Consider the following 55704-nt stretch of genomic DNA (forward strand, 5'->3'; position numbering starts at 1 on the left):
ACCCCCGTGACCACGGCGGGCGCTGACGCCGACGACAGCGCGACGGAGTTCCGGGCCTTCTTCGAGCGTCACTACGCCGAACTCGCACGCCTCGCCCATCTGTTGACCGGCGAGACCGACGCCGCCGACGACCTCGCCGCCGACGCCATGCTCGCCCTCTGGAACCGCTGGGACCGGGTCCGCGCCGCCGACCACCCGGCCGCCTACGCCCGGGGCGTCGTCGCCAACCTCGTCCGCACCCGCATCCGCGGCACCGTCCGCGAACGGCGCCGGATCGCCGCCTTCTGGGACCGCCGCCCGGAGCACACCGAGGGCCCGGACGTCCCCGCCGTCCTCGACGTCCGCACCGCGCTGCGCGCCCTGCCGTTCCGCAAGCGCGCCTGCGTCGTGCTCCGGCACGCCTTCGACCTGTCCGAACGCGACACCGCCCTCGCGCTCGGCGTCTCCGTCGGTACGGTCAAGAGCCAGACGGCCAAGGGCATGGCGGAACTCCAGCGGCTGCTCGGCGACCGGGCCGCCGCCGAACTCGCCGCGGGGAGGCGCTGATGGACGAGGCACGGCTCCGCCGCGAGCTGCGGGAGGCGGCGCTCGCACACCGGCCCGACCACGCCCGCATCCTCGCCCGGGTGGAACGCGGCCTCGCCGCGTCCGCCCCGGAAGGCCGCCGCACCCGGTCACCGCGCCCGTGGGCCGGCCGCCGCCGGGGTGTGGTCCTCGCCGTCTCCGCGGCCGTCGCCGGGGTCGTCGGCATCGGCGGCCTCGCCGTGACCACCCTGGCCGACCGGCCCGCCGGACCCGCCGCCACCCTCCCCGCGCCCGGACCCACCGCGCGCGCGGCCGGCACCGTCGACCCCGGCAGCAACCGCTGGTGGGCGCAGAGCGACCTCGCCGTGACCACCGAATCCACGGTCGTCGGCCTCACCGTCGAGCTGCGGATCGCCCGCACCCCCGGCGTCGTGAGCACGGGACACTGGCGCACCCGCCCCGCCGAGGACTTCACCGTGACCGTCACCGAGGAACCGCGGACCCTGGTCTACCGGTGGACGCTCAAGCCGGGCCGTACGGTGCCGCCCGGCCCCCACACCTTCGCCGCCCAGTACAACCACGCCGAAGGCGCGCGCGACGCCTCGGCCGACACGTACCGCATCCTCCTGACCGGCCCCGACGGCGGCCGCACCACCCTCCGGGGAGGCTTCGGTCCCGGCGGCGGGAACTGAACGACTTGCGGTTGACGCGGCGTCAACCCCTACGGTCTTCGAACGGGGCCGGAGACACCGGCCCCGGCGAAGGAAGGACACCGTGATGGCCTGGTCGATCGCGGACGTGGCCCGGATGTCCGGGGTGACGTCCCGGACGCTGCGGCACTACGACGAGATCGGTCTGCTGGCGCCCGCGTGGACCGCGGGCGACGGGCACCGCCACTACGAGGAGCCCCAGCTGCTGCGCCTCCAGCAGATCCTGCTCATGCGGGAGCTGGATCTGGGCCTGCGCGAGATCCGCGAGGTACTGGACAGCGGGGCCGACCGCGTGACGGTCCTGCGCGAGCACCACGCCCGGCTGCTCGCGGAGCAGGACCGGCTCGGCACCCTGGCCCGCACGGTCGCCCGCACCATCGCCGAACTCGAGAACAGCGAGGACGAGCACATGGTGGAGATCAACCGCCCCGAGAACCTCTTCGAGGGCTTCCAGCCCGACCCCGGCCTGGAGGCCGAGACCCGCGAGCGCTATCCGCAGGCGTACGAGCAGTCCCGGCAGGCCGTCGAGGCGCTGACCCCGGAGACCTCCGAGCAGTGGCAGCGCGAGGTCACCGCCCAGATGATCCGGTTCGCCGAGTTCATGGCGGCCGGCACGCCCGCCGACGACCCGGCGGTGCAGGCCGAGGTGGACGTCCACTACCGGGACGTCTGCCGCTTCTGGACCCCGAACGCCGAGGCGTACCGGAGTCTGGCCCGGACCTACGTCGAGGACAGCCGGTTCCGGGAGAACTTCGACCGGATCGCCGTCGGCCTCGCCGAGTACGAGTGCCGGGCGATGACCGTCTACGCGGACACCCGGCTGAGCTGAGGCGGGGCGGTCCGCACGCGACTCCGGGCCGACCCCCTCTCGCCCGTGCGGCGGAGGGGGATCGGCCCGGCGGGCGATCCGCCGGCGGCTCGCGGACGGGATCGTCGTCGGTGACGGGCCGACCGTCGGCCCACCGGCACCGAGGAGCGCGCGATGACCACGATGAGGACGCATCTCTCCGGCGAGGACCGAGGCCGGTTCCGTGCCGCCTGGCGGGCCGCCCACGCCCCCGTCCCCGGCGTCTCGCGCCGCACCGGCGGTCCTGGTCTCCGCCGCCCTCGGCGCCACCGCCCTCACGCTGCTCTGGACCGTCCTCGCCCTCACCACCGAGATCATGGGCACCACGATCCGCGGCGACGCCCTCCCCGCCGACTGCCCCAGCCGGAGCGGGGGCTGGATGGCCGCCTCCTCCTACGTCTGCTACGCGCCGCTCGTGCTGTGGGGACCCCTGCTCGCACTCCTCACCGTGGCGTACGGCCGACGGCGCCGGCAGGGGTGACCACCCCGGCAACCCGTTGCCGCCGCCCCCATTGACATCGCACCTGCGTCAATCTTTGTGATCTTGGTGTTGGTGCCGGTCAGGGCGGTGATGGCAGGCTGACGCCATGGACATCTTCAAGACGACGTGCGGTGCGGTACGAGGCTTCCGGGCGTCGGACGACGTCGTCGCCGTGCTCGGAATCCCCTACGCGGCACCGCCGTTCGGCCCCCACCGGTTCCGGGAGCCCGCGCCCGCCGAGGCGTGGAGCGGCGTACGGGACTGCACGGCCTTCGGCCCCATCGCGCCGCAGTCGGCGGAGCTGCCCGGCTCGCCCGTGTGGACGCCCGGCGACGAGGACATCCTCACCGTCAACGTCTGGACCCCAGCCCCGGACGGCGGCCCCCTGCCCGTCCTGGTCTGGATCCACGGCGGCGCCTACACCTTCGGCTCCTCGGCCCAGCCCGACTTCGACGGGGACGCCCTCGCCCGCGCCGGACTGGTCGTCGTCACCCTCAACTACCGGGTGGGCTTCGAGGGGTTCGGGCACATCCCGGACTCCGAAGAGACGTCGTACCCCGGCAACCGGGGACTCCTCGACCAGATCGCCGCCCTGCGCTGGGTGCGGGAGAACATCGCCGCGTTCGGCGGCGACCCCGGCAACGTCACGGTCGCCGGCCAGTCCTCCGGGGGCGCCTCGGTCGCCTGCCTCATGGTGATGGACAGGGCGCGCGGCCTGTTCCACCGGGCCGTCGTCCACAGCCCCGCCAGCCCCCACCACACGCGTGACATCGCCGCCGCGACCACCCGCGAGATCGCCGCCGCGGCCGGCTGCCCGGCCACCCCCGAGGGCCTGGCCGCCGCGAGCCCGCAGGACCTGGTCGCCGCCTCCGACCGGGTCGTCGAGGCGTACCGGCGGGACCCGGCCTCCGGATCCCGCCACTACGACCCCTCGCTGTACGCCCCCGTCCTCGACGGCGACGTCCTGCCCGTCGACCCCCTCACGGGCCTGGCCGCCGGTGCGGGCCGGGACGTGGACCTCCTCGTCTGCCACACCACCGAGGAGTACTGGCTCTTCGACGCCGTCGACAGCTGCGCCAAGGTCGGCACGGAGGAGCAACTGGAGCGATTCGCCCAGGACTTCGGGCTGCCCGACGGCCTCGTCGCCGGCTATCGCGCCGCGCTGCCCGGTGCCCCGGTCCTCGACGTCTACCTGGCCGTCTTCGGCGACCTCCTCTTCGGCGAGTACGCCAACCGGCTCGCCGAGCAGCAGGCCCGAGGCGGCGGCCGGGCGTACCTGTCCCGCTTCGACCGCCGGCGCACCGGCCCGCACGGAGCCGTGCGGGCCTGGCACTGCGCGGACATCCCCTTCGCCTTCGGCAACGCCGACAAGGACTGCGTCTCGTTCCTCATCGGCGGCGCCCCCACCGCCGCCGACCACGACCTCGCCCGCCGCATGGTGGGCGCCTGGGCCGGCTTCGCCGCCACGGGAGACCCGGGCTGGCCGGCGTACGACGACACCACCGGGCGGGCGAAGGTGTGGCGGACGGAGGGGGAGGGTCAGGACGAGCCGGTCGCTCTCCGTGCCCTCTGGGAACGGGCCGAGTTCCCCCTCCTGCGCGCGTGAGGTGTGACGGGCCGCGACATGCCGCATTCGGTGTAATCGGCGGCCTGAGGGTCCTCCGGCGGTCACGCTGTGCCTGTTGATCACCGCCCGGTCGGGGGATCCGGTGGTGCACAGGTCACATGACGTGTCGGCCGAGATGAGGAAATGACCATGGCTCTGAGCCGCCGCAGCTTCGTCGCCTATGCCCTCGGGGCCGGACTGGCGCTGGACGTCGGCGACGTCGTCGTCTCGCCCCGTTCGGCGCACGCCGCGGACGCGGTCCCACCGGAGCTGCTCGCCGGTCAGGCGCTGAGCTCGTCGACCGTTCGACTGATCTGGACCGCGGTCACGGGCGCCGAGGCCTACCGGGTCTACCGGAACGACGTGCTGCTCGTCGAACAGCCCGGAACCCTGCTGGAGGACACCGGGCTGACGGCGACGACGACGTACCGCTACGAGGTCAGCAGCGTGGTCGCCGGAGTCGAATCGGCACGCTCGGCGCCCGTCGACGTGCTCACCCAGCGGGCGGATCCCACCACAGTGCCGACAGCGCCGACCAACCTGCAGGCGAGCTCGCTGACGTCGTCGGGCGTGAAGCTCACCTGGACCAAGTCCACGGCCGTCGCCAAGATCACCGGCTACCGGATCCTCCGCGGCGCCGCCGGGGCGCCCGTCGAGAGCCTGGTCCAGATCGCGACGACCGACGGCGGCACCAGCTACACCGCGAGCAAGCTGTTCGCCAACCGCGCCTACCAGTTCGCCGTCCGCGCCGTCGACGTCGCGGGACACGTCGGCCCGGCGGCCACCATCGCCGTCACGACCAAGACCACCACCGACACGAGCGCCCCTTCGGCCGTCTCGAACACCAGCGTGGCCGTGCGGCGGTACTCCGCCAGCCGGCTCGACATCACCTGGGGAGCGTCGAGCTCCAGCGACGTATCGGGCTACCAGGTCTTCCGCAACAACGTCCTGATCGCGACGGTGGAGGAGCCGCTCCGCAAGACGTACTCCGACAACGGCCTCACCCCGTCCACGTCGTACACCTACCGGATCGCGGCCGTCGACTCCGCCGGCAACGTCTCCGCCCTCACCTCCGGGCGGGCGGGCTCCACCCCCGCCGCCGGGACCGTCCTCGTCACCCGTGGCCCCTACGTCGTCCAGACCGACGGGACGAGCGCACGCGTGCTGTGGTGGACCAACCTCGCGACCGACAGCACCGTCGACTTCGGCGTCGGATCGTTCACCGAGAGCGTCTACGACCCCACTCCGCGGCTGCAGCACTCCATGCTGCTCGGCGGGCTCGCACCCGGAACCGAGTACGTCTACCAGGTGAGGTCAGGCAACGCCACGCTCGCGGGCAACCGCTTCACCACCGCACCCGCGCCGGGCACGGCCTTCACCTTCGCGGCGGTCGGCGACTACGGGGGCGGCTCCGCGCAGCAGCAGAGCATCGCCAACCTGATCGCCGCGTCGCCGGCCCAGTTCCTGCAGACGCTCGGCGACAACGTGTACCCGGACGCCCAGGACCCCGATCCGGAGCGCTTCTACTCCGACTTCGACAACCGCTTCTACAAGCAGTACGGACCGGTCATCCGTACCCGGACGCTCTACCCGGCGAACGGCAACAAGGAGTACTACGGAGACGGCGCGGCGGCCCGGAACCTGTGGTCGCCGAACAACCAGCGCTGGTACAGCTACAACTGGGGCGACGCCCACGTCCTCGTCGTCGACAGCGAGCAGCCGCTGACGGCCGGCTCCGCGCAGCGGGCCTTCGTGACCGCCGACCTCGCCGCCGCGACGGCGGCGTGGAAGATCTGCGTCGTCCACCGCCCGCCCTACAGCTCGACGACCAGCAGCTCCAGCTCGTCGACGGTCCTCTCCGGTCTCGTGCCGCTCCTGGACCAGTACGGGGTCAGGCTCTGCCTCTCCGGCAACTCCCACAACTACGAGCGGAGTCACCCGCTGCGCGCGGGGGCGGTGAATCCGGCGGGCGTGACGTACGTCGTCTCCGGCGGCGGCGGCAACGGACTCAACCAGTTCACCCTGAGCCAGCCGTTCTGGAGCGCGTACAGGTCGGCGCGCTTCGAATACGTGCAGGTCTCGGTCTCGCCGACCCAGCTCGTCCTGAACGCGTACAGCGACACCGGGGAGCTCTTCGACAGCACGACGCTGACCCAGTGAAACGCCGGGCCCCCGAACAGGGGCCCGGTAGCCTCCCCCTCATGACGAACACTCAGCCCCCGCGTGACACCGCCCGCCGCATACAGGACGTGCTCGGCCGCCTCGACGAGGAACAGGACATCTGGGTGTCCACGGCGGACACCGCCGGGGAGCCGTACCTCGTGCCGCTCTCCTTCCTCTGGGACGGCACCCACCTGTGGCTGTGCACGCGCCTCTCCAACCCCACGGGCCGCAACCTCGCCGCCAACGGCCGGGTGCGCCTCGCGCTCGGACACACACGGGACGTGGTCCTGCTCGACGGCGAGGTCACGACCCTCGGCCCCGAGCAGGTCCCGGTGGAGGCGGCGGACGCGTTCCACAAGAAGACGGGCTGGGACCCCCGCGGCTCGGGTCCCGCCTACCACTGGTTCCGGGTCCGCCCCACCGAGGTCCAGGCCTGGCACGAGGAGCCCGAACTGGTGGGACGGCACCTGATGCGGGACGGCGTCTGGACGGAGACGGCGCGGTGAGGTCGATCTGAGTGAGGCGCACGGGTCCGCGAAGGCGGACCCGTCGGTCTGTCATGGCGAAGCGCCTCGGTGCTCCCATGCCCGTCACGGTCTACCGAACGGTTCAGTCTTGACAGTGAACTGGTCGGTGTAGTTCAGTCGTTGTCGGGGGGCGGCGCGGGCCGTCGGCCGTGACGAGGGAGGCGGAGAGATGTTCGCGGTGGTGTACCGGTGGCGGGTGCGTCCGGGCAGGGAGCAGCTGCTCGTGGACGGCTGGCACCGGGTGACCGTGGCGATCCACCAGGAGTGCGGCAGCTACGGCTCCCGGCTCCACAAGGCGGACGACGGGACCTGGGTGGCGTACGCCCGCTGGCCCGACCGGGAGACCAGGGAGAAGTGCGGGACCCCCGATCCGGAGGGCGAGGCCATGATGCGCGAGGCGATCGCGGAGTACTTCCCCGAGACGCGGCTCACCCTCGTCGACGACCTGCTCGCCGAGCCGGAGAGCGACTGACGGGGCGGCGCGGCCGTAGGCGACCGCGGTCCGCGGGGGTGTCGGCGGGCGGGTGCCCGCGCTACCCTCTGTCCGTGATTTCGGTCGCCGTACGGGATATCGAACAGCGTGAGGGTGAGGTGGGGGACCGTGGGGAGACTCGTTCCGGCGGTGGCCAGGGCATTCGACATACTGGAGCTCTTCCTTCAGGGCGACGGCACGCTGTCCGCCCCCGAGATCACCCGCAGGCTCGGGCTGCCCCGCACCACCGCCCACGAGCTGGTCATCACCCTGACCGCCCGCAACTACCTCGCCCCGGTGCCGGGACAGTCCGGCCGGTACCGGCTCGGCGTCCGTGCGTACCAGCTCGGCAGCCGGTACGCGGAGCAGCTCGACCTCTCCGCCGAGGGGCACCAGGTCGCCCGGGAGGTCGCCGACACCTGCGGCGAGACCGTCCACGTCGCCGTCCTGGAGGACGCGGACGTCATCTACATCGCCAAGGTGGACTCCAGCCACGCGGTACGGATGGTCTCGGCCGCCGGCCGCCGGCTTCCCGCCCACTGCACCGCCGTCGGCAAGATGCTCCTCGCCACCCTTCCCCTGGACGAGCTCGACGAGCGCCTCGAAGAGCGCGAACTCCTCGCCATGACGCCCCGGAGCCTCACCGACCCGGACGAGCTGCGGGCCGCGCTCGCGGAGATCCGGATCCTCGGCGTCGCCGTCGAGCAGCAGGAGTCCAACCCCGACGTCAGCTGTGTCGCCGCACCCGTACGGGACCGCTCCGGCCGGGTCGTCGCGGCGCTGTCCGTCTCCGTGCCGGTGCACCGCTGGAGCGAGGACCGGGAGAACGAACTCACCGCCCTCGCCGTCAAGGGCGCCGGCGAGCTGTCGGCCCGCCTGGGGCACCGCCAGGCGCCCTGACTCCCGTACCCCCGATTCACGTACCGGCGACGGCTCCGTCCGCGCGGCCCGAGCCCTTCCGTTCCCGGGGCTGGCGCATACGGCTCACCGGGCCGAACACCTCCCGGTCGTCGAGGAAGCCCTCCAGGGCGAAGGCCGCCGCGCCCCGCGTGACGGCGTTGTGCGGCACTGCGCTGCGCCGCAGGGTCGCGGCCCGGTGCGGCAGCGGCAGGACGTGCCGCCCGACCGCCTCGTACGTGGCGTCGAGCAGGCGCTCGCCGAGCAGGTCCACGACCTGGTTGCCGAGGACGAGCGCCCGGGGGTTCAGCAGGTTGATCAGATTCGCGACCGCCGCGCCCAGGTGACGGGCCGTCCGGTCGACGACGGCCTCGGCCACCGGGTCCCGCTCCGCCGCCGCGCGCGCCAGAGCGGCGACGGTCGCCGCGTCGTCCGCCCCGGTCGCCCGCTCGTCGTCGGGGGCGAGTTCGCGCCAGGTCTGCGCGATCCCCCGGGTGGAGACGTACGCCTCCACACAGCCCCGGTTGCCGCAGGTGCACAGCCGGCCGTCGACCGCGAGGCAGGTGTGGCCCCACTCGCCCGCGCTGTTGGTGAAGCCCCGGTAGAGCTGCCCGTCGATCGCGATCCCGGCGCCGACACCGGCGCGCAGGGTGACCACCACCAGGTCGTCGACCTCCCGCCCGGCACCGAACCACAGCTCGGCGACCGTGCTGGCGCGCAGCGGGTTGTCGAGCCGGAGGGGCAGCCCGAGGCGCTCGTCGAGCAGGGACCTCAGGGGGACCTCGCGCCAGGACCAGTAGGGGGAGTACGAGGAGACGCCGCCCTCGCGCTCCACCATGCCCGGCACGCTCACGCCCGCCCCGAGGACCCGCTCCCGGGGAACGCCGGAGCCCTCCAGGAGCTCCTCGACGCAGACGGCGAGCTGCTCGACCACGTCGGCGGGCCGGACGTCTCCCGGGGGGAGGGGGCGCTCGACGGAGTGCCGGACCTCCAGGGCGAGGTCGAAGAGTTCCGCGTGTACGGCGGTCTCGGCGATGTCGATGCCGATCAGCGCGCCCCGCTCGGCGTTGACCGCGAGGCGCGCGCGGGGCCGTCCGCCGCTGGAGTCCTCGTGGCCCGCCTCGACGAGGACGCCGGCCTCCAGGAGTTCGGCGGTGAGGTTGGCGACGGTGGCGAAGGAGAGGCCGGTCGCCGCCGCGAGGTCCTGGCGGCTCATCGCGTCCGCCCCCGCATAGAAGCGGCGCAGGACCTCGAAGCGGTTGAGGCGGCGGATCTCCTGCGACGTCCGCTTGATCATCTGTGCTGCCCTCCGCTCGGCCTGTCCTCGTACCCCTGCCACCGCATCTTATTCAAAGGGTTGGAAGAAGAGGAGGGCAGGTTATTTACAACCGTTAGACGAAGCCGTAGTTTTTCTCGCGCCGCACCCGTCGCCGACCGAGGAGGCCAGATGCACCACCTCAGGGCCGTACCCTGCTCCCCCCTGCCCGGACGCCTGACAGAAGGACCCGTCTGGGACGCCCGGCGCCAGGAACTCCTCTGGGTGGACATCCCCGAGGGGCTCGTCCACCGGGCCGCGCTCGTGGACGGCGAGGACGTGCCGGACCTCGCGCCCCTCGGCACCCTCCGCTTCGACCGGCCCGTCGGCGCCGCCCTGCCCTGCGCCTCCGGCGCCCTCCTCGCCGCCGCCGGCACGTCCTTCCTGCACCTGGCCGACGGCCGGCCCGCCACCGAGGCCGTCGAGCTCGCCGCGCCCGTCCTCCCCGACGACGGCCTCCCGCGCCGCATGAACGACGCCGCCGTCGACCCCGCCGGGCGGCTCCTCGCCGGAACCATGGCGTACGACGAGAGCCCCGGCGCCGGCGCCCTCTACCGCCTCGACCGCGACGGGCTCGTCACCCTGCTCGACTCCGTCACCATCTCCAACGGGCTCGGCTGGAGCCCCGACGGCAGCCGCCTGTACTACGCCGACAGCCCCACCGGCCGCGTCGACGTCTTCGCCTACGACCCGGAGACCGGCGCCCTGAGCGACCGCCGCCCCTTCGCCGCCCTCGACCGGGGCGTCCCCGACGGCCTCGCCGTCGACAGCGAGGGCCGCGTCTGGGTCGCCGTCTGGGGAGGCGGCGAAGTCCTCGCCTTCGCGCCCGACGGCAGCCTCCACGCGCGCGTGGAGGTCCCCGCCACGCACGTGACGAGCTGCGCCTTCGCCGGCCCGGAGCTCGACGTCCTGGTCATCACGACCGCGACCGCGGGCCTCGACGAGACGCGCCTGCGCGCCGAACCCGACGCGGGCCGCCTCTTCGTCTGCCGCCCCGGGACGACGGGCCTGCCGACGACTCCGTACGCCGACCACTGAACCCGTACCTCCCGCAAGGAAGAAGCCCATGACCTCCCCCTCCGACGGGCTGCGCGCCGCCCTCGACGCCGTCCCCGTCATCGCGATCCTCCGCTCCGCCTCCGCCACCCGCTTCGCCGAAGTCACCGACACCCTCCTGGCCTCCGGTGTCCGCGCCGCCGAGTTCACCCTCACCACCCCCGGCGTGCTCGACGCCCTGCGCGAGTACGCCGCCGACGCCCCGCCCGGACTCGCCCTCGGCGCCGGCACGGTCACCACGCCCGCCGAGGCGCAGGCGGCCGTCGAAGCCGGCGCCACGTACCTCATCACCCCGACCACCTCCACCGAGGTCATCGCCGAGGCCGTCCGCCTGGACGTCCCGGTGCTGCCCGGCGCGTACACCCCGACCGAGATCCTCACGGCCTGGCGGGCGGGCGCCACCATGGTGAAGCTCTTCCCCGCCGCCACCGGCGGACCGGAGTACCTCCGGGCCGTCCGCGCGCCGCTGCCCGACGTGCCCCTGGTGCCGACCGGCGGCATCGGCGCCGCCGACGCCCCCGCCTACCTCGCCGCCGGGGCCGCCGCCCTCGGCATCGGCAGCCCCCTGGTCGGCGACGCCTGCGAGGGCGGCTCCCTCGCGGCCCTGACCGAGCGCGCCGCGGCCTTCCTGGAAGGGATACGTCGGTGAACCCGGCCCCTGCCCACGTGACTCCCGCCCAGGCCACCCCTGCCCACGTGACTCCCGCCCAGGCCACCCCCGCCCTCGTCACCCTCGGCGAGGTCATGGCCGTCGTCGCCGCGACCCAGCCCGGGCCGTTCGCCAACGGCGCCCCGATGCGCCTCGGCTGGGCCGGGGCCGAGGCGACCGTCGCCGTCGGCGTCAGCCGGCTCGGTCACGCCGCGGCCTGGACCGGCCGCGTCGGCGACGACGCCACGGGCGCGATGGTCCTCGCCGGGCTGCGCGCCGAAGGCGTCGACGTGTCCACCGCCCGCACCGACCCGGCCGCCCCCACCGGCCTGATGCTCCGCGAGCGCCGCACCGCCGACCGCCTCCGCGTCACCTACTACCGCTCCGGCCTCGCAGGCTCCCGGCTCGCCCCCGAGGACCTCGACGAGGACCGCATCAGCGCGGCCCGGATCCTCCATGTCAGCGGCATCACCCCGGCGTTGAGCGCCACCGCGCGCGCCGCCGTCGAACAGGCCGTCGCCCTCGCCCACGCCGCCGGGGCCACCGTCTCCTTCGACGTCAACCACCGCGAGCGGCTCTGGAGCCGCGCCGAGGCCGCCGAGGTGCTCGCCCGCCTCCTCCCGTACGCCGACATCGTCTTCGCCGGCCCCGAGGAAGCCGCCCTGTTCGTGCCCGAGGACGAGCCCGAGCGGATGGCCCGCGCCCTCGCCCGGCTCGGCCCCCGGCAGGCCGTCCTCAAGCTCGGCGCCCAGGGAGCCCTCGCCGTCGTCGACGACGAGCTCCACGACCAACCGGCCGTGCCCGTCACCGCCGTCGACCCCGTCGGCGCGGGCGACGCCTTCGTCTCCGGCTACCTCGCCGCCGTCCTCGACGGCGCCCCGCCCGCGGCACGCCTCCGCCTCGCCGCCCTCTGCGGAGCCTTCGCCGTCTCCGTACCGGGCGACTGGGAGGGCCTCCCGCGCCGCGCCGAACTCGATCTCCTGGCGGCTCAGGACATCACCCGCTGACCCGACCCGCCCCGCAGACACCAGGAACCCGAAATGAACCGTTTCTCCGGACAGACCGCCGTCGTCACCGGCGCGGCCTCCGGCATCGGCGCCGCCAGCGCCGTCCGGCTCGCCGCCGAAGGCGCCGCGGTGCTCGTCTCCGACATCGCCGACGAGGCGGGCGAGGCCGTCGCCGCCGCCATCCGCGCCGACGGCGGCCGAGCCGCCTACGTCCGCTGCGACGTCTCCTCGGAAGCCGACTGGAAGGCCCTCCGGGAAGAGGCCCACGCCCGCTTCGGCCCGGTGAGCGTCCTCCACAGCAACGCCTTCATCCACACCCTGGCCGCGGCCCACGAACTGCCCGTCGCCACCTGGGACCGGGAGCTGGCCGTGAACCTGCGCGCCCTCTACTTCGCCACCCGCGTCTTCCTCGACGACCTGCGCGCCGCGCGCGGCAGCCTCGTCGCCACCTCCAGCGTGCACGCGGCCTTCGGCCTGCCCGGCTACGCCGCGTACGCCGCCGCGAAGGGCGGGATGTGCGCGCTCGTCCGCCAGCTCGCCGTCGAGTACGGGCCCGAGGTCCGCTTCAACTCCGTGCTGCCGGGCCCGATCCTCACCGACGTGTGGAACGACGTCGACGAGGAGGGACGGCGGATCTCCGCCGACGCCACCGCCCTCGCCCGGCTCGGCCGTCCCGAGGAGGTCGCGGCCGCCGTCGCCTTCCTCGCCTCCGCCGACGCCGCCTACATCACCGGAACCGACCTGGTCGTCGACGGCGGCTGGACCGTGAAGAAGGAGTCCAAGTGAAGATCACCTCTCTCCGCACCTATCTCGTCGCCCCCCGCTGGTGCTTCCTGCGCGTCGACACCGACGAGGGCATCACCGGCTGGGGCGAGCCCGTCGTCGAGGGCCGCGCCCACACCGTCGCCGCCGCCGTCGAGGAGCTCTCCGACTATCTGATCGGCCAGGACCCGATGAAGATCGAGGACCACTGGCAGGTCCTCACCAAGGGCGGCTTCTACCGCGGCGGCCCGGTCCTCTCCAGCGCCGTCGCCGGCATCGACCAGGCCCTCTGGGACATCACCGGCAAGGCCCTCGGGGTCCCCGTCTGGCAGCTCCTCGGCGGCAACGTCCGCGACCGCGCCCGCGTCTACAGCTGGATCGGCGGCGACCGCCCCGACGAGGTCGCGAGCGAGGCCCTGGCCCGCAAGAACGAGGGCTTCACCGCCATCAAGATGAACGCCTCCGCCCAGCTGCGGCTCATCGACACCCCCGCCGCCACGCAGGGGATCGTGGACCGCGTCGCCTCCATCCGCGAGGCCGTCGGCGACGAGTTCGACATCGCGATCGACTTCCACGGTCGCCTCACCGCCCCGATGGCCCGCCGGGTCCTGCCGCTCCTGGAGCCGTACCTGCCCTTCTTCGTGGAGGAGCCGGTCGTCCCCGAGATGAGCGACCACATCGGCGACATCGTCCGCTCCACCTCCATCCCGATCGCGACCGGCGAACGCCTCTACTCCCGCTGGGACTTCAAGAAGGTCCTCGCCCAGGGCATCGCCGTCGCGCAGCCCGACCTCTCGCACGCGGGCGGCATCTCGGAGGTCCGCCGGATCGCCGCGATGGCGGAGGCGTACGACGTCTCCCTCGCCCCGCACTGCCCGCTGGGCCCGATCGCGCTCGCCTCCTGCCTCCAGGTCGGCTTCGCCGCGCCGAACCTCCTCATCCAGGAGCAGAGCCTCGGCATCCACTACAACACCGGATCCGACCTGCTCGACTACCTCGTCGACCCCACGGTCTTCCGGTACGAGGACGGGCACGTGGCCCTGCCGACCGGCCCCGGTCTCGGGATCGAGGTCGACGCGAAGGCCGTCGAACGGGCCGCCGAGGTCGGGCACCGCTGGCGCAACCCGGCCTGGCGCCGGGACGACGGCTCGCTGGCCGAGTGGTAGGACACCGCAGGAAGGGGGCGGGCTCGCGAACGAGCCCGCCCCTACTCGCGGGTCAGCGGTGCGCGAGCACTCCTGCCGCCGGCAGGAGCCTGCTGTCGTAGTCGAACAGCGCCTGGTTCTCCCAGCCGTTGCCCGAGGAGGGGTCGGCGGGGTCCCAGCCGTTGCCCGCGACGGCCGTCCACGCGGGCTCCCAGTAGACGACGCCGAGACCGCGGCCGTTCGGCACGGCCTCGACGACGTTCATGACGTCCCGCAGCCAGGCCGTCTGGCCCGCGCTGCTCGCCGGGTAGCCGGAGACCAGCTCGGAGGAGAGGTCGATGATGTTCTCGTGGGCGTCCTCGCTGTCCAGGCGGAACGGGTAGGCGGTCTCCGCGACCATCACCTTCTTGCCGTAACGCGCCGAGATGTCGTCGAGGTTGGCCTGGAGCGAGGAAAGCGCGCCGTGCCAGTAGCCGTAGAAGGACAGCGCGATCACGTCGTAACTCACGCCCTGCGCCGTCGCGTTGTCGAACCACGAGCGGTACAGCGCGTTGTCGCCGCCGTTGGCGAGGTGCAGCGCGATCCGGGTGCTCGACGAGACCTCCTTGACGGCGGAGACCCCGGACTTGAGCAGGCCGGCGAGCTGGGACCAGTTGCTCGTGGAGCCTTCCGGCCAGAGCATGCCGGTGTTGATCTCGTTGCCGATCTGCACCATGTCGGCCGTGGTGCCCTGCGCCTTGAGGGCGTTGAGGACGTCGTACGTGTGGTCGTGGACGTCGGTCTTCAGCTGGGCGTACGAGTGCCCCGACCAGGCGGCGGGCTTGGTCTGGGCGCCGGGGTCGGCCCAGATGTCGGAGTAGTGGAAGTCGACGAGGAGCTTCATGCCCTGCGCCTTGATCCGCTTCGCGGTCGCGAGGACGCGGGCCTTGTCGTTGTAGCCGTCCGCCGGGTTCACCCACACCTTGAGACGGCCGTAGTTGGCGCCGGAGTTCTTGAGGAGGGCGACCGGGTCGCCGGTGGCCCCGGAGCTCGACCTGTAGACGCCGCCGAGGTCCTCGCTCTTCTTCAGCGCGGACAGGTCGACGCCCTTCACGGTGAGCCCGGTCGTGCCCGAGGTGAAGGCGAGGTCGTCGACGTTGATCCAGTTCCCGGCGTGGGCATCCGAGTTGACGCTGATCGTGCAGGCCCCGCCGACGACGGTGATCGGGGCGACGATCCGTATCCAGCCGCTCGACGTCACCGGCAGATCGGTGCGCTGCTCGGCGGAGCCGCAGTCGCGCAGGGCGAGGTAGGCCGCGTTCTGCCCGCCGCCGGACCGGACCCAGGCGCTCAGGGTGTAGCTGCCGTCGGTGAGACCGGTCAGGTACTGGTACGTCTCCACCTTGTATGCGGCGGAGGACCAGTGGGTGAGGCGGTGGCCGCCGCTGTGGCCGCCGGCCTCGGTGAAGGAGGCGGAGTTCTGTCCGGCGGCGGAGTAGGTGGACCAGCCGGAGGGGGTGGCGGTCCCGGTGCCGTTGGCCTCGAAGCCCGAGTTGGTGAGGGTGGAGGCCGCCTCGGCGTGCTGCGCCGCGGGGAGCGGGGCGAGGAGCAGGGCGCCGAGCGCGGCGGCGAGGGCCGTGGCGCGCAGGCGGATGCGGCTGCGTACGGGGTGCATCGTCGAGTCCCTTCGACGGTGGCGGATGTGAGTGTCGTGCGGTGGTTCCTCGCGGTGGTACGGCTCACCCGGGGGCGGCGCAGCGGGTGCGGGCCGCCCCCGGGGAGTTCAGGGGGGTGGGCTCAGGCGTCGAGGCGTACGACCCTGACGGCGCCGGCCGGGACGGTGAGCTTGCCGGCGACCGGCTCGCCGCCCGGAAGCCCGCCGAGGAGCTCCGTGCCGGAGCCGTCCAGAGGCACCTCTGCGTCCTCGGCGGAGTGGTTGAGGGCGAACACGTACCGGGCGTCGTCACCCGTGCGGTGCACGAGCTCCACGTCGTGCGGGAGCGCGGTGCGCGGGGCGATCCCGGCGTCCTCGCAGGCGGCGGCGAGGATCGTGTCGAGCGAGGCCGCGTCGAGGCGGGTGGAGACGTACCAGGCGCTGCCCCGGCCGAGCCGGTGCCGGGTGACGGCGGGCCCGCCGGCGGCCGGGCCGTCCGCGTACGACCACAGGGTCTCCGCCCCGCGCGGGCGGACGAACTCGGTCCAGACGTCTCCGGTGAGCGTGGCGCCGTCCGGCCCGGTGACCGTCACGCGCTGGTCGTCCAGGAGCGGGGACCACTCGTCCACGGTGAGGCCGAGGACCTCGCGCAGGGCGCCCGGGTAGGCGCCGGGGTGGACGGCGTCGTGCTCGTCGACGATCCCGGAGAAGTACGAGACGACGAGGGTGCCGCCGTCCTCGACGTACTCGCGGAGGTTCCGTCCGGCGGCCTCGGTGGTGAGGTAGAGCGCGGGCACGACGACCAGCGGGTAGGCCGACAGGTCGGACTCGGGGTGCGCGAAGTCGACGGTGAGGTGCCGGTCGTAGAGGGTCTCGTAGAAGCTGTCGGCGCGCTCGCGGGCCTCGTGGGCCGCGTTCGGCCGCCACTCCAGGTTCTGCGCCCACCATGAGTGCCAGTCCCAGACCATGGCGACGTCCGGGACGGTCCGGCTGCCGCGCACCTCCTCCAGGGCCTCCAGGCCGGCGCCGAGGGCGACGACCTCGCGCCAGATCCTGGTGTCGGTGCCGCCGTGCGGGACCATCGCGGAGTGGAACTTCTCGGCGCCGCGCCGGGACTGGCGCCACTGGAAGAACATGGCGCCCTCGGAGCCCCGGGCGACGTGGGCGAGGGAGTTGCGGGCCATCTCGCCGGGGCGCTTGGCCGGGTTGCGGGCCTGCCAGTTCACGCCGGAGGTGGAGTGCTCCAGGAGCAGCCAGGGCGCGCCGCCGGCGACGGAGCGGGTGAGGTCGGCGGCCATGGCGAGGTTGACGTGGGTGCGGCGGCCGTCGGTGATGAGGTAGTGGTCGTTGGTGACGAGGTCGACCTCGCGGCCCCAGGCCCAGTAGTCGATCGAGTCGCACTGGCTGAGCGCGGTCATGAAGTTGGTGGTGACCGGGATGCCGGGAGTGAGTTCGTGCAGGATGTCGCGTTCCCTCCGGAAGTTCTCCCGGATGGTGGCGTCGGCGAAGCGGCGGTAATCGAGCTGCTGGGCGGGGTTGCCGACGGTGGGGGTGGCGCGGGGCGGGGCGATCTCCTCGTACGAGCCGTAGTGCTGGCCCCAGAAGGCGGTGCCCCAGGCCTCGTTCACGGCGTCCACGGAGCCGTACGTCTCGTGGAGCCAGCGGCGGAAGTGGACGGCGCAGCTGTCGCAGTAGCAGGCGCTGACGGGGACGCCGTACTCGTTGTGGACGTGCCAGAGGGCGAGTGCCGGGTGGCTGCCGTACCGCTGGGCCAGTGCGGTGGTGATCCCGGCGGCGGCGGTGCGGTAGGCGGACGAGCTGTGGCAGATCGCCCCGCGTGAGCCGTACGAGAGGCGGACGCCCTCGGCTGTGACGGGCAGGGCCTCGGGGTGGGCGCGGTAGAACCAGGCCGGCGGGGCCACGGTGGGGGTGCCGAGGTCGACGCGGACGCCGTTCTCGTGCAGCAGGTCGAGGACGCGGTCGAGCCAGCCGAAGTCGTAGCGGTCGGGCTCGGGTTCGAGGAGGGCCCAGGAGAAGATCCCGACGCTCACCATGGTGACGCCGGCCTCGCGCATCAGCCGGACGTCCTCCTGCCAGACGCTTTCCGGCCACTGTTCGGGGTTGTAGTCCCCGCCGAACGCGAGCCGGTGCAGGCCCTTGGGAGTGGTCTGCGGCATGAGTCTCTCCTGAAACGGACGTCGGAAGCTGGGGATGTCTGGGAACGTGCACACAGTCGATCTCGATGTGACAACGCAACATAACCGCACACGAACAACCATTGACAAGTGTCCGGAACATTTCTCTACTGTGAACGCTCACAGATGCATGACCGGCCATCCCGCTCCAGGGAGAGGCCCCTTTTTCGGTCAGGGAGAAGTACCCCATGCCTCATATCTCGCGTCGCGGAATCGCCGCCGCCACCGCCGTCCTGCTCGGCGCCACCGCGCTCTCCGCCTGTGGCTCCTCCGGCTCCGGCGACACGGCGGGAGCCGAGTCCGGCCCCGTCTCGCTCACGTACTGGGCCTGGGCGCCCGGCATGGACAAGGTCGCGGCCCTCTGGAACGCCGAGCACCCCGACATCAAGGTCACCGTGCAGAAGCAGGCCTCCGGCGACGACCTCGTCACCAAGATCATCACGGCGACGAAGGCGCACAAGGGACCCGACCTCGTCCAGGCCGAGTACCAGGCCCTCCCCACCCTCGTCAGCAACGACTCCCTGGCCGACATGGCCGGCGAGGTCCCGCAGAGCGTCAAGGACGCCTTCGCCCCCGGCATCTGGCAGCAGACGACCTTCGGCAGCGATGCCGTCTACGCCCTGCCGCAGGACTCCGGGCCGCTGATGTTCTTCTACCGCGAGGACCTCTTCCAGCAGTACGGCCTCACCGTCCCCACCACCTGGGACGAGTTCGCCGCCACCGCCCGGACCCTGAAGAAGAAGGCCCCGGAGAAGGCCCTGACCACCTTCTCCGCCAACGACGCCGGCCTCTTCGCCGGCCTCTCCCAGCAGGCCGGCGCCACGTGGTGGTCCTTCGAGGGCGAGAAGTGGAAGGTCGGCATCGACGACGCCGCCACCAAGAAGGTCACCGACTTCTGGGGCGGCCTGGTCGCCGAGGGCGCCATCGACAACCAGCCCATGTACACCCCCGCCTGGAACAAGGCCATGAACACCGGCGAGCAGCTCGCGTGGGTCAGCGCCGTCTGGGCCCCCGGCACCCTGACCACCGCCGCCCCCGCCGGCAAGGGCAAGTGGGCCATGGCCCCGCTCCCGCAGTGGACCAAGGGCGGCAACTCCACCGGCAGCTGGGGTGGTTCCTCCACGGCCGTCACCGCCGACTCGAAGCACAAGGACGCCGCCGCGAAGTTCGCCATCTGGCTGAACACCGACCCGAAGGCCCTCGCCGCCCTGGTCAAGGAGACCGGCATCTACCCCGCCGCCACCGCCGCCCAGACCAGCGGCGCCCTCGCCGAGGCCCCCGACTACTTCGCCAACCAGCCCGACTTCTACACCCGCGCCGCCGAGATCGCGAAGACCACCGCGCCGGGCGCCTGGGGCCCCAACGTGAACGTCGCCTACACCTCCTTCAAGGACGAGTTCGGCAAGGCCGCCAAGGCCAGGTCCGGCTTCGGCACCGCCCTCACGGCCGTACGGAACACCACCGTCGCGGACCTGGAGAAGCAGGGCTTCGGGGTCGCCAAGTGACGCAGCCCCGCCAGGGCGCGCGCCGGTCGTACGGGGTCAAGGCCGCCCCGTACGGCTTCCTCCTCCCCGCCGCCGTCCTCTTCGCCCTCTTCTTCGCCCTGCCCATCGGCTACGCCGTCTGGCTCAGCTTCCACAAGGTCGAGATCAAGGGCCTCGGCCTCGGCAGGGGAGCCCGGCACGAGGTCTGGGCCGGCCTGCAGAACTACACCTCCGCCCTCACCGACTCCGAGTTCCTGCGCAGCGCCCTGCGCGTCCTCGGCTACGGCGCGATCGTCGTCCCCGTCATGCTCGGACTCGCCCTGCTCTTCGCGCTCCTGCTCGACTCCGAGCGCGTCCGGGCCCGTTCCTTCGCCCGCCTCGCGATCTTCCTGCCGTACGCCGTCCCCGGCGTCATCGCCGCTCTCCTCTGGGGCTTCCTCTACCTCCCCGACGTCAGCCCCTTCCTCTACCTCCTCGACGCCCTCGGACTCCCGCAGCCCGACCTCATGGACGGCGGACCGCTCTACCTGTCGATGGCGAACATCGCGATCTGGGGCGGCACCGGCTTCAACATGATCGTCATCTACACAGCCCTGCGCTCCCTTCCCGCCGAGGTGTACGAGGCGGCCAAGCTCGACGGCTGCTCCGAGCTCCAGATCGCGCTCCGCGTCAAGATCCCGATGGTGGCGCCCTCGCTGGTGCTGACCTTCTTCTTCTCGATCATCGCCACCCTCCAGGTCTTCAACGAGCCCATGACGCTCAAGCCGCTCACCAACGGCATCCCCTCCACCTGGAGTCCCCTCATGAAGGTCTACAACGACGCCTTCACCGGCGGGAACATCCACGCCGCCTCGGCCACCGCCGTCGTGCTCGCCCTGGCCACCTTCGCGCTCTCCTTCGCCCTCCTCAGGGCCTCCAACCGCCGCACCACACAAGGAGCAAGCCGATGACCGGGCTCGCCTCCCCGCTCCGCGCCACCGCACCGGCCGCCGGCACCACCCCCGGCACCTCCCAGGGCCCGCCCCCTCCCGCCGGTGGAGGGACCCGCGGCCGCCGCACCGCCCTGCTCCCCACGGCCGGCCTCGTCCTCGGCGCGCTCTACTGCCTGCTGCCCGTCGCCTGGGTCGTGGTCGCCGCCACCAAGTCCGGCCAGGACCTCTTCTCCACCTTCACCTTCCTGCCCGGCGACGGCTTCACCGACAACCTCGCCGACCTGAACACGTACCGCGAGGGCATCTACTGGCGCTGGATGGGCAACTCCGTCTTCTACGCGTGCCTCGGCGCCGTCCTCTCCACCCTCGTCTCCGCGTTCGCCGGATACGCCTTCGCCGTCTACCGCTTCCGCGGCCGCGAGGCCTTCTTCAACGTGATCCTCACCGGCGTCCTCATGCCGCCCGTCATCCTCGCCATCCCGCAGTACCTCCTCATGGCCGAGGCCGACCTGACGGACACCTACGCGTCGGTCCTGCTCCCGCTGATCCTCTCCCCGTACGGCGTCTACCTCGGCCGTATCTACGCCGAGGCCGCCATCCCCATGGAACTCGTCGAGGCGGGCCGCATGGACGGCGCCGGCGAGTGGCGGATCTTCCAGCGGATCGCCGTCCCCATGATGTCCCCGGGCCTGGTGACGATCTTCCTCTTCCAGTTCGTCGCCATCTGGAACAACTTCCTGCTGCCGTTCATCATGCTCGGCGACGACGAGAAGTTCCCCATGACCGTCGGCCTGTTCACCCTCCTCAAGCAGGGCGCCAGCCAGCCCTCCCTCTACACCCTCGTCATCACCGGAGCCCTCCTCGCCGTCCTCCCGCTCATCGCCCTGTTCCTGGTCATCCAGCGCTTCTGGAGCCTCGACCTGCTCTCCGGCGCCGTAAAGTCCTGACCACAGGGGATCGAGGGGAAACACACAGCATGAGCTCAGCAGCGAGCAGGCGCCGCCCGGTGACCATCCACGACGTGGCCCGCGAGGCCGGGGTCTCGCGCGGCACCGTCTCCCGTGTCCTCAACGGCGGCCACTACGTCAGCCCGACGGCGAAGGCCGCCGTCGACGCCGCGATCCGAAGAACGGGATACGTCGTCAACCGGCACGCCCGCTCGCTGATCACCGGCAAGTCCGACTCGGTCGCCTTCCTCCTCACCGAACCCCAGGAGCGCTTCTTCGAGGACCCCAACTTCAACGTCCTCCTCAGGGCCTGCACGCAGGCCCTCGCCGCCCAGGACATCCCGCTCCTCCTGATGATCGCGGGCACCGAGGACGAACGCCGCCGCAACCTCCGCTACATCGAGGCCGGCCACGTCGACGGCGTCCTCCTCGTCTCCAGCCACTCCGGCGACCCCGTGGTGGCCCGGCTGCACGAGGCCGGCGTCCCCGTCGTCGCCTGCGGCAAGCCCCTCGGCCAGACCGCCAAGATCGGCTACGTCGCCGCCGACGACCGGGACGGCGCCCGCGACATGGTGCGCCACCTGTACGCGACCGGGCGGCGCCGGATCGCCACCGTCACCGGCCCGCTCGACACCCCCGGTGGCGTCGAACGCCTCGCCGGCTACCGGGAGACGCTCGCCGAGCACGGCCTGCCCGTCGACGAGACCCTCATCGCCACCGGCGACTACAGCAGGGCCAGCGGCGAGGACGCGGCCCGCGCCCTCCTGGAGCGCGCCCCCGACGTCGACGCCGTCTTCGTCGCCTCCGACCTCATGGCGCAGGGCGTCCTCGACGCCCTCTCCCGGGCGGGCCGGCGGGTCCCCGAGGACGTCGCCGTCGGCGGCTTCGACGACTCCCCGGCGGCTCTGTCCTCCCGGCCCTCGCTGACCACCATCCGGCAGCCCTGGGACCGGATCAGCACCGAGATGGTCCGCACGCTCCTGGCGCGGATCGCGGGCGAGGACCCGGTGACGGTCATCCTGCCGACGGAGCTCGTCCGCCGGGAGTCGGCGTAGCGGCACCACCCGTCAGGAGGATCACCTCCAGCGTCCGCGGACCGTGGACACCCTCCACCCGGTCGAGTTCGATGTCGCTCGTCGCGGACGGACCGGAGATCCAGGTCAGCGGACGCGCCGGGTCGAGCCGGGGGAGCGCGAGCGGCACCGAGGCCACCACCTGCTCCGGGGCCCGCACGACACAGAGGTGCAGATCGGGGACGAGCGTCAGCGCCCGGCGGCCCTGGCCCGTACCGCCGTCGAGGACGATCGTGCCGGTCTCGGCGATCGCCACCGCGCAGCCCGTCACCACGGCGTCCGTGCCGTCCAGTTCGTACGGGGTCAGCCGGGGCTCGTCGAACCGCCGCACGGCCTCGGTCGCGGCGAGCCACTCCCCGGGCAGCCCGGGCGGTACGACGACACTGCGCGCGCCCCGCTCCGCGAGGAGCCGCGCGACGAGCCCGGCGAGGCCGTCCGGGGTGCTGCGGTGGACGTGGGCCCGGTAGTCGGCGAGGTTCTCGTGGAGGAGATCGAGGACCCGGGCCGGGTCGTCCGGGGTGTGGCTGGTCCGGTAGTCGCGGGCGACGGGCACGGCCTCGGGGGCGTCCGCGACGGCGGTACGGATCCGGGAGAGGATCCGTGCGCGGGAGTCGGTCATGTGCGGTTCTTCCTCCACCAGTCGCGGAACGGCTCGGCGGGCATCTCGGGCAGGTCGCGGCTCTCCGTCCACGCGCCGGCGCCCGGCCCCGGCAGCTTCTTCGGGTGCAGCCTGCGGGTCTTCGAGGCGATGCGCTCGCCGGCCGCGAGGACGCCGGGGTGGTCCAGTACCCAGCCCGCCGCCCTGACGGCGGCCTTCTCCAGGCGGTGGCCCTTGCCTCCCTGGTCGGCGACCTTCTCGCGGAGGTGGACGAGGACCTCGGGGATGTCGATCGCGACCGGGCACACCTCGTAGCAGGCGCCGCAGAGGGAGGAGGCGTAGGGGAGGGAGGCGTCGACCTCGCTCGCCGTGCCCCGGAGCTGGGGAGTGAGGATGGCGCCGATCGGGCCCGGGTAGACCGAGCCGTACGCGTGGCCTCCGGCCCGCTCGTACACCGGGCAGACGTTGAGACAGGCCGAGCAGCGGATGCAGCGCAGCGCCTGGCGGCCGACCTCGTCGGCGAGGGCGTCGGTGCGGCCGTTGTCGAGGAGGACGAGGTGGAAGGTGCCGGGCCCGTCGCCGTCGGTGGTGCCGGTCCACATGCTCGTGTACGGGTTCATCCGCTCGGCCGTCGAGGAGCGGGGGAGCGTCTGGAGGAAGACCTCCAGGTCCCGCCAGGTCGGCACCACCTTCTCGATGCCGACGACCGAGATGAGGGTCTCGGGGAGGGTCAGGCACATGCGTCCGTTGCCCTCGGACTCGACGACGACGAGGGTGCCGGTCTCGGCGACCATGAAGTTCGCGCCGGAGATGCCGACCTTGGCGCGCAGGAACTTCTCCCGGAGGTGCAGGCGGGCGGCCTCGGCGAGTTCGGCGGGGCTGTCGGTGAGGTCGTCGGGTGCCGGGCGGCCCCACTTGCCCATCTCGGAGCGGAAGATGTCACGGATCTCGCCCCGGTTGCGGTGGATCGCCGGGACCAGGATGTGCGAGGGACGGTCCTCGCCGAGCTGCACGATCAGCTCCGCGAGATCCGTCTCGTAGGCGGCGATCCCCTCGGCCTCCAGGTGCTCGTTGAGACCGATCTCCTGGGTGGCCATCGACTTGACCTTGACCACCTCGGACTCGCCGGTGGCCCGCACGAGTCCGGTGACGATCCGGTTGGCCTCCGCCGCGTCCGCCGCCCAGTGCACGGTGCCGCCCGCCGCCGTCACCGCCTCCTCCAACTGCAGGAGATGTGTGTCGAGCTGACGGAGCGTCCGATCCTTGATCCGCTTGCCGGCCTCGCGGAGCGCGGCCCAGTCGTCCAGCTCGGCCACCGCCCGCGCCCGCTTGTCGCGGATGGTGTGGGTGGCGTGCCGCAGATTGGCGCGCAGCGTCTCGTTCCGTACGGCCTCGTGCGCGGCCTTCGGGAAGGCCGGCATGCCGACGAAGGCCGGCCCGCCGCCCGACCGCCGCCCCTCGTCGAGCGCTGACGCGCGCCCCTTCCTGTCGCTCATGCCCAGGGCTCCTCTTCCGTGCTCGCCAGGATCTCCGCCAGGTGCAGCGCCCGCAGCGGCGCCTCCTGACGTCTCAGCATGCCGCCCACGTGCAGCAGACAGGAGTTGTCCGCCCCGCACAGGACATCCGCGCCCGTGGACAGCGCGTTCGTGATCTTGTCGGCACCCATCGCCGCCGAGACGTCCGGGTTCTTCACCGCGAAGGTGCCGCCGAAGCCGCAGCACTCCTCCGCGCCCGGCAGCTCCACCAGCTCCAGGCCCTTCACCGCCTCCAGGAGCCGCCGCGGCCGCTCCCCGAGCCCGAGGAGCCGCAGGCCGTGACAGGACGGGTGGTACGTCACCCGGTGCGGGAAGTACGCGCCCACGTCCGTCACGCCGAGCACGTCCACGAGGAACTCCGTCAGCTCGTACACGCGCGGGGCCAGGCCCGCCGCGTCCGCGCCGAACGGCGGGTAGTGACGGCGGACCATCGCCGCGCACGAACCCGACGGGGTGACGACGTGGTCGTACCCCTCGAAGGCCCGGACCGTGCGCCGTACGAGCGGCTCGGTCTCCGCGCGGTAGCCGGTGTTGAACTGCGGCTGCCCGCAACAGGACTGCGCCGCCGGGAAGTCGACCTCGACGCCGAGCCGTTCGAGGAGCCGGACCGTGGCGACGCCCGTGGAAGGGAAGACGGCGTCGTTGACGCAGGTGACGAAGAGGGCGACACGCATCACGGGTTCCTCGGGGCGGAGTCGAGTCGGGGGCGGCGCTTGCGGTACGTAGTGTCGCAGGGTCCGCCGGGATCGAGGACGTCGCGCGCGCGGCGGGTGGCTCGCCGGACACCCGCCGCGCGCCGACCTGTCCCGCCGAGCGGCTCAGCGCACGCCGAGGAGGTGCTCAAGGGCCAGCTGGTCCAGGTGCTCGAAGGCCATCGAGCGTGCCGCGGCCGCGTCCGGGTCGAACGTCTCGTACGCCGTGGGGTCGGCGAGCAGCCCCGCGAGGCCGTCGGCGGCCGTGGGGACGGCGAGCTCGGGCAGCCGGGAGGCGGCGAGCGCGGCCACGACGTCCGGGTCGGCGCGGAAGGCCGCCGCCCGCTCCTTGAGGATCAGGTAGTTCCGCATGCAGTTCTTCGCGGACTCCCACACCCCGTCGAAGCCGTCGGTGCGCACCGGTTTGAAGTCGAAGTGGCGCGGACCCGCGTAACCGGCCGTCTCCAGGAGGTCCACGAGCCAGAACGCCTGGCGCAGGTCGCCCGCGCCGAAGCGGAAGTCCTGGTCGTACTTGATGCCCGACTGGCCGTTCAGGTCGATGTGGAAGAGCTTGCCCGCCCACAGGGCCTGCGCGATGCCGTGCGGGAAGTTGAGCCCGGCCATCTGCTCGTGGCCCGTCTCCGGGTTCACGCCGACGAGCTCGGGGCGCTCCAGGCGCTCGATGAAGGCGAGCGCGTGCCCGATGGTGGGCAGCAGGATGTCGCCGCGCGGCTCGTTCGGCTTGGGCTCGATCGCGAAGCGCAGGTCGTAGCCCTGCTCGGTGACGTACTGGCCGAGCAGGTCGAATGCCTCCTTCATCCGGTCGAGCGCGACCTGCACGTCCTTGGCGGCGCCGGACTCGGCGCCCTCCCGGCCGCCCCAGGCGACATAGGTGGTGGCGCCGAGCTCGACGGCCAGATCGATGTTCCGGAGGGTCTTGCGCAGGGCGAAGCGGCGCACGTCCCGGTCGTTGGCGGTGAAGGCGCCGTCCTTGAAGACGGGGTGGGTGAAGAGGTTCGTGGTCGCCATGGGCACGGCGAGTCCGGTGCGGTCCAGGGCGGCCCGGAAGCGCTTGACGATCGCGTCCCGCTCGCCGTCCGGCGCCCCGAAGGGGATCAGGTCGTCGTCGTGGAAGGTGATGCCGTACGCGCCGAGGCCGGCGAGCCGCTCGACGGACTCCACGGGGTCGAGGGCGGGCCGGGTCGCCTCGCCGAAGGGGTCGCGGCCCTGCCAGCCCACGGTCCAGAGTCCGAAGGTGAACCGGTCCTCGGGCGTGGGGGTGAAGCGCTCCGACATGGTGTCTCCCTGCTACTGGCCGTCGGATTTGTTTTCTGACATAACTAATACGGGACGGGGCCGCTGAACGCCAGCCCCCGACGAATCGAGAGATGAGGTGAGGGCGTGCCCGCGAGCCGCTCCGTCGTGATCGGCGTGGACAGCTCCACGCAGTCCACCAAGGCCGTCGCCGTCGACGCCGAAACCGGCGAGCTCCTCGCCCTCGGCCGTGCCCCGCACACGGTCACCGGCTCCGGCGGGGCGCGCGAGAGCGACCCCGAGGAGTGGTGGACCGCCCTCGCCGCGGCCGTCCGCGCGGCGGTCCGGGACGCGGACGTGCCGGCCTCCGCCGTCACCGGCATCGCGGTCGCCGGCCAGCAGCACGGCCTCGTCACCCTCCGCGCCGACGGCCGCCCCCTGCGGCCCGCGCTGCTCTGGAACGACACCCGCTCCGCCCCGCAGGCCGCCGCCCTCGCCGCCCGCCTCGGCGGCCCCGAGTCCTGGCTGGAACGGACCGGTTCGGTCCCCGTCGCCTCCATGACCGCCGCCAAGTGGCAGTGGCTCCGCGAGCACGAGCCGGAGCACGCCGAGGCCGCGCGCGGGATCCGCCTCCCGCACGACCACCTCACCGAACGCCTCTCCGGAGCCGCCGTCACCGACCCCGGGGACGCCTCCGGCACCTGCTGGTACGGGACCGCCACCGGCGCCTACGACCCGGAGGTCCTCGACCTCCTCGGCCTGGACCCGGCCCTGCTGCCGGCCGTCGCCCCCTCCGGCGCCACCCGCGCCGGCACCCTCGCCCCGGCCGCCGCCGAGGCCCTCGGCCTGCCCCGTACCGTCGCCGTCGCCGCCGGGACCGGCGACAACATGGCCGCCGCCGTCGGACTCGGCCTCGGCGGCGCGGGCCTCCTCGACCACCCCGTCGTGAGCCTCGGCACCTCAGGGACCGTCTTCGCCGCGACCCGCGCCCGCCCCGCCGACCCCGGCCTCGCCGGCTTCGCCGCCACCGACGGCACGTACCTCCCGCTCGGCTGCACCCTCAACTGCACGCTCGCCGTGGACCGGTTCGCCACGCTCCTCGGCCTCGACCGCGAGGACGCGGCACCCGGCGGCGGTGTCGTCGTCCTCCCGTACCTGGACGGCGAACGCACCCCGGACCTCCCGCACGCCGCCGGTCTCGTCACCGGCCTGAGGCACGGCACCGACCCGCGCGCGATCCTGGGCGCCGCGTACGAAGGCGCCGCCTTCACCGTCCTGCGCGCCCTCGACGAACTCCTCGCCGCCTGCGGCCTCGATCCCGCGGCGCCCGCCGTACGGGACCGTCCGCTGCGCCTGATCGGCGGCGGGTCACGCGGCCGGGCCTGGACGGAGACCATCCGCAGACTCTCCGGCCGCCCCCTGCTCGTCCCGGCCGCCGAGGAACTCGTCGCGCTCGGCGCTGCGGCGCTGGCCGCAGGAGCGGCGACCGGCGCCGACCCGGTCGCGCTGGCCACCACCTGGGGCACCGGAACGGGCACCGTCCTGCCCCCGGCCCCGCGCGACGAGGAGACCTGGGACCGGATCGCGTCCGTCCTCACCGCGGCGGCACCCACGCTGCTGCGCTGAGGACGGGTCCGGCGAAGACCTGCCCCGGGCGCGCTGCCGGGGTTACCCTTCGGGAAACAACGGGGGAGGCACCATGTTCTCGCTACTCATCCTGTTCGGCGTGCTCGGCGGTATCGGGGCGCTCCTGATCGTCACTCTGCTCCGCAGGGGCGGCGGCCGCGCGGACACGGTCGAGGGCCTGCTGCAGGAGCAGGAGGCCCTGCGCCGGGCCAGGACCGACCGGGTCTCCTTCAACTCCTTCGCCGCCCACAACTCCGTACCGACCGCGAGCGACACCTACGTCCGCCGCAACGGTCGGCCGTAGCCGGGCGCTCACTCCGCCCGGCCGAGATCGCGGGAGGTTCTCTCAGGAGGTGGGCCAGTCCACCTCACGCTCCAGCGGAACCTCGGTCACGCTCACGAACTGCGGTGCGCCGAACGCCCGGACCATGACGCCGTTTCCGAGGCCGGTGACCTCCAGGGCCAGGTGCTCGGCCCCCACGCGCAGGTCGAGCCTCACCACGGGCTCGCCCCCGAAGTCCGGCATGCGGTGGATCCGGGCTCCGGGGTACGTCAGGGCCGTCAGCCTGTCCCGCATCTGCGCGTACGTGGCCGTCTCCCTTCCGGAGAACGCCCTGCTGATCCGGAGCTGGTGCGTCCGGGCGGCGCACTCCTCCGCCGGCGTCAGCGGCACCGGGTCGGACAGGACGGGCAGGGTGCGGTCGGGGGCCGGTGCCGAGGGGACCTGGCCGACGGCGCCGAGGACGTTCGGTTCGCAGCGCTGCGCGATGAGGTCGGCCAACTCCAGGAACCGCGCCTCGGCCTTGCGGGCGCTCGTCACGGCGGTGGCCGCCCGGGCGGTCCGCGCGGGGGAGGGGCGGGAGGCGGCCGGGACGGCGGAGGCGCGAGCGGAGGCCGTGGTGGTGGCGTGGGCGCTCTGGGTACCGACGGCGGCCAGGACGACGACGCTGCCGAGGGCGGCGGTGAGCAGGGGCTTCGGGAGAAGAATCGATCGCATGCCGCTACCTTGCGGGCCGGCGGCCACCGGCCGCCTGAGTAGGCGTACTCATTCCGCCGGATCACCGACTCAGGCCGGTGGGGCACGCCGGGGCAAGGCTGTTGGCCGATCCGGCGGATGCCACCGGGCGCGCGGTGACCCAGCCGGCTGCCCGGCCCGCCGCCGCGTCATCGTCCGACGCGAACGTCCCCACCCGAAGATCACGGCCTCAACATCCGTACGTGGTCCGCAGCGGCCGGCAGGACCGAGCCCGGCCATGACGACCTCGCGTGGCTTCGGGGCGACGGCCCGTCGCGGCTCACCCGCCGGGTCGCGCCATCCGGTGCGTTCGTCAGGGTCTGCGGCCATGACTGAGATCACCGCCGAAGTGTGGCCGGAACCTCCACTCGCCGGCACCGAGGCGGCAGCCGTCCTCGGCGCCCTCGAGCGTCAGCGGGCCACGCCGGCCTGGAAGTGCTCCGGCCTGGACGCCGCCGGCCTGCGAGCCACGTTCGGCGCGTCCACCCTCACTCTGGGAGGACTGCTCAAACACCTGGCACACGTGGAAGACAGCCACTTCGCCCGGCTGTGGCTCGCCTCTGCCGTCGGCGCGCCCTGGGGCTCCGTCGACTGGGACGGCGATCCCGACTGGGACTACCGCTCCGCCGCCCAGGACACCCCGGAGCAACTGCGCGCTCTCTGGCGGGAATCGGTGGCGCGCTCCCGTGTCATCGTCGACGAGGCACTCCGTGCGGGCGGGCTCGACCAGCTCGGCGCCCACACCACCCGTAGCGGCGAGCGCCCCAACCTCCGTCGCATTCTCCTGGACCTCATCGAGGAGTACGCCCGCCACGCCGGTCACGCCGACCTCATCCGCGAATCCGTCGACGGCCTCACGGGCGAGGACCCGCCGAGGTGAGACCGGCTCGGCGGCGGTGGTAGGCCACCGCCACCGCCGCGAGCAGCGGGGCCCAGGCCAGGAGGGGCAGGTAGCAGGCGTAGAACAGGGCGTCCTGGAGCGGGCTCTCGGTGTGGGTGCCGGGGGCGTTCTCGCCGATGCCCGCGTACGCCACGTACGCGAACCAGCAGGTGAGCGCGGTCAGTCCGAACGCCCCCGCCAGCGCGGCGATCGTCGCGCCCCGCGCGCCGACCGGGCGGCCGCCGAGGAACGGGAGGCGGCGGGGGAACACCTCGCCCCACTCGCGGACCAGACCCAGCGTCAGGAAGGCGAGCAGTTCGGCGAGCGCCGTCAGGACGATCTGGAAGACGGCCTGGCGGAGCGACGGGTCGTCCACCCGGGCCACCGGCGCACCGAACGTCAGGGCGAGACGCCAGAGGCCGGACGGCAGGACGATCAGCGGTACGGCGTGGGCGGCGACGGCGGCCCAACGGGGCACGTCGGGAAGGGCCTTGAGCTTCATCATGCAACCCAGGCTGCCGCCGGGCAGGGCCCCCGGGCATCGGTCGGGAAGCCGCACCGCCTCCCCCGCGCGGGGGAGGCGGGGTCCTCCGCGGCGGAGCGTCAGGCCCCGGCGACCCGGCGCTGGTGGACGCGCAGGTGCAGGGTCGCCAGGTCGAGCAGCGGGGTCGGCACGCCGAGGGCCCGCGCCCGGGCGGTCAGGTCGCCGAAGAGGTGCTCGACCTCGGTCGGGCGGCCCGCGACCAGATCGCGGTAGAGGGACGGCACCATCGGCGAACCCGACGCCGACACCACGGCGAGCGTCGCCGCCCGCTCCTGCTCCGGTACGGGGTGCCCGGCCGCGGCGGCGATCGCGGAGGCCTCGTCGAGCACCGCGGGGCCGAACGCCGGGCCGCCCTCCACGTCGTACACCTCGCCGACCGTGCCGCGCATCAGACTCGTCACCGCGCCGAACGTCGTGATGAACACCCACTTGTGCCACATCGCCGTGATGACGTCGGCCGGCACCGGCGCGTCGATCCCCGCCCCTTCGAGGACCTTGCGGATCCGCTCCACGCGCGCGGAGACCGTCCCGTCCCGCGCCTCCCGCTCACCGGACTGCTCGCCGAAGGCCAGATGCGCCAGCGGGGCGAGCCGCCGGATGTCGCCCGCGTCGTCCAGGGTGGTCACCACCTTGGCGACGCCGCCGAGGACGGCCCCGGTGCCGAAGCGGGCGTTGAGGGCGTCGATGTGGGCGAGGCCGTTGAGGAGCGGTATGACGGCCGTGTCCGGTCCGACGGCCGGTGCGACGTCCTCGATGGCCCGGTCGAGCCCGGTGGACTTCACCGACAGCAGCACCAGGTCGTACGGCTCGCGCAGCTCGCCGGCCGTGACGAGGCGGGGCTCCACCGTCCACTCCTCGTCGCGGCCCACGACCCGGAGCCCGCGCTCGCGCAGCGCGGCCGCCCGGGCCGGGCGGACCAGGAAGGTGACGTCCTCGCCGGCGCGGGCGAGCAGGGCGCCGAAGTAGCCACCGGTGGCACCGGCGCCGACGACCAGGATCTTCATCAGGGTGAACCCTTCGTGGGGCGCCGCGGGGGCGCGGTGGTGAGGAGCGGGGTGAGCAGCCGGTGCGGCCGGGTGAGCGCCGCCGTCACCGGGTCGTCGTCCGGGCCCGCGGGGGCGAGCCCCGGTCCCGGGGCGACCAGGACGTCCCGTACGGGAACGGCCGCGCCGCAGCGGGCGCAGTGCCCGTCCGGGTCGAGCGGGGCCTCGTCCTCCGCGTGCAGGAAGACACGGCGCGGGCCGCCCGGCGCCGCGTAGAACTCCTCGCCCCAGACGGTGAGCGCGCGGACGGCCGGCCAGAGCGCGACGCCCTTGGGCGTGAGCCCGTACACCTCGCGCCGGCCCGTTCCCGTCTCGGGGCGGCGCGTCAGGACGCCCGCCTCGGTGAGGGTGGCGAGCCGGTCGGTGAGGACGGCCCGGGGGACGCCCAGGTGCGCGGCGAACTCGCCGAACCTGCGGACCCCGTAGAAGGCGTCCCGCAGGATCAGCAGCGTCCAGCGCTCGCCGACGATCTCCATCGAGCGGGCGAGGGCACAGGTCTGACCGCGGTAGTCGCGCGGAAGCGTCATGGGCGGGAGCCTAGCGCAGAAGAGTTCGGTGACCGAACTGTTTTCGTGAGAGCGAAAGGGACGACTAGGCTTCCGCTCACCATGAACCAGCCCACGGAACCCAAGGCCGACAAGTCGGGAGTGCGCCGGCACAACCTGAGCCTCGTCCTGCGGACCGTCGCCGAGGCCGGCGAGACGACCCGGGCGGCGGTCGCGGCCCGGGTCGGGCTCACCCGGCCCGCCGTCTCCTCCCTCGTCGAGCAACTCCTCGACCTCGGCTTCCTCGTCGAATCGGGCAAGACCTTCAGCGGGCAGGCGGGACGGCCGGGCACCGTGCTCAAACCGGCGGACACCGGCCCCGCCGGCCTCGGCGTCGAGATCAACGTCGACTACGTCACCGTCCGCGTCGTCGACCTGACCGGCACCGACCGCGTCCGCCGCACCGAGCGCCTCGACAACCGGGAGGCCGACGCCGCCGGTGTCCTCGCGCGCGCCGCGGGCATCGCCGCCGAGGCCCTGGACGAGGCCGCCGAGCGGCGCCTCGCCCCGGCCGGAGCCGCGCTCGCCCTCCCCGGACTCGTCTCCGGCGGGACCGTCCGGCAGGCCCCCAACCTCGGCTGGAACGAGGTCCCCGCCGAAGCCCTCTTCGCCCAGGGCCTCACCACACTGCGCCCCGCCACCACCGGGCTGCCCGTCACCTCCGACAACGAGGCCAACATGGCGGCCCTGGCCGAACTGTGGTCCGGCTCCCTCGGCGACATCCGCACCTTCCTGCACCTCACCGGGGAGATCGGTGTCGGCGGCGCGATCGTCGTCCACGGCGAACTCCTGCGCGGCGCCCACGGCTTCGCCGGCGAGATCGGTCACCTCGTCGTCGACGCGGAAGGCCCGCGCTGCCGCTGCGGCTCCCGCGGCTGCCTGGAGCAGTACGCCGGACAGGCCGCCCTCCTCGCCTCGGCGGGCGCCACCGGCGTCCCGGACCTCGCGCGCCGCGCGCAGACCGGGGAACCGCGCGCCGTCACCGCCCTCGCCGAAGCCGGCCGGATGCTGGGCCGCGCCCTGTCGGGAGCCGTGAACCTCCTCGACCCCGAGGCCGTCGTCCTCGGGGGCATCTACCCGCAGCTGATGCCCTGGCTGACGCCCGCCCTCACCGAGGAACTCTCCGCCCGCGTCGTCTCCGGCCTCTGGACCCCGGACGCGGGGCGCCTCCGTCCGGCCTCCGCCGCCACCGACGCCTCGCGCGGCGCGGCCGCCCTCGTCCTCCACGACGTCCTGGCCGACCCGCTGAACTACGCGCCGCAGTAGGGGTCCTCCACGGGTGCCCCGACCTACGCGCCGCAGTAGCCCCCCGCGCGTCCGGTCGCTCTCATCCCGCTCTCACGCGGGCCTTATCCCGTCATCACACGACGCCCCTACCTTCGCGCCCATGTTCTTCACCTACCTCCGGCGCGAGCTGCGCCGTCGCAGAAAGGCGGCGCTCGTCGTCGCCTCCGGGCTCGCGCTCGGCATCGCGCTGGTCATCGTCGTGAACTCTGTGTCCTCCGGCATGAGCCGGGCCCAGGGCAAGGTCCTCGAATCCCTCTACGGCCTCGGTACGGACCTGACGGTGACCAAGGCGCAGGAGCGGCCCGCCGAGGGCGCGCAGCCGCAGCGGCCCCGGTTCGAGTTCGAGGGCAAGGAGGACGGCAAGGAGCAGAGCAGCGACCGGCTGATGGTCCAGGGCTTCCAGACCCTCGCCGACTCCACCGTCGGCACGGTCGCGAAGCAGCAGGGGGTCGGCAAGGCCGTCGGCGGCCTCAGCCTCGTCAATCTGAAGATCAACGGCGAGTTCAAGCGCGGTCAGATCCAGCGCGGCCAGGCCCAGCAGGCCCAGCCCGGCGGCCCGGTGGGCGAGAACGGCGGCCCCGGCGACACCGTCACCGGCGGCGGCGCGGCCTTCGACGTCGACTCCTTCACGATCTACGGCACCGACGTCACCGCCCCCGACCTCGGCCCCCTCACCACCTCCACCGTCTCCACGGGCCGTACCTTCACGACCACCGAGGCGAACGCGAAGGTCGCCGTCGTCGACAGCGCCTACGCCCAGGAGAAGGACCTCTCCGTCGGCGACGAACTGACCGTCAAGGGCGTCGAGTTCGAGGTCATCGGCATCGCCACCGCCGACAGCGGACAGTCCGCCGCCCAGGTCTACCTGCCGCTCGGGCAGGCGCAGACCCTCTCCGGCTCCGCCGGCAAGATCACCACCATCTATGTGAAGGCGACCGACTCGACGCGCATCGACGCCGTCAAGACCGCCATCCAGGAGAACGTCTCCGGCACGACGGTCACCACCTCCGCCGACCTCGCGAAGACGGTCTCCGGCTCGCTCGACACCGCCGCCGACCTCGCCTCGAACGTCGGCACGTGGCTCTCGTACGCCGTGCTCCTCGCCGCCGTCCTCGTCGCCGGGCTCCTCACCTCCGCCGCCGTCGGACGCCGGGTCCGCGAGTTCGGCACCCTGAAGGCCCTCGGCTGGAAAAGCGGCCGGGTCACCCGCCAGGTCGTCGGCGAGGCCCTCGTCAACGGCGTCATCGGCGGCGCCCTCGGCATCGCGATCGGCCTCGCCGGCGCGTACGCCGTCACCGCGGCGAGCCCGACCCTCACTGCCGAACTCGGCACGAGCGGAGGTGGGTTCGGGGGCGGACGCGGCGGCGGCATGGTCCTCGGCGGCCCCGGCATGTCCCGTACGGCCGTCGGCAAGACCGTGGACATCGCGCTCACCGCCCCCGTCAGCGTCACCACCGTGGGTCTCGCCGTCCTCCTCGCCCTCGGCGGCGGACTCGTCGCGGGCGCCTTCGGCGCCTGGCGCGCCTCGCGGCTCCGCCCCGCCGACGCGCTGCGCCGCGTCGAGTAGCCGCCCGCCCCCCTCACCCACGGACCACAGGAGTCCCACCATGTACGAACTCATCGGCGTCACCAAGCAGTACCGGCGGGGACAGAAGAGAGTCGACGCGCTCGCCGGGATCGACCTCACCCTCGCCCAGGGGGACCGGCTGGTCATCCAAGGGCCCACGGGCGGCGGCAAGTCGACCCTCCTCCAGATGCTCGGCGGGCTCGACCGGCCCACCTCCGGCCAGGTGCTGCTCGACGGCACCGACCTGGCCGCGCTCTCCGAGCGCCGGCTGACGGCCGTGCGCGGCGAGAACATCGGCTTCGTCTTCCAGAGCTTCAACCTCATCCCCACGCTCACCGCGCAGGAGAACGTGGAGACCGCGCTCGTCCCGCTCGGCGTCAAGGCCGCCGAGCGGCGCGCCCGGGCCGCCGAGGCGCTGGAGTCGGTGGGCCTCGGCGAGCGGCTCGGACACCTGCCGTCCGAGCTCTCCGGCGGCCAGCAGCAGCGGGTGGCGATCGCCCGCGCGCTGGTGAAGCGGCCGAAGGTGCTCCTCGCCGACGAACCCACCGGCAATCTGGACGAGTCGATGCGCGACGAGATCGTGGACCTGCTCGAAGGGCTCTGCGCCGAGCACGGGCTGACCTTCGTCATGGTCACCCACGACAGCGCCGTCGCCCGCCGCGCTCCCCGCCTGGCCACGATCCGGAAGGGCCGGATCACGATCAAGGAGAACGGGCGGACGACGGCGGACCGGGTCGAGGCCTGAGTCCTCTAGACGGACACCCCGTGGGCGCGGAGATAGGCCAGCGGGTTGATGTCCGAGCCGAAGTACGGCGTGGTCCGCACCTCGAAGTGCAGGTGCGGACCCGTCACCCGCCCGGTCGCCCCCGACCGCGCGATCCGCTGCCCGCCCGACACGCTCTGCCCCGGCGACACGTCGATGCGGGAGAGGTGCGCGTACTGGGTGTAGCGCCCGTCCGGATGACGGATCACCACCTCGTAGCCGTACGAGCGCCCGTACCCGGCCGTCACGACCCGGCCCGGACCGGCCGCGCGGACCGTCGTACCGGACGGCACCGCGAAGTCCTGCCCCGTGTGGTAGCCCTTCGACCAGGAGCCCGGCTGCCCGTAGTACCCGGTGAAGACGTACGAGGAGACGGGCGTCGTCCAGCCCCGCGTGGACGGCGAGGAGGGGGCGGACGGCTGCGCGGGGCGGCCGGTCCGCTGCTCGTACTTCCCTGCGTGGCCGGTCCAGTACCAGTGGCCGCGTGACTGGTACCAGTACACGCGGCACCGGGGGTCCCAGCCCTGCCGGCCGTGGAAGACCGGCTCGCCGGTGCGGCCTCCGCCGGTCTGCCGCTGTCGCGCGCCGCCCGGGGCCTGGGAGCGCTCCTTGTACGTGGCGTGGTGGCTGGTCCAGCGCCACTCGCCCGCCTCGTTCCGGAACCAGTACCGGGAGCCGTCCCAGCCGGCGTGCGCCGGGGCGGGCTCGGCGGCGGCCGTTCCGGCGCCCGCGCCGGTCAGGGCGACCACGCCGACGGTCGCGACGACCGCGCGGCGCACCCCGTGCAGGGCGCGCTGCCCGCCCGGCGCGCTGCCCGCCCGCGCGGCCTCGGCGCAGCCCGCGCACCCGCAGTCCGGCGGTATCTCGTCGGCGAAGGCGGGGACGTCGAACTCGGGATCGGGGGTGCTGTGGCTCACGATGCTCCTCACTCCTGGTGGTTCGGTTCGGCTCGGCCGCCACTCCGGGTGTAGAAGGCCACGGTCAAGTCCTTGACCAGGGCCTGGCGTTCGAAGTCGTCGAGCTCGACGAGCCCCCGCGTCGTCAGCCGGGTCACGGTGTCGTCCACGGCGTCGATCACACCCGTCAGGACGGAGTCCCGGTGCTTGGCGTCGAGAACGGCGATCTGCCGCCGGCGCATGGCGGCGGCGACCTCGGGGGCGTACTCGATACGGGTCGGCTGGGCCGAGAAGACGGCGATGCCGACCGGCCGGCACTCGGCCGCGAGCATCCGGGTCAGCGCGTCGCCGACGGCCTCGGCGTCCCGCAGGGTCGGCGCGTCGCCCCGGAAGGCGTCCGCAGGCAGCTGCGAGAGCACGCGCGCGGTGGCCGCCTCCACCTGCTCGCGCAGATAGCCGAGATGGTCGTCCACGGCGAGCAGCGCGCGGGCCGTGTCCCGTACCGACCACACGACCAGGACCACCACGCGCAGCGCCGAACCCTCCGCGTCCACGACGGCGATGGGCTCGCTGCGCCAGTGCCGCAGCCGAACGTCGATCCGGCGGCGCAGGACGAAGGGGCTGATCCAGACGAGGCCGGTGCGCCGGACGCTGCCCCGGTAGCGGCCGAAGAGCGAGAGGACCCAGGCGGAGCCCGTGCGGCCGCGGGTCAGTCCGCCGAAGGAGACGACGGCGACGACGGCGCAGGCGGCCAGCGCGGCCCACTGCCACGGCGGCAGCTCGACGGCGCTCAGCGGGCGGGCGCGCCACAGCGCCGCCGCCACGCCCGCGAGTGCGGTGAGGCCGGTGAGGACGGCGGCCCAGCCGGGGACGGCGGGTCCCGGACGCTCCGTCAGATCGGGTTCGGCGGGAGGGGGACGGCGGGGGAGTGTGACCGACGGGGCGGGCGCTTCGGCCGGTTGCCCTGTCGCGCGCTTCGGTGACGCCGGGAGGATCCGGGTGGGCCGGCCCGGGTCCGACCGGAAGAGGTCGTTCATCGGTATGCCGTCCGTGGGCCGGCGGGTGCGGACGGGCAGGGGCCGTTTCTGCAGCTCGGTCATGGGGCCCTTCCGGCCGCACCTGAGGTGACGGCTCGTCGGATGATCTTCACGCACCATGGTCACAGGGGTGAATGTCCGGAATGCCGCGACGAAAGTCCCGAATGCCCGGGTCTTTGGTCCCTTGGCCATGGCTTCACCGCGGGCCGTTGTCAGTGGGGGCCCCTACCGTTTTCACCATGACGACGACGACCTATCTGGAGCTGTCGCAGGACGGCGGCGGTGCCCACAAGTTCTACGAAGTGACCGTCGAGGACCTCGCGGTGTCGGTCCGTTACGGCCGGATCGGCTCGGACGGGCAGACCCAGCGCTCCACGTTCCCGACGGTGGCGAAGGCCCAGGCCGCGGCGGCGAAGAAGATCGGCGAGAAGGTCCGCAAGGGGTACGCCCCCGCCGTCCGGGGACAGCGTGCCGCGCGTCCCGTGACGCGCCGTGAGGTCACCTCCGCGCCCTCCACCGCGCGCGCCGTCGCCCCCGTCCTGTGGCGCTTCCGCACCGGCTCGGCCGCCTTCGGCATCCACGTCGACGAGGAGCGCTGCTGGGTGGGCAACCAGGCGGGGGACGTCTTCACGCTCGACCGCGCCGGCGAGGTGCAGGCCCGGTTCGGCCTGCCCGACGGCGTCAAGTGTCTGGTCGCCGACGACTTCTGGATCTACGCCGGCTGCGACGACGGCAAGGTGTACGACCTCTCGTCCAAGCTCCCGTTCGCCGCGTACGACATCGCCACCGACGTCGACATCTTCTGGCTCGACATCCACGAGGGCGTCCTGCACGTCGCCGACCGCTCCGGCCGGCTCACCGTCATCGACCACGAGGACGAGCACCAGTGGGCGCGCGGCGGCCAGGGCGAGCACGCCTGGATGGTCCGCGCCGACGGCGACGCCGTCTACTACGGGGACACGAAGGGCGTCGCCGCCCACGCGCCGGACGGCGGCGGGGAGCGGTGGCACACGGCGACCGAGGGCGGGGTCCTCTTCGGCTGGCAGGAGGACACCGCGGTCTACGCGGGCACGTCCCGCAAGAAGGTGCAGCGGCTCGCGAAGAAGGACGGGCGCGTGGAGGCGGTGTACTCCTGCGACAGCCCGGTGTACTCCTGCGCCACCTCGCCCGGCGGCCGGTTCGTCTTCGCCGCCGACTCGGCCTCCTCCGTCTACTGCTTCGCGGAGGACGGCACCCGGCTGTGGAAGCTCGGTACGGGCGGCGGTTCGGCGCTCTCCATGCAGTACCGGGACGAGCGGCTCTACCTGGTGACCACGGACGGTTCGCTCGTCTGCGTGGACGCGAGCGAGGAGGCGATCGAGGCCGCCCAGCAGGGCACGGTCCCGGTCGCGCGGGACATCAAGCTCGCCGCAGCCCTGCCGGTGTACGAGCCGGCGACGACCGTGACCGCGGTGACCGCCGTCAGCGACGCCCCGGCCGGCTCGGTGGTCGTGGAATGCGTGACCGAGGGGGGCAGGACCCGGGTGCGGGTCGTCTCGCAGGGATACGACTCCGGGTGGAACGTCCAGTTCCCGCGGGCGATCCGGGAACCCGGCGCGCGGTACGTGGTGGACGCCCTGCACCCGGCCGCGGGCGGGTTCTACCGGGTGCGCGGCGACATCCGGCGGCTCCTGTGACGGCCGGCGAGGGGAGCGGCTCGGGGGTGTTCGAGGCGGCCACGGGCGACGGGCCGCCGCTGCCCCCGGCCGAGGCCGAGCAGCGGTCGCGGGAGATCCGCGCGGCCGTCGACGGGCTGCTCCAGATCCGGCGGCTGACCCTGAGCCGGGGTGGCGACCCGAGGACCGTGCCCGCCGACTGGGAGCGGCGCCGACCGGTCCGCGCGGTGGCGCTCGCCCTGGAGTCCGGCGGGATCACGCCCTCGTCCGTGGACGCCTCCGGTGTGCGGCTCTCCACCGGCTACCGGGTCACGGCGGGGGAGCGGCCCGGCACGGTCAGGGTGGAGTGGCTCGGCCCGCCGGGCGCGGGCGCCGCCCAGGAGGAGGCGGCGGCCCTGGGCGCGTGCGTTCCCGCGCTCGAACGGCTCGGCTGGGAGGCGCTCCTCTACAAGGGGCCGCGCGGCCGCCGCTTCCTGGAGGCCGAGCCCATGTCCCCGTGAAGGGTCGTCCGTCAGACGATCGAAGGCTTGCCCGTCAGCCGATCGAAGACGATTGCCCGTCAGGCGATCGAGGACGCTTGCCCGTCAGGCGATCGAGGCGGAGACGATCGCCGAGACCGCGATGTTGCAGGAGGCCGTCACCCAGACCGCGGGGTGCGGCTCGGGGTCGACGAGCGTGGCACCGAGCTTCCCCGGCGTGACCAGGTCGACGACGAGGAAGGCCACCCCCATCATCACCAGGCCGAGCAGACCGAACGCGGCCGTGGAGACGAGGCCCTTGCCGAAGTTGTCGTACGTCGTCCAGATCGACGTGAAGACGATGCCGCCGATCCCGAGGAGCGCCGAGCTCAGCAGGATCGCGGCGTTGCGGTTGCGGTCCTCCCAGATCTGGCGCCCGAGCTTGCCGGGGGTCAGCAGGTCCACGAGCACGATGCCGAGGATCAGCAGGACCACGCCGAGGGAGCCGTAGGCGCCGGCCCGGCCGAGGCCGTTGACGATGTCGCTCATGAAATGCCGGCTCCGAACGTGGTGATCGCGGGGGATCGGTGGTCAAGGACCGGCAAAATGTAGCGCACGGGTGAACGAGAACCGCCGCCCGCCCGGAGATCGGGCGGGCGGCGGGCGCGGGCGGCCATCACCTGCTAGGCGCCCGGCGGAAGGCCCTTGGCGCGGGAGCGGACCATGACGGCCGTGATGACCTCGACCACGCCGACGACGAGGAGCCAGACGCCGGCGAGGACCGTCAGCACCCTGGCCGACTCCAGCGGGGACACGATCAGCACGATTCCGGCGAGCGCGCTGACGATGCCCAGGAAGATCTGCCAGCCGCGCGCCGGCATCGCCGGGTCGGACGCCGCCGCCACGGTCTGGGTGATGCCGCGGAAGAGCCAGCCGATCCCGATCCACAGCGCGAGCAGCAGGGTCGACTGCGTCGCTCCCCGGAAGCAGAACAGGCCGAGCAGGATCGACAGCGCACCACTGATGAAGGCCATGACCCGCAGTGCCGTGGTGGCGTGCGTGCCGAAGGCGGCGACCAGTTGCATCACACCGCTGAGCAGCAGATACAGACCGAAGAGCACCCCCACCACCCGCAGGGAGGCCTCCGGCCAGGCCAGCACCATGGCGCCGAGGATCAGCGAGACGAGCCCGGCGACGAGCAGGGCCTGCCAGGCGAAGCCCGCGAGGATCCCCAGGGGCCCGGGTGGTACGTCCCCTCGCGCGTCGCGGCCGTACGGAGAGTCATCAGTCTGTGTCATGGGACGGCACCGGTCCTTTCGTTGCGGGTCGGGGTCACGGCAGAGCGCCGTAGGAGTTCAGGAACAGCGCCTCGGCCAGCGCCATGTGCTCGATCTCGGAGGGATCCACGCTCTCGTTCGGCGCGTGGATGAGACAGCCCGGCTCCTCGACGCCGATCAGGGCGATCTCCGCCTCCGGGAACTGCGCGGCGAGCACGTTGCACAGCGGGATCGAGCCGCCCTGCCCGGACTGCACCATGTCCTTCCCGTACGCCTCGCGGAGCGCCGCCCCCAGGGCCCGGTAGGCGGGTCCGTCGGTGCGCGCCCGGAAGGGTTGGCCCGCGCTCTCCGGTTCCACCTCCACCCGGGCGCCCCACGGGGCGGCCGAGGTCAGATGGTCGGTGAGGGCGCGCAGGGCGTCGCCCGCGTCGGTCCCCGGGGGCACCCGCAGGCTGACCCTGGCCCGTACCCTCGCCTGGATCGCGGCCGAGGAGCCCACCACCGGCGGGCAGTCGATGCCGAGGACGGTGACGGCAGGCCGGGCCCACAGCTCTTCGGCGACCGAGCCCGTGCCGAGGAGGGACACCCCGTCGAGGACGCCCGCGTCGGTACGGAACTGCTCGGCCGGGTAGTCCACCCCGTCCCAGACGCCGGCGTCGTCCAGGCCCTTGATCGTCGTGTTGCCCTGCTCGTCGCGGAGGCTGTCGAGGATCCGGACGAGCGCGGCGAGTGCGTCGGGTGCCGGGCCGCCGAACATCCCGGAGTGCATCTCGCCCTTGAGGGTGGAGACCGTCACGACGACATGGGTGAGCCCGCGCAGCGAGGTGGTGGCGGTGGGCAGGCCGAGCGCGAAGTTGCCGGTGTCGCAGACCAACAGGGTGTCGGCGGCGAACAGTTCGGGCCGCAGCGGCACGAGCTGCTCAAGACCGCCCGTCCCCTGCTCCTCCGAACCCTCCGCCACGAACTTGATGTTCACCGGGAAGCCCCGGCCCTCCGGCCCGCCGAGCGCGCGCAGCGCCGTCAGATGCATCGCGATGTTGCCCTTGCAGTCGGCGGCGCCGCGCCCGTACCAGCGCCCGTCGCGCTCGGTCAGCTCGAAGGGCGGCGTCCGCCAGGCGACGTCGTCGAGGGGCGGCTGGACGTCGTAGTGGCAGTAGAGCAGCACCGTCGGTGCCCCTTCGGGGCCCGGAGCGTGTCCCACCACCGCGTCCGTGCCGTCCGGGGTCGTCACCCGGCGCATGTCGCGGAGCCCCGCCTCCGTGAAGGCCCGGACGAGGAAGTCGGCGGCCTTCGCGCACTCCTCGGGCGGGAACTGACGCGGGTCGGCGACCGAGCGCAGTGCCACCAGCGCGGTGAGGTCCTCCTTCGCCCGGGGCATCAGCGCCCGGACCCTCTCCCGCAGGGCTGCGGTCTCGGGGGACTCGGCGGACATGCGTACCCACTTCCCTCGGGGACGAAAGCCCACTCAGTCAAGCAACAGTGGGCGTTCGCCGCAAAACATGACTCAAGTGGACTATTCCGGGTGGGGTTCGGAGGGCGCCCGGGAGCCGCCGGGACCAGAGTGGACGACGTACGCCTCCGCCTCCCGCACCTGGAGAACCTCATGTCCCACCCCAACCGACGCGATCTCGGGCTGCTCGTGCTGAGGGTCGGCACGGGTGCCGTGCTCGCCGCGCACGGCACGCAGAAGCTCCTCGGCTGGTTCGGGGGCGGCGGCATCGAGGGCACCACCAAGGCGATGGAGGCCATGGGCTTCAACCCGGGCCGCGAGAGCGCGATCGCCGCCGGTCTCGGCGAGGCGGGCGGCGGAGCACTGCTCGCCCTCGGCCTGGCCACCCCGGTCGCCGGTGCCGCCGCGGCCGGCGCCATGGCGGGAGCCGTCTCCGTGCACGCCCCCTCCGGCTTCTTCGCCATGTCCGGCGGCTACGAGTACCCGGCCTTCCTCGGCTTCACGGCCGCCGCGATCGGCATCGCCGGCGCCGGACGGTACTCCCTCGACCACGCCACCGGGCACGTCCTCGACCGCCCCTGGGTGGTGGTCACCGCCTTCCTCGGCACGGCGATCGCCGCCGCGGCCGTCGTCGGCCGCCGCGCCGTCGAACAGGCCTCCCCCGCACCGGAACCCGACCCGGGCCCCGGCCCGGAAGCCGCCTAGCAGGCACCTCTCGGGGGGACCCGCACGCGTCCGCCGCGCGGGAGGGTTAGGCTCGCCGCAGAGGAAGGGACGGGCGCCGCACATGAAGATCGATCTGACGGACACCGACTCCAGCAAGATCAACAAGGCGATCCTGCAGGGGCGCAGGGCCGTCGGCACACCCGCCGTCGGCGCCGTGCTCACCCTCGTCATCGTCACCGACGAGGAGAACGCCTACGACTCCGTCAAGGCGGCCAACGAGGCCTCCCGGGAACACCCTTCCCGCACCCTCGTCGTCATCAAGCGCCACGCCCGCACCCCCCGGGAGCGCTACGAGACCCGGCTCGACGCCGAGGTCCGGCTCGGCACCGACGCCGGCTCGGGCGAGACGGTCCTGCTCCGGCTGTACGGCGAACTCGGCGCCCGCGCCGACTCCGTGGTCCTGCCCCTGCTGCTGCCCGACGCGCCCGTCGTCGTCTGGTGGCCGGTCGACGCCCCCGAGGTGCCCTCCCGGGACCCGCTGGGCTCGCTCGCGCAGCGGCGGATCACCGACATGTACGCGGTCGAGGACCCGCTCGCCGCCCTGGAGCGCCGTGCCGCCTCGTACGCCCCCGGGGACACCGACCTCGCCTGGACGCGGCTCACCCCGTGGCGCTCGATGCTGGCCGCGGCCCTCGACCAGGCGCCGCTCACCGTCACCTCCGCCGCCGTCGAGAGCGAGGCGGAGAATCCCAGCGCCGAACTCCTGGCCCGCTGGTTCGAGGTCCGGCTCGGGGTCGCCGTCGACCGGGTCGTCACCGACGGCCCCGTCGTCACGGCCGTGCGCATGGGCACGGCCGACGGCGAGATCCGCATCGACCGGCCCGAGGGCCCGGTCGCGCGGCTCGCCATCCCCGGCCAGCCCGGCCGGGTCCTCGCGCTGAAGGTCCGGACCACCGCGGAGCTGATCGCCGAGGAGCTCCGCCGCCTGGACCCGGACGAGGCCTATGCGGCGGCACTGCGGGGGCGCGCCTGAACCGCCGACCCCCGTGTGGGCAATCGTCCCGCTGGGCGGGACGGGTGGGCACACGGGACGGCGCCCTCTAGCGGCGCCTCCGCGTTCCGAGCCTGGACCCGCACCCGATGCGCGGCGCACGCGTGGTGCGGGTCCAGTTGCGTAAGCCTCTGGCGCCGGCAAGGGCGCCGTCCGTTGTGCCCACCCGTTCCGCCCCTTGCGGAACGCATGCCCACAACGGGCGGGGCGCGGGCCCGGGTCAGGTCCCTCGTGTGAACAGCAGCACGACGTCCGCCCCCCGCCTCACCCGGGGGACGTCCGGGTTCGGCAGGGCGAGCAGGCGTGACCTGGTCTCGTCCACCAGGCGCGTGGCCTCGCCGCCGACCGCCCAGGCGCCGGTGAACAGGCCGCGGGAGAGCGACGCGGCCATCGCCCGCGGTGACACCTGGAACGACGTGGGCCGCTCCGAGGCCGTCCCCTCGTAGACGAGGCCGTGGGCCGCGGCGATCGGGGCCAGCCACTCCGGGCCGTCGCGGCGGCTGCCCTCCGGATCGAGTCGGTTCTCCAACTCCCCGACGAGGAGGCCGATGTCGTCCGTCGGGCGCGTTCCGCCCGCCGGGATGACCAGATAGCGCCCGCCCGGCCGCAGGACCCGTCCGACCTCGGCCAGGACGGCCCGGTTGTCCGGTCCGGCGTGCAGCAGCCACGTCGACACCGCCTGGTCCACCGACCCGCTCTGTACCGGCAGCCGGCAGGCGTCGGCCACCGCGACCCGTGCGCCGAGCCGGTCCTTCGCCCGGGCGAGCATGCCGGGCGAGAGGTCGAGTCCGTGCACCGTGTGCCCGAGCGAGGTCAGTTCGGCCGCGACGATGCCCGTGCCCACGCCGATGTCGAGCACCGGGCGCGCAGGGTCGAGCAGCGGTGCCAGCATCCGGGCGAAACCCGCCGCCCGTTCCGTACCGCCGCGCGACTCGTCGTACTTCGGCGCGATCTCGTCGAACTCCGCGACCGACACCGTCCTCCCCCTCACGCCTGCGGGGTGAAGGTCACCGGCAGCGTCGCCATGCCGCGCAGGATGCCCTCGCGCCGGCTCAGGTCCGCGTCCGGATCGGCGAGCCGGAGGTCGGGGAAGCGCCGCAGCAGGGTGCCGATCGCGATCCTGGCCTCCGCGCGGGCGAGCGGGGCGCCCAGGCAGAAGTGCACACCATGGCCGAAAGCGAGCTGTTGCGGCACCTCGCGGCGGGCCACGTCGAGGATGTCGGGACGGTCGTAGCGCGCCGGGTCGCGGTTGGCCGCGGCGAGTCCGATGATGATCATCTCGCCGGGCGGCACGGTGACCCCGCCGATCTCGTACGCGTCGACGGTGAAGCGCGCGACGCCCCGGCTCACCGGCCCCTCGTAGCGCAGGAGTTCCTCGATCGCGCCGGGCAGCAGCGAGGGGTCGTCGCGCAGCGCGGCGAACTGCTCGGGGTGGCGCAGGAGGGCGTGGACGCCGTTCGCGATGAGGCTCGCCGTCGTCTCGTGGCCGGCGAGCGTGAGCAGGATGGCCATGGCCGTCAGCTCGCGGTCGCTGATCTTCTCCTCGGCCTGCGCGGCACAGAGCGCGCTCAGCAGATCGTCCTTCGGGTCCGCCTTGCGCGCGGCGATCAACGGCTCGAAGAACTCGGTGAGTTCGGCTCGCGCCCGGGCTCCCTTGGCGAGTCGCTCGGGGGTGTTCGGCGGCATGATGAGGCCGACCGCGAGGCGGGCGAAGTCCGGCTGCCCCTCGGCCGGGATGCCGATGAGCTCGCTGAGCACGGCCATCGGCAGCGGCAGGGCGAACTCGGAGACCAGATCGGCCGATCCGCGCGCGGCGATCGCGTCGAGGAAGGCGTCGGTGTGCGCCTGGACGCGCGGCGCGAGCGCCTCCACGCGGCGGAAGGTGAAGGCCTTCGAGACGAGGTTGCGCAGCCGGGTGTGGTCCTCGCCGTTGGCCACGAGCATGCTGGCCATCAGGACGTTGGTGCGCTCCTGGTGGGCCATCTCCTCCTCGAGGCCGTTGACCCCGACGGGGCTGCTGCTGAGGCGCGGGTCGGTGAGCGCGGCCACCGCCTCGTCGTAGCCCGTGACCATCCAGACTTCAAGGGTGGGATTCAGCCGGACGCGCTGGACGACGCCGTGCTCACGGATGCGTTCGAAAAGCGGGTAGGGGTTGGGCTGTTGAGCGACGTTTACCGGGACATCGTGAACGATTGTCTGGTCTTGACCGGTCATCTTCCGTAACTCCCCGAAGCTTTGTGAAAGATCTGAGGCAGGTAGTCATACCAGCCACCCCAGTTGCGTGGTAGCGTCACCGGCGCTCGGCTCGGATGATGTACGGGGAAGGACCGGCGAACCGCCGGTGAAGCACCAAACGAGGCGTTCCACCCACCGGTGTTCCGGCGTCTCGTTCGCTCGACTCGGAAAGCAGCCAAGGCCTCAACCAGGCCCGATGCACAGGGGGAGACGTTTCGTGGAGCAAGCGGCAGCCGTGGACCCGATTCTGGATCTGGCCCGTCCGTCGATCCTGCGGAACCCCTACCCGGCCTACGCCCGGCTGCGGGACAGCACCCCCGTCTTCTGGCACGAACTGCTCGGCTCCTGGGTCCTGACGCGCCACGCCGACTGCCTCGCCGTGCTCACCGACAGCAACCGTTTCGCCTCCGACTGGCGCCGCGCCGGCGAGGACATCCCCGCGCCGCTGCTCAGCGTCCAGACCCTCGACCCGCCGGAGCACACGGCCATCCGGCACCTGCTGCTCGACGGCTTCCGCGCCCAGGACCGCCAGGCCCTGCACGACGGTCTGGAGCACCGGATCGCGGACCTGCTCGCCGAGCTGGCCGAGCGGCCCTCCTTCGACCTCGTCGGAGAGCTCGCCGAACCGGTCGCCCTCCGGTTCGTCACCGCCTTCCTCGGGGTCCCCGCGCCCGAACTCGACTGGTTCGTGCCCATGTCCCGTACCGTCGTCGACGGCATGGACGCCGGGCTCTGGCCCGAGAAGCACGAGCCGGCCGTCGCCGCCCGCGCCCGGCTCGCCGAGTACGCCGGAGGATGGCTCGCGGATCCACCCAAGGAAGGGCTGATCGCGTACGTCGCCGAGCACGCGGCGGACAGCGGCGTGGCAGAAACGGTTCTGCGGAACAGTCTGCGCGCGGTCCTCCACGCCGGATACGAATCCGCCTCCCGGCTCCTCGGCAACGCCGCGGCCGCCCTCCTCACCACCCCCGGCGCGCTCGCCGCGTTCCGGGCGAGCCCGGCCACGGCCGTGGACGAACTCATGCGGTACGACGCACCCGTCCAGGCGGACGCCCGGGTCTGCGTCACCGACACCGAACTGGGTGGCGTCACCCTCAAGGCGGGTGATCCGGTCACGCTCCTCCTGGGCGCGGCCAACCACGACCCGCTGCGGTTCGACCACCCCACAGAGCTGCGACTCGACCGCGCCCCGAACCCGCACCTCGGGTTCGGACGCGGGGCCCATGCCTGTCTGGGCGCGTCCATGGCGATCCGGCTCGCCGGATCGGTCCTCGGGGCCCTGGCCAGGGACTACCCGGACGCACGGGCGGTCGCGGAACCGGACCACCGGCGCAATCTGACCCTCCGCGGTCTCGACCGCTTCGAGGTCACCCTGCGCCCACGAGCGGGGGAGGAGGTTCGACCATGAAGTACTGGCACTGAAACCAGCGAGCGTGACGCCCGTCCGGGAGGCGGGCGGCACGCCGGTGTACGGCTCACGTGCACCCCGCCGGAGCCCGGGCCCGCTGCGCGGTCCGGGCTCCGGCCCCTTCCGCTACCGGAGCCTCCCCGGCAGCCAGCGGAGCTGCGCCGCCTGCTGGAACGTTCCGCCGCCCTCGTGGTCGTTGAAGTCGTACAGCTCGATCGCCTTCTCCTCCGCGGCGTACGCGTTGAAGGCCGCGAACACCGTCGACGGCGGGCACGTCTCGTCCTCCAGGGCCGTCGAGAACAGGGCCGGGGCCGTGGCGCGGGCCGCGAAGTGGACGCCGTCGAAATAGGCGAGGGTCTCCCTGACCCGCTGCACCCGGCCGCGGTGCGTCTTCAGGTAGTTGCCTATCTCGCGGTACGGCATGCGGTCCGTGATCGTCGTCGCGCGCGGGAAATCGCACAGGAACGGGACGTCCGGCGCGACCGCCACCAGATTCCGCACGAGACCCGCCACCGCCAGCGTGATGCCGCCGCCCTGGCTCCCACCCGTCACCGCCGTACGCCCCGCGTCCACCAGGGGATGCGAGCGGGCCGCCTCGACGGCGCGCACCGCGTCCGTGAAGACCCGCCGGTAGTAGTAGGCGTACGGGTCCTCGACGCCGCGCGTCATGAAGCCCGGGAACGAGGGCGCGCTGCCCACCGGATCCGGGGTGTCGCCGGTGGCCCAGCCGCTGCCCTGCCCGCGCGTGTCCATCACGAAGTGCGCGAACCCGGCCGAGGCCCAGAGCAGATGCGTGTGCGGAAGGCCCCGCCCGCCGCCGTACCCGAGGAACTCCACCACCACGGGCAGCGGTTCGGACGTCCCGGCCGGCAGCACGAACCACCCCTTGACCGGGTGCCCGCCGAACCCCGCGAAGGTCACGTCGTACACCTCCACCGTGGCCAGCCCCGTCGCCACGGGCTCGAAACGTGCGTCCAGCTCGTGCGCGCGGGCCTCGTCGAGGGTCTTCGTCCAGAAGGCGTCGAAGTCCTCGGGCTCCACCGACGCGCTGCGGTAGGTGCGGAGCCGGTCGACGGACAGGTCGAACTGAGTCATGGAAACCGCCTGGTGAGTGAGGCTTTGTTCGAAATACCGACCGGTCGCCCCGGCCGCTCCCACCCTAGGGCGCGCCCCCGGCGATTCATATACGTGAACCCTCCGGGGTCCGGCCGGGGTCCGCCCGGGCGGACACTCCGCGCGGTGAACGCCGCGAGAACACCACCTGGCCGTCAGTCGTGACATCCTCGGACGAACCGCCCACGCCGACGTCCCGCTGTGGGCTTTCCTCGTCTCCTGTGCGGAGGGATGCCTTGCTCATCAGTCACGCCGTACGTCACGACGCCCTGCACGTGACGCTCCACCGGGACCTGGACGTCACGAACCGCGCCGCGGCCGCCCTCCAGATCCAGGCCCTCGTCCAGGAGCACCGGCCCGCCCGGGTCGTCATCGCCGTCCCGGCCGCCGACCCCAGCCCCGCCACCCTCAGCGCCCTCGCCCGCGCCCACCGGATGTGCGCGGGCCTCGGCGTGCCCCTGACGCTCAGCGGCGCCAGCGACCGCACCTGCCGCCTCCTGGACGCCAACAGCGCCTGAGACGGCGGGGCCGGGCCCGTTGCCCCCCTCCTGCGCGGGGGATCCAGAATGATCCCATCGGCCGGTCCGGAACGATGGAGGCAACACCTGTGCTGCACGACGACGCGTACGCGTGGCCGCCGCGCTGGGAGCTGGAGGCGGAGCTGCGCGCCCTGCGGGACTCCGCGTGGTGGCACCGGCCGGAGCTGGAGGAGGAGGCCCGGCGCGCGTGGGAACGACTGCTGTGTGACGCGGACATGGACGAGGAGGGCTTCACGTCCGCGTTCCACGAGATCGGTGCGGCTTTCCCGGGCGCGAACGAGACCGTGCTGCTCTTCCGTTCCAGGCCCGTGGTCGTACCGCGCGGCGTTCCCGGCGGCTTCCCCGACGAGGTCCCGGCCGAGAGCGGTCCACCGCCCACCCCCGCCCCGGGGCACGTGGACGAGCGTCGACCGGAGACCGAGCCGGAGACCGAGCCGGAGCCCGAGCCGGAGCCGGAGCCGGAGCACGAGCCCGAGCCGGTCCACCGGGCCGAGCGCAGGAAGCACCGCAAGGCCCGGCCCTGGCGCTGGTCCCGGACCCGGCCCGAGGTCCCGGACATCACGCAGCCCTGGGGCGCCTCGCTGCCGCCGTGGACCGAGCACGCCACCGGACGCGCGCCCGGGACCGCGGCGCCCGAACCCGCCCCGGGGCGTGCGCCGGCCCGCCCGGCCGAGGAAGAACGGTTCCTCAATCTGGCCGTCGTATGGCCGCTCTCCCGGGAGGCCGTCCCCGAGGACCGTGTCCTCGCCTCCGGGAGCCGCTACGAACTCCGGGTGGACATCGGCGACCTGTCCCCGAAGAGCCTGCTCGCGGGGCAGGCCACGTCCTTCCCCGAAGGGCCGCTCGCCCACGCGGACGACGAAGGCCGGGGCGACTGGCTGGACGTGACCGTCATCAGCGAGGACTTCGTCCTCCCTGCGGTCGCGCACCCGCTCTTCCTGCCGCTGAAGGGCGGCAGTTGGGTCTGCCCGTGCGGGCCCGGCGAGCGGCACGCGTGCGAGCCGCGCCACCGGGGCCGGTACCTGCACATCCCGTTCACCGCGCCGGAGACGCCCGGCCCGGCGCGGATGCGGGTGCACGTCGCGTACCGCGGCAACCAGCTCCAGTCGGCGTCCCTGACGGCCGTGGTCGCCGCCCGGGAGAGCGCGGGCGGCGCGACGACCGCCGTCGTCGACTACACCCTCACGCCCGGGTTCACGGACCTCGCCGAGCTGCCCGCGCGGACCGCGGGCGTACGCATCGGCCGCGGCGGCGACGGCACGATGACGGTCGACGTCACCTCGCAGCACGGTCCCGTGGCCACGTTCTGGCTCGGCGACCATCAGGTGCGCGACGTCCTGGAGAAGGCACGCGCGGCCCTGCTCGACTGTCACGCCTTACGGACGGGGGAGGGGGAGAACCGCGGACTGGAGAACCTGCTCGACCAGGACAACGGCAAGTCGCCCGAGGCCCTGCTCCACGACATGACGAAGCTGGCCCGGCTGGGCTGGTCCTTCTTCCAGCTGGTCGCGCGCGGCCGGACGGAACGTGCCGCGCTGATGCGCGTCCTGCGCGAACCCGCCCAGATCCAGATCTGCCGCGAGGAACACCAGTACCTCGTCTTCCCATGGGGCCTGTTGTACGACATCCCCGTCGAGAGCCGGGCGCAGCTCGTGCCGTGCGGCCCCGGCTGGGAGCAGGTCAAGCGGGACACCACGGCCCGCTGCTGCCCGGCGGAGGGGCGGCACACGCTCAACACCCTCTGCCCGTACGGCTTCTGGGGATACCGCCACTTCATCGAGCACCCGCCGTCCGTCCCGCGCGGACGGCGCCTGCGGCTCACGGCGGGCCGCGAGGGCGCCGCCCCCGTGCTCACCGTGGCCCGCGGCAACCGCCTCGACCGGCGCCTGTCGGACCGTCACATCGCCACCCTGCGCTCACGGTTCCGATGGGTGAACGTCTACGACTACAGCGCGGCGCTGCGCCAGGCCTTCATCGGCGACCCGGGCGACTGCGTGTACTTCTACGGGCACGGCCGCCGGCCCCGCGCCGCCGACGGCGAGTTCTCCAGCGCCACGGTCCTGGAGATCGGCCGGACGGACCGGATCCTCCCGCAGGACCTCAAGGCCTGGGCGGTGGACGAGGGATGGGACCGCTGGGACGAACTCGCCCCCCTCGTCTTCCTCAACGGCTGTCACACCGCCGACCGCGACCCCGCCTCCTGGCTCGGCTTCGTCGACACCTTCACCGAACTCCACGCCTCCGGAGTCATCGGCACCGAGATCACCGTGGACCAGGCGCTCGCGAGCGAGTTCGCCGAACTCTTCTGGGAGGCGCTCCTCGCCGGGCAGGAGGTCGGCCCCGCCCTGCACGGCGTCCGGATGCGGCTCCTGCGCAAGGGCAACGTCCTGGGGCTCGCCTACACGGCGTACTGCTCCGCCGCACTCCGCCTGCGCGGCACCGTCTGACCGGGGGCCGGCCCGGCGCCGGTCACTCCTCGCCCATCCACGTGGACGTCGAGGCGGACGTGGAGGCGGACGTGGACGTGGACGGGCCGGCACCGGCCTCCTCCCGCGGCGCCGGGACCGCATCGGAGGCCTCCGCCGGCACCGGGACCTCCGCACGGAGCCGCGCCTTCGCCCTGGCCTCGGACCGGTCGACGAGCAGACCGGCCACGAAGTAGCCGAAGAAGCCGACGAACAGACCGATGCCGTAGGCGGCGAAGAGATCCGGTTCCGCGAACTGGTTGTTCACGACCGCGCCGCCGCCCAGTGCCGCGATGATCGTGACGAGATCGGCGATCCGCGACCCGGCGGCCGCGCGCCGCAGCGTCCGGTAGGCGATCCAGCCGATGACCGCGCCGAAGGCCCCGGCCCCCCAGAGGCCGAGCGTCGAAACCTGCATGTGTGCTCCTCGATTCGCCGGTGCCTGCGCGGATCAAGGTACCGGCGCGGCGGTTCCCGAGTGGGACGTCTGTACAGCCCGGTCGTGGGTAGACGCGGCGGTGGAATGTCCACCGGAAACACCCCCGGCCACCGAAGGAGGCCACACCATGAGCAAGGTGGAGCAGACGATCGATGTGGACGTACCGCTGCGGAGCGTGTACGACCAGTGGACGCAGTTCGAGGAGTTCCCGAGCTTCATGGAGGGCGTCGAGGACGTCCGGCAGATCGACGACCGGCACTGCCACTGGCGGACCAAGGTCGCCGGAGTCCGGCGCGAGTTCGACACCGAGATCGTCGACCAGCTTCAGGACCAGCGCATCGCCTGGCGCACCACCGGAGGCGACGTTCACCAGAAGGGCGTCGTCAGCTTCCAGCCCCTGGGCGAAGGCCACACCCGGGTGCGGCTCGCCATGGACGTGGAGCCCGACGGCATGGCGGAGAAGGCCGCCGACGCCCTGGGGATGCTCGACCGCCGGGTCAAGGGCGACCTCAAGCGCTTCAAGGGCTTCATCGAGGAGCACGGGGACGCGACCGGCGGCTGGCACGGCCGGATCCGCCCCGACGAGGCCGGCACCGCCAGGGGGACGGGGACGACCGGGAAGGGTCCCGACGCGATGCGGGAGCCGCCCGGACCGATGAAGTCGCCCGGAACGACGGGTACGCCCCCGGAGACCGGGTCCTGGTCGCTGCCGCCCGACGACGAACCGGGCATGCGGTGACCGCACCGTCCCGCGCCCGCGGCGCGGGGGCCGGCTCCTCGGAGCCGGCCCGTTCCCGTTGCGGACACCCCGGTCGCGGCACGTCCCCGCCACCCGCCGAGCCGGTCCTCGGCACGCGCGCGTGCCCCCGCTTCCGCGGGGTAACCGCACGGGCATGACCCCACCGATCCAGGACTGCACCGTTGCGCTGCTGCTCCAGGGATACGGCTGGCTCCCCGACGCGCGTCGCAGGGCGCCGAACGGCGACGTCGTCCCGGGCGGCGGCGTCCGCGCCGGACACGCCGCTCGGGGCCGTCGCCCGGCACCGGGAGGCCGGGTGCGCGCTGCTCGACATCCACACCGCCGCCGTGGAGCTCCTGAACATCGCACGGCCGGCGATCGCCGTCGCCTGCGAGGACGCGCTGCTCCTCCTCGACGTGTACGGCCAGAACCACGACGCGGCCCTCTGGCCCGACCCGTACCGCTTCGCCCCCGGCCGCCTCCTGTCCCGGCCGCCGCACCCGGACGCACTGATCCCGCAGGGCGGCGGAGACACCCGTACCGGCCACCGCTGCCCCGGCGAGGACATCACGGTCGCCCACGGACGTCCGGCAGGGCGCTACGGTCGTGCTCGTGGAGTCCGAGACGGCGTTCGCCGACGAAGAGTTGTTTCCCCGGGACCAGCCCTGGGACGCGGTGTTCGACGCCCTGAGCGTGTCGCACAGCGAGTTCTGGCTGGTCGCCGACGACATGCTCGGCGCCGACCTCGTGAGCGCCGTCCCGGAAGGGGACACCTTGAAGGGCAACGGCGCAGCCGTCGGCATTCCGACGCAGCTCTCCGCGAGGCGCATCGCGGTCGTGCTCTCCGTCTGGGAGGAGCCCGCGCCGGACGGGCGAGGCGTCCTGCTGGGCACGTCCCGGATCACGGCACCCGGCAGGGAACTGTCCCTCGTCAACGTGGAGGGCAGGGAGCCGGGCCCCGTCCTGGTGCTCCCGGACGAGGGCGAGCACGAGGTGAAGGTATGGCGCCTCGCGCCGGCAGAGGCCGGCGGTCCCGAGCGCTACGACGTCCGGGTGTGGCCCGCTGACCGCGAGGACTCGTTCAGGTCTGGGTGACCAGCGCGACGCACAGGGCGGCGAGGCCGAGGGCGAGCCAGGCCAGGTAGTCGCCGAGATGGCCGGAGTGCAGACGGCGCAGCGCCCGTACCGCATGGACCACCGGGTGGCGCGCGGACAGCGCGGGGCCTCGGTGACGGACCGCGACGGTCGCCGACGCGGCCGCGAGGGCCGCGGACAGCAGGCCGAGGAGTACCCCCGGTACGGTCCACTCGGCCTCCGGCGCCGTGGCGCCCGTCGGGGGTGTGCCGGGCCCGCCGAGGACCGCGGCGGCGTAGCGGGCGGGGGCGGTGAAGACGGCCGCCCCGTGCGCCAGGGCGCCGGCGACGGCCGGGAGGCAGCCGATGAGCGCGGCCAGGGCCAGCAGGACGGCCGGGACGACGGTCATGGGGAGCGGCAGGGTGCGCCGCGGTGCGCGAATCTCGGGTTCCTCGCCCTCGCCGGTGGTCTCCTCCTCGCCCGGACGGCTCCGGGGCACGGGGCCGACGCCGAAGCGGCCGTGCGCCCCGAACTCCCGCACGGCGTCCACCGGCGCGAACAGGTTGACCGGGTCCCCGGCGGGCCGTCGGCTGCCGTCCTGCTGCGCGTCGAACCCCGTCCGGGCGAGGTAACGGTCGAGGAGCCCGGGTGCGACGGCGTTCGCCACCAGGGTGGCGACGGTGCTGCCACCGACCCAGTACTCGCGACGCCGGGGGTGGTCGGCCGCGTACAGCACCGCGCGGGCGGCGACCTCCGGCTGGTAGACCGGGGGGCACCGGCCGCGCCCGCTCCGGGAGGCGGGACCTGACCCAGTCGAACTGCGGGGTGTTCACGGCCGGCATCTGCACCATCGTGATGCGCACCCGGGTGCCGGAGGCGAGCAGTTCGCAGCGCAGCGCCTCGTGCCGGCCCTGGAGCGCGGCCCCGCTGACCACGACGGTGCGTGGTGCGGTCTCCACTTCGTCCATATGGGCCCGGCTCTCCCGGATCCGGACCGGCAAACGTCTCTCCGTCCGCGTCAGCGCGTCTCGACGAACAGCCGGCTCTGATCCTCCTGCCCCAGTGCGAGACGCCCGGGAATCCGGGCCGAAGGCGATCCCGCTCCTCGATCGAGACCACCCGCGTCCCACACCGCGCTAGCGTGGGGCCGTGATCGTATGGCTCAACGGCACCCATGGCGCAGGCAAGACCACGACCAGTGCACTCGTACAGCAACTGATCCCGGATTCACGGGTGTTCGACGCCGAGAAGGTCGGCGAGACGCTCATGGACATCACGCCGGGACTGCCCGAGACGGACAACTTCCAGCACTGGCCGCCGTGGCGGCCGCTCGTGGTCGAGACCGCTCGCCACGTACTCGACTACACCGGCGGCACTCTGGTGATCCCCATGACCGTCCTGGTCGAGCGGTACTGGCGCGAGATCGG

General features: G+C 73.2%; 54 protein-coding genes and 3 pseudogenes (2 of these 57 cut by a window edge). 36 read left to right on the forward strand and 21 right to left on the reverse strand.

Annotated elements, in window-relative coordinates; translation table 11 throughout:
* The 10 genes from AB5J54_RS34255 to AB5J54_RS34300 form a co-directional block, all read left to right on the forward strand.
* Positions 1-26, forward strand: the final stretch of a protein-coding gene (locus tag AB5J54_RS34255) for a LacI family DNA-binding transcriptional regulator (protein ID WP_369147810.1). Its footprint begins 1030 nt before the window's first position; 26 of the gene's 1056 nt are visible here — the last part of the coding sequence; its start codon lies off the left edge, out of view; its stop codon occupies positions 24-26.
* Positions 7-546 carry a SigE family RNA polymerase sigma factor gene (locus AB5J54_RS34260; RefSeq protein WP_369147811.1) on the forward strand — a complete coding sequence of 180 codons (540 nt, stop codon included), beginning with the start codon at positions 7-9 and terminating at the stop codon, positions 544-546. Before AB5J54_RS34255 ends, AB5J54_RS34260 begins: the two co-directional genes overlap by 20 nt.
* Positions 546-1217: a hypothetical protein gene (locus tag AB5J54_RS34265; RefSeq protein ID WP_369147812.1), complete on the forward strand. Its 672-nt coding sequence runs from the start codon at positions 546-548 to the stop codon at positions 1215-1217. Before AB5J54_RS34260 ends, AB5J54_RS34265 begins: the two co-directional genes overlap by 1 nt.
* 85 nt (positions 1218-1302) lie before the next feature.
* Positions 1303-2064, forward strand: a complete 762-nt coding sequence (locus AB5J54_RS34270) for a MerR family transcriptional regulator (protein WP_369147813.1) — start codon at positions 1303-1305, stop codon at positions 2062-2064.
* A 202-nt stretch (positions 2065-2266) separates the two neighbouring features.
* Entirely contained in the window at positions 2267-2563 is a 297-nt protein-coding gene (locus AB5J54_RS34275) for a hypothetical protein (RefSeq protein WP_369147814.1), read from the forward strand.
* 106 nt (positions 2564-2669) lie between these two features.
* Positions 2670-4169 (forward strand): carboxylesterase/lipase family protein, encoded by a 1500-nt coding sequence (locus AB5J54_RS34280; RefSeq protein WP_369147815.1) that lies wholly within the window; start codon positions 2670-2672, stop codon positions 4167-4169.
* A gap of 150 nt (positions 4170-4319) precedes the next feature.
* Positions 4320-6329 carry a fibronectin type III domain-containing protein gene (locus AB5J54_RS34285; protein WP_369147816.1) on the forward strand — a complete coding sequence of 670 codons (2010 nt, stop codon included), beginning with the start codon at positions 4320-4322 and terminating at the stop codon, positions 6327-6329.
* 41 nt (positions 6330-6370) lie between these two features.
* Positions 6371-6838 (forward strand): pyridoxamine 5'-phosphate oxidase family protein, encoded by a 468-nt coding sequence (locus tag AB5J54_RS34290; protein WP_369147817.1) that lies wholly within the window; start codon positions 6371-6373, stop codon positions 6836-6838.
* 190 nt (positions 6839-7028) lie between these two features.
* Positions 7029-7331 carry an antibiotic biosynthesis monooxygenase gene (locus AB5J54_RS34295; protein ID WP_369147818.1) on the forward strand — a complete coding sequence of 101 codons (303 nt, stop codon included), beginning with the start codon at positions 7029-7031 and terminating at the stop codon, positions 7329-7331.
* Positions 7332-7460: 129 nt separating this feature from the next.
* On the forward strand, positions 7461-8231 hold the full coding sequence (locus AB5J54_RS34300; protein ID WP_369147819.1) for an IclR family transcriptional regulator: 771 nt from the start codon (positions 7461-7463) through the stop codon (positions 8229-8231).
* Positions 8232-8247: 16 nt separating this feature from the next.
* Here the strand turns inward: AB5J54_RS34300 and AB5J54_RS34305 are convergent, their stop codons facing one another.
* Complete coding sequence (locus tag AB5J54_RS34305; RefSeq protein ID WP_369147820.1) at positions 8248-9525, reverse strand: ROK family protein; 1278 nt, start codon at positions 9523-9525, stop codon at positions 8248-8250.
* A gap of 150 nt (positions 9526-9675) precedes the next feature.
* Between AB5J54_RS34305 and AB5J54_RS34310 the strand changes: the two genes are divergently transcribed.
* Genes AB5J54_RS34310 through dgoD form a run of 5 tightly spaced genes read left to right on the forward strand, consistent with a single transcriptional unit; the run spans position 9676 to position 14183 of the window.
* Entirely contained in the window at positions 9676-10581 is a 906-nt protein-coding gene (locus AB5J54_RS34310; protein ID WP_369147821.1) for an SMP-30/gluconolactonase/LRE family protein, read from the forward strand.
* Positions 10582-10609: 28 nt separating this feature from the next.
* Positions 10610-11248: a bifunctional 4-hydroxy-2-oxoglutarate aldolase/2-dehydro-3-deoxy-phosphogluconate aldolase gene (locus tag AB5J54_RS34315; protein ID WP_369147822.1), complete on the forward strand. Its 639-nt coding sequence runs from the start codon at positions 10610-10612 to the stop codon at positions 11246-11248.
* A gap of 47 nt (positions 11249-11295) precedes the next feature.
* Complete coding sequence (locus tag AB5J54_RS34320) at positions 11296-12255, forward strand: sugar kinase (RefSeq protein ID WP_369147823.1); 960 nt, start codon at positions 11296-11298, stop codon at positions 12253-12255.
* A 33-nt stretch (positions 12256-12288) separates the two neighbouring features.
* Positions 12289-13041, forward strand: coding sequence for an SDR family NAD(P)-dependent oxidoreductase (locus AB5J54_RS34325; RefSeq protein WP_369147824.1), 753 nt, complete (start codon positions 12289-12291; stop codon positions 13039-13041).
* Positions 13038-14183: a galactonate dehydratase gene (gene dgoD / locus AB5J54_RS34330; protein ID WP_369147825.1), complete on the forward strand. Its 1146-nt coding sequence runs from the start codon at positions 13038-13040 to the stop codon at positions 14181-14183. Before AB5J54_RS34325 ends, dgoD begins: the two co-directional genes overlap by 4 nt.
* A gap of 52 nt (positions 14184-14235) precedes the next feature.
* On the opposite strand, the gene AB5J54_RS34335 is transcribed toward dgoD, so the two are convergent.
* Positions 14236-15816, reverse strand: a complete 1581-nt coding sequence (locus AB5J54_RS34335; RefSeq protein WP_369147826.1) for an arabinogalactan endo-beta-1,4-galactanase — start codon at positions 15814-15816, stop codon at positions 14236-14238.
* Positions 15817-15938: 122 nt separating this feature from the next.
* Positions 15939-17972 carry a beta-galactosidase gene (locus AB5J54_RS34340; protein ID WP_369147827.1) on the reverse strand — a complete coding sequence of 678 codons (2034 nt, stop codon included), beginning with the start codon at positions 17970-17972 and terminating at the stop codon, positions 15939-15941.
* 206 nt (positions 17973-18178) lie between these two features.
* On the opposite strand from AB5J54_RS34340, the gene AB5J54_RS34345 reads away from it, so the two are divergent.
* From AB5J54_RS34345 to AB5J54_RS34360, 4 genes are read left to right on the forward strand one after another with little or no spacing between them, the layout of a single operon-like run.
* Positions 18179-19495: an ABC transporter substrate-binding protein gene (locus AB5J54_RS34345; RefSeq protein ID WP_369147828.1), complete on the forward strand. Its 1317-nt coding sequence runs from the start codon at positions 18179-18181 to the stop codon at positions 19493-19495.
* The gene (locus tag AB5J54_RS34350) at positions 19492-20424 is read left to right on the forward strand and encodes a carbohydrate ABC transporter permease (protein ID WP_369147829.1); all 933 of its coding nucleotides are present in this window, start codon (positions 19492-19494) and stop codon (positions 20422-20424) included. Before AB5J54_RS34345 ends, AB5J54_RS34350 begins: the two co-directional genes overlap by 4 nt.
* Positions 20421-21353: a carbohydrate ABC transporter permease gene (locus AB5J54_RS34355; RefSeq protein WP_369147830.1), complete on the forward strand. Its 933-nt coding sequence runs from the start codon at positions 20421-20423 to the stop codon at positions 21351-21353. The genes AB5J54_RS34350 and AB5J54_RS34355 overlap by 4 nt, the downstream gene beginning before the upstream one ends.
* Before the next feature lie 29 nt (positions 21354-21382).
* Positions 21383-22408, forward strand: a complete 1026-nt coding sequence (locus tag AB5J54_RS34360; protein WP_369147831.1) for a LacI family DNA-binding transcriptional regulator — start codon at positions 21383-21385, stop codon at positions 22406-22408.
* On the opposite strand, the gene AB5J54_RS34365 is transcribed toward AB5J54_RS34360, so the two are convergent.
* The 4 genes from AB5J54_RS34365 to xylA form a co-directional block, all read right to left on the reverse strand.
* Positions 22368-23045, reverse strand: coding sequence for a lactate utilization protein C (locus tag AB5J54_RS34365; protein WP_369147832.1), 678 nt, complete (start codon positions 23043-23045; stop codon positions 22368-22370). The genes AB5J54_RS34360 and AB5J54_RS34365 overlap by 41 nt on opposite strands.
* Entirely contained in the window at positions 23042-24445 is a 1404-nt protein-coding gene (locus tag AB5J54_RS34370) for a lactate utilization protein B (RefSeq protein ID WP_369149550.1), read from the reverse strand. Before AB5J54_RS34370 ends, AB5J54_RS34365 begins: the two co-directional genes overlap by 4 nt.
* 71 nt (positions 24446-24516) lie before the next feature.
* On the reverse strand, positions 24517-25233 hold the full coding sequence (locus AB5J54_RS34375; RefSeq protein WP_369147833.1) for a (Fe-S)-binding protein: 717 nt from the start codon (positions 25231-25233) through the stop codon (positions 24517-24519).
* A gap of 144 nt (positions 25234-25377) precedes the next feature.
* Positions 25378-26547 carry a xylose isomerase gene (gene xylA / locus AB5J54_RS34380; RefSeq protein WP_369147834.1) on the reverse strand — a complete coding sequence of 390 codons (1170 nt, stop codon included), beginning with the start codon at positions 26545-26547 and terminating at the stop codon, positions 25378-25380.
* Between the two features lie 105 nt (positions 26548-26652).
* Between xylA and xylB the strand changes: the two genes are divergently transcribed.
* Positions 26653-28131 (forward strand): xylulokinase, encoded by a 1479-nt coding sequence (gene xylB, locus AB5J54_RS34385; RefSeq protein WP_369147835.1) that lies wholly within the window; start codon positions 26653-26655, stop codon positions 28129-28131.
* A gap of 73 nt (positions 28132-28204) precedes the next feature.
* A complete protein-coding gene (locus AB5J54_RS34390) occupies positions 28205-28435 on the forward strand; it encodes a hypothetical protein (protein ID WP_369147836.1) in 231 nt (76 codons plus the stop codon).
* Positions 28436-28477: 42 nt separating this feature from the next.
* Here AB5J54_RS34390 and AB5J54_RS34395 read toward each other — a convergent pair whose 3' ends face one another.
* The gene (locus AB5J54_RS34395; protein WP_369147837.1) at positions 28478-29128 is read right to left on the reverse strand and encodes a hypothetical protein; all 651 of its coding nucleotides are present in this window, start codon (positions 29126-29128) and stop codon (positions 28478-28480) included.
* A 346-nt stretch (positions 29129-29474) separates the two neighbouring features.
* Here AB5J54_RS34395 and AB5J54_RS34400 point away from each other — a divergent pair, with 346 nt between their 5' ends.
* On the forward strand, positions 29475-30026 hold the full coding sequence (locus tag AB5J54_RS34400) for a DinB family protein (RefSeq protein ID WP_369147838.1): 552 nt from the start codon (positions 29475-29477) through the stop codon (positions 30024-30026).
* Here the strand turns inward: AB5J54_RS34400 and AB5J54_RS34405 are convergent.
* The 3 genes from AB5J54_RS34405 to AB5J54_RS34415 form a co-directional block, all read right to left on the reverse strand.
* Positions 30001-30531, reverse strand: a complete 531-nt coding sequence (locus tag AB5J54_RS34405) for a hypothetical protein (RefSeq protein WP_369147839.1) — start codon at positions 30529-30531, stop codon at positions 30001-30003. The genes AB5J54_RS34400 and AB5J54_RS34405 overlap by 26 nt on opposite strands.
* A gap of 98 nt (positions 30532-30629) precedes the next feature.
* Positions 30630-31574: a ketopantoate reductase family protein gene (locus AB5J54_RS34410; protein WP_369147840.1), complete on the reverse strand. Its 945-nt coding sequence runs from the start codon at positions 31572-31574 to the stop codon at positions 30630-30632.
* The gene (locus AB5J54_RS34415; RefSeq protein WP_369147841.1) at positions 31574-32140 is read right to left on the reverse strand and encodes a winged helix-turn-helix transcriptional regulator; all 567 of its coding nucleotides are present in this window, start codon (positions 32138-32140) and stop codon (positions 31574-31576) included. Before AB5J54_RS34415 ends, AB5J54_RS34410 begins: the two co-directional genes overlap by 1 nt.
* 81 nt (positions 32141-32221) lie before the next feature.
* On the opposite strand from AB5J54_RS34415, the gene AB5J54_RS34420 reads away from it, so the two are divergent.
* From AB5J54_RS34420 to AB5J54_RS34430, 3 genes are all read left to right on the forward strand, one after another.
* Entirely contained in the window at positions 32222-33424 is a 1203-nt protein-coding gene (locus tag AB5J54_RS34420) for an ROK family protein (RefSeq protein ID WP_369147842.1), read from the forward strand.
* 121 nt (positions 33425-33545) lie between these two features.
* On the forward strand, positions 33546-35012 hold the full coding sequence (locus AB5J54_RS34425; protein ID WP_369147843.1) for an ABC transporter permease: 1467 nt from the start codon (positions 33546-33548) through the stop codon (positions 35010-35012).
* A gap of 40 nt (positions 35013-35052) precedes the next feature.
* Entirely contained in the window at positions 35053-35757 is a 705-nt protein-coding gene (locus tag AB5J54_RS34430; RefSeq protein ID WP_369147844.1) for an ABC transporter ATP-binding protein, read from the forward strand.
* 5 nt (positions 35758-35762) lie between these two features.
* Here the strand turns inward: AB5J54_RS34430 and AB5J54_RS34435 are convergent, their stop codons facing one another.
* Both AB5J54_RS34435 and AB5J54_RS34440 read right to left on the reverse strand, forming a co-directional pair.
* Positions 35763-36692: a M23 family metallopeptidase gene (locus tag AB5J54_RS34435; RefSeq protein ID WP_369147845.1), complete on the reverse strand. Its 930-nt coding sequence runs from the start codon at positions 36690-36692 to the stop codon at positions 35763-35765.
* Between the two features lie 8 nt (positions 36693-36700).
* Positions 36701-37771 carry an SPFH domain-containing protein gene (locus AB5J54_RS34440; protein WP_369147846.1) on the reverse strand — a complete coding sequence of 357 codons (1071 nt, stop codon included), beginning with the start codon at positions 37769-37771 and terminating at the stop codon, positions 36701-36703.
* 176 nt (positions 37772-37947) lie between these two features.
* Between AB5J54_RS34440 and AB5J54_RS34445 the strand changes: the two genes are divergently transcribed.
* Positions 37948-39384, forward strand: a complete 1437-nt coding sequence (locus AB5J54_RS34445; RefSeq protein WP_369147847.1) for a WGR domain-containing protein — start codon at positions 37948-37950, stop codon at positions 39382-39384.
* A 26-nt stretch (positions 39385-39410) separates the two neighbouring features.
* A complete protein-coding gene (locus AB5J54_RS34450; RefSeq protein WP_369147848.1) occupies positions 39411-39863 on the forward strand; it encodes a hypothetical protein in 453 nt (150 codons plus the stop codon).
* A gap of 84 nt (positions 39864-39947) precedes the next feature.
* Here the strand turns inward: AB5J54_RS34450 and AB5J54_RS34455 are convergent, their stop codons facing one another.
* The 3 genes from AB5J54_RS34455 to AB5J54_RS34465 all read right to left on the reverse strand — a co-directional run bounded on the left by AB5J54_RS34455 (position 39948) and on the right by AB5J54_RS34465 (position 42530).
* A complete protein-coding gene (locus AB5J54_RS34455; protein ID WP_369147849.1) occupies positions 39948-40370 on the reverse strand; it encodes a DUF350 domain-containing protein in 423 nt (140 codons plus the stop codon).
* Positions 40371-40504: 134 nt separating this feature from the next.
* The gene (locus AB5J54_RS34460; protein WP_369147850.1) at positions 40505-41119 is read right to left on the reverse strand and encodes an HdeD family acid-resistance protein; all 615 of its coding nucleotides are present in this window, start codon (positions 41117-41119) and stop codon (positions 40505-40507) included.
* A 34-nt stretch (positions 41120-41153) separates the two neighbouring features.
* A complete protein-coding gene (locus AB5J54_RS34465; RefSeq protein ID WP_369147851.1) occupies positions 41154-42530 on the reverse strand; it encodes a dipeptidase in 1377 nt (458 codons plus the stop codon).
* A 171-nt stretch (positions 42531-42701) separates the two neighbouring features.
* Here AB5J54_RS34465 and AB5J54_RS34470 point away from each other — a divergent pair, with 171 nt between their 5' ends.
* Together AB5J54_RS34470 and opcA are read left to right on the forward strand one after the other, a co-directional pair.
* Positions 42702-43253: a DoxX family membrane protein gene (locus tag AB5J54_RS34470; protein ID WP_369149551.1), complete on the forward strand. Its 552-nt coding sequence runs from the start codon at positions 42702-42704 to the stop codon at positions 43251-43253.
* An 82-nt stretch (positions 43254-43335) separates the two neighbouring features.
* Positions 43336-44247: a glucose-6-phosphate dehydrogenase assembly protein OpcA gene (opcA, locus tag AB5J54_RS34475; protein ID WP_369147852.1), complete on the forward strand. Its 912-nt coding sequence runs from the start codon at positions 43336-43338 to the stop codon at positions 44245-44247.
* A 238-nt stretch (positions 44248-44485) separates the two neighbouring features.
* On the opposite strand, the gene AB5J54_RS34480 is transcribed toward opcA, so the two are convergent.
* Positions 44486-45241, reverse strand: a complete 756-nt coding sequence (locus AB5J54_RS34480) for a class I SAM-dependent methyltransferase (RefSeq protein ID WP_369147853.1) — start codon at positions 45239-45241, stop codon at positions 44486-44488.
* A gap of 11 nt (positions 45242-45252) precedes the next feature.
* A complete protein-coding gene (locus AB5J54_RS34485) occupies positions 45253-46338 on the reverse strand; it encodes a cytochrome P450 (RefSeq protein ID WP_352029332.1) in 1086 nt (361 codons plus the stop codon).
* 397 nt (positions 46339-46735) lie between these two features.
* Between AB5J54_RS34485 and AB5J54_RS34490 the strand changes: the two genes are divergently transcribed.
* Positions 46736-47908: a cytochrome P450 gene (locus AB5J54_RS34490; protein ID WP_369147854.1), complete on the forward strand. Its 1173-nt coding sequence runs from the start codon at positions 46736-46738 to the stop codon at positions 47906-47908.
* Between the two features lie 126 nt (positions 47909-48034).
* On the opposite strand, the gene AB5J54_RS34495 is transcribed toward AB5J54_RS34490, so the two are convergent.
* Entirely contained in the window at positions 48035-49003 is a 969-nt protein-coding gene (locus AB5J54_RS34495; protein ID WP_369147855.1) for an acetylxylan esterase, read from the reverse strand.
* A 254-nt stretch (positions 49004-49257) separates the two neighbouring features.
* Between AB5J54_RS34495 and AB5J54_RS34500 the strand changes: the two genes are divergently transcribed.
* Together AB5J54_RS34500 and AB5J54_RS34505 are read left to right on the forward strand one after the other, a co-directional pair.
* Positions 49258-49539, forward strand: a complete 282-nt coding sequence (locus AB5J54_RS34500) for a hypothetical protein (RefSeq protein ID WP_369147856.1) — start codon at positions 49258-49260, stop codon at positions 49537-49539.
* Positions 49540-49628: 89 nt separating this feature from the next.
* Entirely contained in the window at positions 49629-52007 is a 2379-nt protein-coding gene (locus AB5J54_RS34505; RefSeq protein WP_369147857.1) for a CHAT domain-containing protein, read from the forward strand.
* 22 nt (positions 52008-52029) lie between these two features.
* On the opposite strand, the gene AB5J54_RS34510 is transcribed toward AB5J54_RS34505, so the two are convergent.
* A complete protein-coding gene (locus AB5J54_RS34510; RefSeq protein WP_369147858.1) occupies positions 52030-52443 on the reverse strand; it encodes a hypothetical protein in 414 nt (137 codons plus the stop codon).
* 148 nt (positions 52444-52591) lie between these two features.
* Here AB5J54_RS34510 and AB5J54_RS34515 point away from each other — a divergent pair.
* From AB5J54_RS34515 to AB5J54_RS34525, 3 genes and pseudogenes are all read left to right on the forward strand, one after another.
* Positions 52592-53047: pseudogene (locus AB5J54_RS34515) on the forward strand (SRPBCC family protein); the annotation flags it as partial.
* 434 nt (positions 53048-53481) lie between these two features.
* A pseudogene (locus AB5J54_RS34520) lies at positions 53482-53781 on the forward strand (cytochrome P450); the annotation flags it as partial.
* A 34-nt stretch (positions 53782-53815) separates the two neighbouring features.
* A complete protein-coding gene (locus AB5J54_RS34525; RefSeq protein WP_369147859.1) occupies positions 53816-54298 on the forward strand; it encodes a hypothetical protein in 483 nt (160 codons plus the stop codon).
* A 490-nt stretch (positions 54299-54788) separates the two neighbouring features.
* Here the strand turns inward: AB5J54_RS34525 and AB5J54_RS34530 are convergent.
* Positions 54789-55203 (reverse strand): annotated as a pseudogene (locus tag AB5J54_RS34530) (short-chain dehydrogenase); the annotation flags it as partial.
* 223 nt (positions 55204-55426) lie between these two features.
* Between AB5J54_RS34530 and AB5J54_RS34535 the strand changes: the two are divergent.
* Positions 55427-55704: the 5' portion of an AAA family ATPase gene (locus tag AB5J54_RS34535; protein WP_369147860.1), read on the forward strand. The gene runs 247 nt beyond the window's last position; the window shows 278 of its 525 coding nt (coding positions 1-278); the start codon lies at positions 55427-55429; its stop codon lies off the right edge, out of view.

The organism is Streptomyces sp. R44 (genome assembly GCF_041053105.1).
GTDB lineage: Bacteria > Actinomycetota > Actinomycetes > Streptomycetales > Streptomycetaceae > Streptomyces.

Coding starts and splice junctions, on each gene's coding strand:
- AB5J54_RS34265 (WP_369147812.1), top strand. CDS start 546: ATGGACGAGGCACGGCTCCGCCGCGAGCTGCGGGAGGCGGCGCTCGCA.
- AB5J54_RS34270 (WP_369147813.1), top strand. CDS start 1,303: ATGGCCTGGTCGATCGCGGACGTGGCCCGGATGTCCGGGGTGACGTCC.
- AB5J54_RS34280 (WP_369147815.1), top strand. CDS start 2,670: ATGGACATCTTCAAGACGACGTGCGGTGCGGTACGAGGCTTCCGGGCG.
- AB5J54_RS34285 (WP_369147816.1), top strand. CDS start 4,320: ATGGCTCTGAGCCGCCGCAGCTTCGTCGCCTATGCCCTCGGGGCCGGA.
- AB5J54_RS34290 (WP_369147817.1), top strand. CDS start 6,371: ATGACGAACACTCAGCCCCCGCGTGACACCGCCCGCCGCATACAGGAC.
- AB5J54_RS34295 (WP_369147818.1), top strand. CDS start 7,029: ATGTTCGCGGTGGTGTACCGGTGGCGGGTGCGTCCGGGCAGGGAGCAG.
- AB5J54_RS34305 (WP_369147820.1), bottom strand. CDS start 9,525: ATGATCAAGCGGACGTCGCAGGAGATCCGCCGCCTCAACCGCTTCGAG.
- AB5J54_RS34310 (WP_369147821.1), top strand. CDS start 9,676: ATGCACCACCTCAGGGCCGTACCCTGCTCCCCCCTGCCCGGACGCCTG.
- AB5J54_RS34315 (WP_369147822.1), top strand. CDS start 10,610: ATGACCTCCCCCTCCGACGGGCTGCGCGCCGCCCTCGACGCCGTCCCC.
- AB5J54_RS34325 (WP_369147824.1), top strand. CDS start 12,289: ATGAACCGTTTCTCCGGACAGACCGCCGTCGTCACCGGCGCGGCCTCC.
- AB5J54_RS34335 (WP_369147826.1), bottom strand. CDS start 15,816: ATGCACCCCGTACGCAGCCGCATCCGCCTGCGCGCCACGGCCCTCGCC.
- AB5J54_RS34340 (WP_369147827.1), bottom strand. CDS start 17,972: ATGCCGCAGACCACTCCCAAGGGCCTGCACCGGCTCGCGTTCGGCGGG.
- AB5J54_RS34345 (WP_369147828.1), top strand. CDS start 18,179: ATGCCTCATATCTCGCGTCGCGGAATCGCCGCCGCCACCGCCGTCCTG.
- AB5J54_RS34355 (WP_369147830.1), top strand. CDS start 20,421: ATGACCGGGCTCGCCTCCCCGCTCCGCGCCACCGCACCGGCCGCCGGC.
- AB5J54_RS34360 (WP_369147831.1), top strand. CDS start 21,383: ATGAGCTCAGCAGCGAGCAGGCGCCGCCCGGTGACCATCCACGACGTG.
- AB5J54_RS34365 (WP_369147832.1), bottom strand. CDS start 23,045: ATGACCGACTCCCGCGCACGGATCCTCTCCCGGATCCGTACCGCCGTC.
- AB5J54_RS34370 (WP_369149550.1), bottom strand. CDS start 24,445: ATGCCGGCCTTCCCGAAGGCCGCGCACGAGGCCGTACGGAACGAGACG.
- AB5J54_RS34375 (WP_369147833.1), bottom strand. CDS start 25,233: ATGCGTGTCGCCCTCTTCGTCACCTGCGTCAACGACGCCGTCTTCCCT.
- xylA (WP_369147834.1), bottom strand. CDS start 26,547: ATGTCGGAGCGCTTCACCCCCACGCCCGAGGACCGGTTCACCTTCGGA.
- AB5J54_RS34390 (WP_369147836.1), top strand. CDS start 28,205: ATGTTCTCGCTACTCATCCTGTTCGGCGTGCTCGGCGGTATCGGGGCG.
- AB5J54_RS34395 (WP_369147837.1), bottom strand. CDS start 29,128: ATGCGATCGATTCTTCTCCCGAAGCCCCTGCTCACCGCCGCCCTCGGC.
- AB5J54_RS34400 (WP_369147838.1), top strand. CDS start 29,475: ATGACTGAGATCACCGCCGAAGTGTGGCCGGAACCTCCACTCGCCGGC.
- AB5J54_RS34405 (WP_369147839.1), bottom strand. CDS start 30,531: ATGATGAAGCTCAAGGCCCTTCCCGACGTGCCCCGTTGGGCCGCCGTC.
- AB5J54_RS34410 (WP_369147840.1), bottom strand. CDS start 31,574: ATGAAGATCCTGGTCGTCGGCGCCGGTGCCACCGGTGGCTACTTCGGC.
- AB5J54_RS34415 (WP_369147841.1), bottom strand. CDS start 32,140: ATGACGCTTCCGCGCGACTACCGCGGTCAGACCTGTGCCCTCGCCCGC.
- AB5J54_RS34420 (WP_369147842.1), top strand. CDS start 32,222: ATGAACCAGCCCACGGAACCCAAGGCCGACAAGTCGGGAGTGCGCCGG.
- AB5J54_RS34425 (WP_369147843.1), top strand. CDS start 33,546: ATGTTCTTCACCTACCTCCGGCGCGAGCTGCGCCGTCGCAGAAAGGCG.
- AB5J54_RS34430 (WP_369147844.1), top strand. CDS start 35,053: ATGTACGAACTCATCGGCGTCACCAAGCAGTACCGGCGGGGACAGAAG.
- AB5J54_RS34440 (WP_369147846.1), bottom strand. CDS start 37,771: ATGACCGAGCTGCAGAAACGGCCCCTGCCCGTCCGCACCCGCCGGCCC.
- AB5J54_RS34445 (WP_369147847.1), top strand. CDS start 37,948: ATGACGACGACGACCTATCTGGAGCTGTCGCAGGACGGCGGCGGTGCC.
- AB5J54_RS34455 (WP_369147849.1), bottom strand. CDS start 40,370: ATGAGCGACATCGTCAACGGCCTCGGCCGGGCCGGCGCCTACGGCTCC.
- AB5J54_RS34460 (WP_369147850.1), bottom strand. CDS start 41,119: ATGACACAGACTGATGACTCTCCGTACGGCCGCGACGCGCGAGGGGAC.
- AB5J54_RS34465 (WP_369147851.1), bottom strand. CDS start 42,530: ATGTCCGCCGAGTCCCCCGAGACCGCAGCCCTGCGGGAGAGGGTCCGG.
- AB5J54_RS34470 (WP_369149551.1), top strand. CDS start 42,702: ATGTCCCACCCCAACCGACGCGATCTCGGGCTGCTCGTGCTGAGGGTC.
- opcA (WP_369147852.1), top strand. CDS start 43,336: ATGAAGATCGATCTGACGGACACCGACTCCAGCAAGATCAACAAGGCG.
- AB5J54_RS34485 (WP_352029332.1), bottom strand. CDS start 46,338: ATGGTCACGGGCTACGACGAGGCGGTGGCCGCGCTCACCGACCCGCGC.
- AB5J54_RS34495 (WP_369147855.1), bottom strand. CDS start 49,003: ATGACTCAGTTCGACCTGTCCGTCGACCGGCTCCGCACCTACCGCAGC.
- AB5J54_RS34510 (WP_369147858.1), bottom strand. CDS start 52,443: ATGCAGGTTTCGACGCTCGGCCTCTGGGGGGCCGGGGCCTTCGGCGCG.